Origin of the sequence: Prevotella sp. lc2012, from assembly GCF_900107065.1 — a bacterium.
In the GTDB taxonomy this organism is placed as follows: Bacteria; Bacteroidota; Bacteroidia; order Bacteroidales; family Bacteroidaceae; genus Prevotella.
Genome location: NZ_FNUF01000001.1, coordinates 865,074 through 922,744, shown reverse-complemented (window position 1 = coordinate 922,744; position 57,671 = coordinate 865,074). Strand labels below are relative to the sequence as shown.

Genomic DNA, 57,671 nt, shown 5'->3' with positions numbered 1-57,671 from the left:
ATAGCTTACTTCATCTTTCTCATAACCTTCTGATAGTAACGTTCGGTCGCGCGGACGCTATAACGCACTCCTCCGTTCCAGGAGCGAATAGCCTTTTCAATGCTATTCTCAGGGTTATAATGCTGTTGAATTAACAGGAACATCTCCTTCGACTTGGCGACGCTGTAACGGTCGGCCATCGTGAAACGCTTACTACTCTTCCTCCTTTTCAGAATATCATTGCAATCTCTCACAAGAATCGGAGTAATCTGCATAGCGCCTACAGAGTTTCCACTCACGGCGTTGGGATTTCCTTCGCTTTCTACTTGAATAATCGCATCCATTACTGGATTCCAGTTGACGCTTGATGTTTTGCTGCTCTTGGCGACACTCTTGACGCTTGTCTTATTTGGAGAAGTAGCGTTCTCTGTGGTGCGGTCTGAAGCCGAAGCTGTCGTGGTGACCAATGCCAGAGCCATCAAGCTCACACTAACCTTTTTAAATATTTGAATCATATCTCTATACTTTAGGCGGAAACTCATCGCGAGTACCGCGTTATCCTTTAGATTTCCTTTTCAAATATGGTACGACTTCGCGTCGTGCCAAGCGCCCTTCGCTACGGGCGTTTTTGTATTTCTGCGTGCAAAGGTACGGAAAATCAGTGAGTTAGCCAAATGTTTTTTGATTTTTTTGCAGTTGCGTGTGTGTCGCTTAATCTATATCAAGGTGCAAAAATCAGTCTAAATCGACCACCGTGATGCCTGAACCACCGAACTGAACATGCTCGTCGCGGAAGGCTCTGACGTTAGGAATCGTGCCCAGATATTGGCGTATCAGCTGCCTCAGGACACCTGTTCCTGTGCCATGGAGAATACGTACGCGAGGCATGCCGACAAGGATGGCATCGTCGATGAAATAGGTGACGGCATTGATGGCCTCGTCGCCTCGCATGCCTCTGACATCGAGATCCTGACGGAAGTTCAGTTTGCGGTTGTCTATGACCTCACGCGTGTCGCGCGAGACGGTGCCGTATGCGCCTGCGATGCTGCTGTTGCGCTCCTCTGTCTTGGACAGTGCCGACGTGGTGGCCTTGGCATGCTCCAGTCGTTCTGTACGCATCTTGGTCTTCATGCCGCCGAAGATGACGGTCGCCATCTCTCCGTTGATCGACTCAATCTCGCCGACAGAGGTGAGACCCTTGATGCGGACGGTGTCGCCCTTCTGGAGCGGGGCTGTGGCACGGGGAGACTTGGGACTGCTTGCCGAGGCTTCTGCGTTGCTTCCCGTTCCGTCTCCTTTCCTCTCCATCTTTTCTTGCTTGCGCTTCTCGCGACGTTCCTTGCGCTCTTGTATCTGACGGATCTTCTTGGCGATGGCCTCGTCGCTGGCCTTGGCGTCTATCTCGGCCATCTCCTCCCTGAAGGTGTTCAGCTCCTCGCGGATCTTGCGCGTGCGCTCTTTCTCGGCCTGTGCCTCGCGGATCTCGCGGATGGCGTTCTCGATCTTCTTGTTACTCTCACGCAGCAATTCCTCGGCCTGCTCCTTGGCCTTGCGCAGGATGGCCTTGCGCTCTGCCTCTATCTCCTCAACGGCAGCCTCCAGGCGCTCGCCGCTGGCTTGCAGCTTCTTCTCATGCTGATGGATGGTCTGTCGCTTGCCCTCCCAGTAGCGCTTGTCGCGTACGATATCCTGCAGGTATTTGTCGCTCTGGATATAGTCGGAACCAACGATCTCTGATGCGTCACGGATCACCTCCTCAGGGATACCTGTCTTACGGGCAATCTCGATGGCAAACGAGCTGCCAGGCTGGCCGATGGCCAACTGGAACAGTGCCTGCATCTGATGACGGTCGTAGAGCATGGCTCCGTTTACGACACCAGGATGGTCTTCCGCGAAATGCTTCAGGTTCTGGTAGTGGGTGGTGATGACACCAAAGATCTGCTTCTTCCAGAACTGCCTGAGCATAGCCTCGGCGATGGCACCGCCTATGGTCGGCTCCGTACCACTGCCGAACTCGTCGATCAGCAGAAGCGTCTGCTTGTCGGCCTGTCTCATCATCTGCTTCATGTTCATCAGATGACTCGAATAGGTGGAGAGGTCGTTCTCGATGCTCTGCTCGTCGCCGATGTCTATCATGATGTGGTGGAAGAGGCCTGTGGTGGAACGGTCGCCCACGGGGATGGGAACACCGCACTGGAGCATATACTGCAACAGACCAGTGGTCTTCAGACAGACGGATTTTCCGCCTGCGTTCGGACCAGAGATGATCAGTATGCGTTTGTCGTGGGTGAGCGTGATGTCGAGTGGGACCACACTCTTTCCCTGCTTCTCGAGCGAGAGCTGCAGCAGCGGATGGATGGCGTGGATCCAGTCGATATGGGGTTTGTCTTCGACGACGGGCTCGAAGGCCTTCGTCAGTCGGGCCCATTCGGCCTTGGCATGTATGAGGTCTATCTGTGCCAGGAACTGGTACGAGTCGAGAATCTCCTTCACGTGTGGGCGTACCTCGTCTGTAAATACGGTGAGGATTCTGATGATCTCGCGTCTCTCCTCGGCCTCCAACTGCCGCACCTTGTTGTTGGCCTCGACCACCTCCGTCGGCTCAATGAACACGGTCTTTCCTGTGGCCGACTCATCGTGCACGATACCGTTGATACGACGTTTCAGCGATGGGGCGATGGGGATGACCAGTCGACCGTCACGCATCGTAGGAGCGGCGTCCTTGTCAACCAGTCCGTCTTTCTGAGCCGTGTGTAGTATGGAGTACAGGGTGCGCGAGATGCCGCCTTGCGTCTTCGCCAGCTCATGACGGATGCTGGCCAGGGTCATCGAGGCCGAGTCCTTGATTTTCCCGAATTTGTCGAGGATGGAGTCGATACGCCTGATGAGGGCAGGGAAGGTCACGACACCCTCTGTCAGACGGTATAGGGCGGGGTAGGGTGATGCCTCCTCGCTGTCATCGTCGTGACGGTTCAGATACCTCACGATATTGGCGATGGTCTCCAGTGAGCGTCGCAGGTCCCACACCTCATCCTCCTCCAGATGCGTTCCTTCCATCCTGATGCGCGTGATAGCCTCTCGCACATCGAAGAAATACTGCATGGGGAAATCGTCTTTCTCCTCCTGCAACCTGCGGAACTCACGTACCTGTGTGAGCCATTCGTTGACATCATGACAGTCGGCAGAGAAGGTCATCTCGTCAACCTTCTCTTTCCCCAGCGTACTGAGACATCGCTCCTTCAAAAGTCGGCGAATCTCGTCGAAACCAAGCTTTTGCTCGAAATTATTAGGATAAATCACGTTGCAAAGGTACGAATAAGTGAGGGATTTTCCAAATGTATTTGGGAAAATCCGAGCGAGAGTACCTTCGGGCTGTTGCCTCAAAGGTACGAATAAGTGAGGGATTTTCCAAATGTATTTGGGAAAATCCGAGCGGGAGTGCCTTCGCCATCACAGATGGCAATGGTATGAATAAGTGAAGGAAATGCAAAGGGAAAACGAAAAAAGTTGGCTGAAAATTTGTTCATTCCGAAAAAACTCATTACCTTTGCACCCGCTTTCAAGACATCGAAGCACTGGAGAGATGGTAGAGTGGTCGATTACAGTAGTCTTGAAAACTACCGTACCGAGAGGTACCGGGGGTTCGAATCCCTCTCTCTCCGCCAAAAGTTGAGCAACCCAAAAGGTTGCTCTTTTTTTTTGTTATGTTTTTGGTTTTTTAGAAATGAAATGTATATCTTTGCAGTTGAATAAAAACTTAAAACATGAAAAAGTTAATCATCCTGACGCTGATGGCAGTTGTTTCAGTCGCTGTCTCAGCACAAACCAAGAAAGTGTCCATCCTGGGCGACTCGTATTCCACCTTCCAGGGTGTTATCCCTGCTCATTACTCCTCGTTCTACCCCAACGACAGAAATGACGTCGTCGAGGTGGAGCAGACCTGGTGGAGTCTTTATATCAAGGCGAAAGGCTATCAGTTGGAAAAGAACGATTCCTGGGGTGGCACCACCATCTGTGGCACGGGCTATGGTGGTATGGACTTCTCGCGTAACAATTTCATTGCGCGTGTCGACAGTCTGGGTAATCCTGACATCATTTTCCTGTTTGGTGGCACTAACGACGCATGGGCTAAGTCGCCTGTGGGCGAATATCAGTATGCTGACTGGACGAAGGAGGATTGCATGAGCTTCCGTCCAGCCCTCGCATGCCTGCTCGAGAAACTTCAGAAACGCTATCCCAGTGCAGTGGTCTATGCTCTGTTGAACTCTGAGCTCGCAGAGTCGATTAACGAGTCGTTCCGTGAGATCTGTAAGCATTATAACGTTCAACTCATCGAACTGCATGACATAGATAAACAGAACGGACACCCCTCTATCAGTGGTATGAAAAGCATCTGCGAGCAGTTGATCGAGGCGATTCAATAGTCAACTGGTTTTTGCTTCGCATAAAAAACATAGGTCGCTAGTCCTTGAGAGCTAGCGACCTTATTGTTTTTATGTTTTCCTCTTCCTTAATACTGTTCTATGAAGTCGCGCACCAGACGGAATACTGGCTCGTAGCTGTCGAAGCGGACAGTCTTATATGTGTCGAAGATGGTGTGATAGTATTGGAAGGCGTCACCATTCTCATTTTCCAGGAAGATGCAGGGCACATGTCGCTCGGCAAAGGGATAATGGTCGCTGTTGGCTGCCAGGTCGCCGCGATGCAGGGACTCGAAGTGTTTTTTCTCGGAGTTGATCTGCTCGAAGAGTCTGAAGCCGCGCATACCCTCTTCGCTCACCTCACAATACTGGGTGGGGTTGTTATCACCAATCATGTCGATATTAAAGAGGTATCTGATCTGGCTCAACGGCACCTTAGGATGCTCGGCATACCAAGTGGAACCACGCAGGTTGGCATCCTCGCCTGAGAAGGCAATGAAGTACATGTCGTACAGAGGACGGTTCTTGGCGTAGTATTCTGCCAGGGTCACGATGGTGGCAGTGCCAGAGGCATTGTCATTGGCACCAGCGTAGAAGATCTTCTTTCCCAGATTACCCAGATGGTCGTAGTGGGCTGTGAAGACGTAGCAACTGTCGTGCCGCTGTCCTTCGACCTTGGCGATGACATTGAAACACTCATAGTCCTTCAGGAACTGGTTGTCCACATCGGCCTTTATGCGCTCCACACCCTCAATGGCCTCTGGCGTTACCCAGATGATGGGTTTGTCGATCACCCTTTCTCCGTATGCCTTAAAGAACTTGACAGGTGCCTCCAGCGTATAGAGGAGTCCTGCGTTGGGGCACTCTCCTGCCTTCTGGAGCTTGGAGAAAACCTTGCGATGACGGTAGGTGAACCAGAACTCGCAGGCAACCATGCAGTTGGCATTCTCAGGCTTGGACAGGTCGGCCAGTAGACGGTCGGCATCGAAGTTCAGTGTATCTACGTGGTAAACGGGGAACTCTCCGTGGACACCAGGGGAGTACTCGCGCATGGAGAAGTCGATGCCAGCACGAAGTTTCTTGCCATCGGCCCATATCTGCATCTGACCGCAGAAGGTGTTGATATCCAACTTGAACGGTTGTAGCGTCACCTCGTCCACTCCTGCCTTCTGGAACTCTTTCTGTAGGAATCTTCCGGCCTTGTTGGCACCATGCTTGGCATAGCCGCGCCCTTGATACTTGGCGGAGCTCAGTTCCTTGACGACCCGTTTGTAATGTGACAGGTTCTGCGCACCAATAGTCATGGTGGCAAGAGTCAGCAACATTGTAAAGACAGTCTTCTTGTCCATGCTTTCCTTGTATCGTTTTATTTCTTCATTTTCTTGGCTACCCAGAGCACCCAGGGGTCGATGTTATCAGTGAGCTGCTCAGGATAGGGCAGGGGGATGATGACATCGGGCTTATGACCTGGTTCCCGCTCCTTGCAGGCTTCCTCAAAGGCGGCGTCTACTGTCATGGGGTAGGTCAGGGAAAGATTGCTGTGGGGCAATCGGATGGTGTTGCAGTTGCCTGACAGCTCACAGCCGTTGGTGCGCTCACGACCATAGACGGCGGCATGTTTCTTGGAGTAGTTGCGGACAAAACGGACTGGTGACTCACCGGCGCTGGCGCTGTAGTTGTCGATGATGATTGCTCCCTTACGCACCAGCGGCGTGTATTTGTCTGTTCCTTTGAGGGTGGTATGCCAGTTGATGAGGGCTCCTTCCTCTGTCGAGAGCGCCTCTGTCAGGATATGGTTCATGTAGGAATAGACACTGCTGATTTTCTTCAACCGCTCATTGTTCAACGTGCTGCTCCTGTAGAAAGACTGTTCGTCGTTCATCGCACTGCAGTCGCACATCATCTTGGCAAAGATCTCGCCAAAGGCGTCGCTGCCACCATGGTTACCACGCAGGTCGAGGATAAGGTATTGGCAGCCTGACTGCTTGAACTCCTCGGCCTTCTTCTGTGTCCATTCCCAGGTGGGCTTGTCGCCCATACTTGATGGCAGACGAAGGAGGTAGGTCTCGTCGTCTACCTTACAACCTACGGGCTCTGGCGCATATTGCGGAATGAGTTTCTCGTAGTTTACGAAAGCTTCTGAACGCAGCTTGTAAAAGCGTTGCGAAGAACAGTTCGTATGACGGTCGAAGTTCTTATAGAACCAGAACACATATTGTCCTACAGCATCGTCAATATTGATCTCACCTCTCATGAGACGTGCCATGAGCGAGTCTTTCAGTGCCTTGTACTCATCTTCAAAACCGCTTCGCATCAAGACAGGGAAGATGGCGTTGTTCCGCTCGTTGGCATCAATGGTATAGTCGAAGGTCTCATAGGCCTGACGGATGGAGTCGGGTTGTTGACCGTATTTCTCGATGAAGCCGTCCGTATAGAAACGGGAGAGGTCTTTCGATGTCTGCGGTGTGTCTGTGCCGAATGCTTGTTGAATATTTTGGGGTAGACCGCAACGATCCCAGATGGTCACGTATGGGTGTCCGTCTTGGAGGGCGGTAATGGAAATCGTTTCCTCATTAAACCAGTGTACGATGGATGCCTTTCCGTCGTATTCAAAGGCGTTGTCGCTGAGAATACTACAAGGGGTGTAGAAACCCTGCAGATTGGCTGATGGGGAGCCTGGGATGGGAATGGCGATGACGGCCTCGTGCTCTCCGAGGATCAAGTAGGTGTCCATCCTGCCTCGTCGTATCCAATACTGTGAATTGGCGTCGTTCGTCTGTTGTATACCGCGTTGTTTCCATATGCCTTGTAAACGGTGCTGCTTGGGACCCAATTTCATCTGCAACAGGTTCAAAGCCCGTTGTGCTGCATCTGTAGAGTCTTTTACCAACATGTATGCCTCGTCGATATTCGTCTGATAGGGGAACAGTCGCTCGTCGGACTTGTTTTGGTTGTTATACCAGCGATAGGTGAAGGTACTGTCTGAAGTACCGATAATCTGTGTTCCTTTGTTGTCTGTCTTTGACAGTTCTCCTGTGAGGGTCAGTGGTTTCCCGTCAGGACTTGTAATCTGGAAATCGAATGACTTTTCGATGTTGTCGATAGAGGGGGAGGTCAATACGATCGTAGAGTTATCCAGGCAATACCTGTACTGTCTATAACCTGTCTCCAGATGTTTGCCATCCTGATGAACGATCTCGGTAAGCCTGTACAATCCTCTAGGATTGGAGTTTTGAGCCATTATGGAATGGACGACAAAGACTGACATCGCCATAATGACTGGCAGTCTCTTCTGATTTTTGATGTATGAAAAGAGTTTCATGTTTAGGAATGTTGATATGTTTTTTAAGTTTCTAAAAGATTGGTAGTTGCAAATGTACGACTTTTTTTTCATAATGACCCACCTTTTGCTGAAAAAGTGCAGGTGTTTTCAGACAGGTTCTACCAGTTGGGGGGCAATACGATGTTCTCCACGTCGTGTGCATCCCTGAACAGTGGCGCGATCTCTTCATCAGTGAATCCGGCGATGCCACAGCCGATGCGCGTCACGAGGAAGGTCAGTTCGGGATGTGCCTTGGCGAACAGGATAAACTCGTCCACATACGGGCGGATGGCTTCCACGCCGCCATGCATCGTGGGTATGCCGTAGCTCTGTCCTTGTAATCCAACGCCCTGTCCCATGATGGCGCCAAACTTACGATAGGCGGTATAGGCGGCCCCACCGCCGTGCATTCCTTCCAGGTTGCTGCCGAACACGAAGATCTCGCCCGGCTGGAGTTCTGTGATGAACTCCGATGTTGTTCTTTTCTGTGTCATGGTTGTTATCTGAATGTGATCTGAGTTGATGGCAGTCCTTCTGCCGATACTCTCAGCGTTGATTTCCCGGAGCGACCGTTGTTGCGGATGACGGCCAGAGCACGGCCATGCCATACCTGATGCGTCGTATCATAATAGGGCGCTTCATCCTTGACATTAGCGTTGCCGACAGCAAGGAGCGTGGCATTGCCATCTACGGTGAAGGTGAGGGTATGATCGGCTGTAGGAACAACGCACCCCTGAGCGTCAACCACCTCTGCAGTGATGAAGGCAAGAGATTGTCCATCAGCCTTCAGGGTGCTGCGGTCGGCAGTGAGACGGATGGCGGCAGGGGTACCTGCGGTCTGCAGTTCCACGCGTTGTTCGCCAGCCTCGGCACATAGGGTGCCCGTCTGGTATGGGAGGGTGAAGGTCGCTTTCATCTCTTTTGTGTCCTGTTCGGCAACCAGTTGACCGTTCAGTAAGAGACGGACCTTCGGCTCACGGCTATAAACTTCCACCTCGATGGGTTTGCCTTCCCATCCTGGCCATGTCCAACTGTTCTGTGTCGGCCAGGTGCTCCACATCGAGGTCTTGACCTTGCCTAGATAACCGTCTGGTTCGCGCACAGCAAGGTAGAGTCCCTCTTCCTGCTCCTTCGTACGAGTATTCCACAGCATCGAACGGTAGAAGCTGATAGGCTTGCGGGAGCCAGTGAGGTCGACATCGCCGCAATAGGCGGCATGCCACGGATAGAGCGGTCGCTCCCACGACTCACCAGGTACTTCTCCTTCATAATAGTATCGTCCGATGCCTGATTCTCCGATATAGTCGAGCCCAGTCCATACAAAGTCGCCGATGATATAGTCGTGGGTCTGTACGGTCTGGTAGTTGCGCCAGGCATCACGGGGATAGCTTTCTGTCTGCATCATCACACGCCGTGGCACACGCTGATGGTCGCTCTCAGCCATGAAGATCATGTAGTTGTAGCCCACGATATCATGCTCGGCAGCCAGGGGATCGTAGATATCCCAGTCGCGGTCCCAGGCAGCCAGTGCCGAGGTGACAGGGCGTTGCTGCGGATCGAGGGCGCGGATACGGGATGCCAGCTGATGAGCGGTCTTCACCACCTCGATCTTCTTCCGTTCGATGACCTCGTTGCCAGTGCTCCAGCAAAAGATGCTGGGGTGCAGACGGTCGCGCAGTACCATGGCGTCGATGTCGCGCTGCCACCACTGGTCGAAGAGCGTGGAATAGTCGTAGATGTTGTCGTTCTTCTTCTCGCGCCACCCGTCGAGAGCCTCGTCGATGACCAATAGGCCCAGTTCATCGCAGGCGCGGAGGAAGGCCTCTGAAGGTGGATTGTGTGAGGTGCGAACAGCATTGAAGCCGGCTTCTTTCATCAATCGTGCCTTACGGTATTCGGCATCGTCGTAGGCTGCAGCACCAAGGATACCGTTGTCGTGATGCACACAAGCACCGTTCAACTTCAGAGGCTTGCCGTTGAGCAGGAGCCCTTTCTCTGCACTATAGTCGATGGTACGGATGCCATAGGTGACGCTGACGTGGTCGCCCTCGGGAATCGCTAACTCTGTTTGGTAGAGATAAGGGGAGTCGGGCGACCAGAGTTGAGGATCGGCCACCTCGATGGTGCGCTGCAGGGGACGGGTTGTGCCGTCGGGCAAGATAACCGTGGCAGTCAGTTCCACATGATGGATATCGGGGGTGCTCACGGCGATGCTCCAATCGTCAATATAGGTCTTATCAGTGGTCACGAGCCACACGTTACGATAGATACCAGAACCAGTATACCAGCGGCAGTTCTTCTGTTGGGAGTTGTCCACACTCACCACAATCTCATTGCGTCCTGTAGAGACATAGGGGGTGGCATCTACCCAGAAGCCAGAGTAGCCGTAGGGCCATCCGCCAGCCTGATGACCATTGATATAGACGTGTGAGTTCATATAGATGCCCTCAAAGTATAGACGTATCTTCTTACCCTCATAACGCTTGTCGAGGGTGAGGATGCGTCGATACCAGCCCTTGCCAGTAGGCAGGTAACCTCCATCATTGCCGGCAGGTGCTTTGGCATCGAAATGATGCAGGATGCTCCAGTCGTGAGGAAGGGTCACGGTGTTGGCCTTGGTGAAATCGCTGTCGTTTTCGACAAACTGCCAATGATCGTTAAGTCGTTGTTTGCGCTGAATAGTTGATGTCTTTGCCATGACGGTATCAGTAACTGTCAGTAGGACCGCCAGCAGCAGGATTTTAGATTGCACTCTCATGTTGATCTGTTCGTTTTTTGGTTATTCGCTGCAAAATTACATTTTTTTTCGCAAACAGACTACACCAGAGGGAAAAAATCATCCCCGCTATGAAATACAAATTCATAACGGGGATGAGATGATCAAGCGATGATTGTAATAAAACTCTCGGCAGGCAATCGAACGGTTAGCTGACCATCGTTGACCCTAACGAGACGGGCCTCGGCATGACAGTCTCTGTTGGTCACATAGACAACCACTTCTTTTGTCGTGACAGGCAGTCCTGAAATGGTTGACTCGCACGACGCACCATTGTTAACTAGATGGATGGCCCACTCACCTGTGGCCATCTTCACAAACCCCGCTGTCTGTATGTTTTCCTTGTCACAAGATACAGGTACGGCAAAGGCGTCTTGTGGAGTCATAGCCAATTGCATCAGGTTGAAAAAACGTTGTGTAGGGTGCAGGGGCCCCTTCGATCCATAGATGCCGTCGCCCCATAGTGGTGAGTAGTCAGAGGTGAGTTGCCATTGCAGAATGCTCAGCGGTTGGCAGATTGCACAGAGCCGCAGGTAGAGGTTGATCTCGTAGAGAGCGAATGTCGATTCATTGAAAATGGCGGGATATTGGTGAGCCGCAGCGTCTGTACTACCTTCACCAACAATCAGAGGCACATTGATTTGTCGTGAGGCCTCCGCCCATTTGTTGAGTGTCTCGTCATCACATCCTCTCCAGGAGTGGAATGAGATGGCACCGATGTATTTATGTGCAGACGGGTCGTTGAGTGTTGGTAGGATAAAGTCGAAGGTCGTGGCGTCGGAATTGTCACCCAACAGCAGGCGGGTTTTCAAACCGCGGTCAGCCAGATACTGTCCGAAAGCCTTGATGAAGTCACGGTGTTCTTCGGGGGTGAAGACCACGTTGATGCCTAGGTCCGATTCGTTGAATGAGAAATAGTCGGCCTCCACGCCGTAGTCTCTCTTCAGAAACTCCAGATAGTCAGTCAATGAGGCGAATATCCGTTGCTGTTCCGAATCCTTTAGACGGAAAGCGAACGACGTACCGTCGGAGCGGGTGGTCCTCTCACCAGCCCACATGGGTGGGAACCAGCAACTGACAATGACGGGCATACCTGTCTGTTTCAGACGTCGTGCCATCTCTGCACTTTGCTTCACATGTGGGGCAGCCGCTCCTTGCATGTCCCAGATCATCCATGGCATCTCCACACGTCCGAAGGCCACACGCATATTCCTTAGACAATAGTCGATGACCGTGGGATCCTTGAGGGGGTTCTGGATGCGGAAGTTCCCGCCGAAGCCAGTGAAAATCCTACCAGGGTGCATGTGGTCGAAGGTTATCGTCGCAGTCTCATGATGACGTTTGCCATTAACGGACATCGTGGCAGAAAGGGTTGCCTTGGCTCCTTTTCGAAGTGTCGGCATTAGGGTGATATAGAGCACCTTGTCACCATCTTCCTCCCTGACTGTCGCCTCAACAGAACGGTCGAAGGTCAGTGTGATTTGACGTTCAGGAGCAGTGACGGTCACTTTCCTCTTTTGTATGCTGATCTTGGCTGTGGCATAGTACCGTGGCGAGAAACTCATGCAGAACCACGCTTTCTCGTCGAGATCCTCCTTCGCTTCGATATGCCACTGCAAGGCGACGGTCTGACTGGTGGTGTCGGTCACTGTCTGCGTGATCGTTGCTCCGTGCATCGGGGTGACGGTCGTCTGGGTGTTGCCATCACGGTGATAACGGATATGCTCCTGTTTCTCTCTCCCACTTTTCTCAATATCTCTGCCTAGTGTGCCGACACGCAATGACGACTCAAAGTCGATCAGTTCACCCTCTAGTCGGACACCCGTCATGTTGCTCCACGCCATGACCTCGGTATGCGCCTTGATGGGCTTCAGTCGTTCCGCCAGTTCGAAGGCCACCCGACTGTGATGATAGGGACAGTTCCAGTCGCTTACCTTTGGAGCATTTATTGGAAGACCGTCTTCGGTGAGGTATTTATACCAGTCACCCTGTTCGTGGTCGACAAAGTGGGTCTTGACGTATGACCAGTTCCGAAGAGCAGCATTGAGAAATGACTTGTCGCCTGTGAGTTGCCAGGCGTTCACGCAGCCGATGATCATCTCGCATTGAGGCCACCATGACAGTTTCTTATTCAGGCCTTGCGGAGTCTTCTCGTAATACATCGTCCCCTCGGCACTGACTCCCTCCCTGAGAGCTGTACGGACCATCTTTATGGCCTGTTGGTCAACCTGTATCTTCAGAATAGAATCGCCTACGACGGCGGCGGCCTCTGTCAACAGCCATGATGTCTCAATGTCGTGGCCATAGGAGTCATTTTCTCCTATCGCATTCCAGTCGTCGTCGCAGTATAGGATGAGGTGACTACGCTTAGGGGAATAGAGCTTAGTCTGTAGGATGCCGATCAGTTCCTTAAGATTGTTCCGCAATCCTTCATCGGGCCATACTTGATACAACGCGGTGAAGGCTTCCAGCAGATGGATATGCGTGTTCATCGTCTTGGTGGCATTGGCCAGTCCGTCAACCCCTTTGATGGGTGCTTTCGAGTAGTTACGCTGGAAAGACTCAATATAGCCCATTCTTTTTTTGTCGTGCACCTTCTCCTCTAATGTGGCGTATAGCTTCAGTGCCGCGTCCAGACTCGTCCGATTGCCTGTAGCCCTGAAGTGCTCTGCTAGTCCGTAGATACCGAAGGCGCAGGCATAGGTCTGTTTGGTGGCATCTTCGATATGCCCTTCATGGGTAACTGACCAAACGACTCCACCGTATTTCGGGTCGATGAAATGGTGTATGTAGTAGTCTGCAGCACGGTTGGCCATCGTACGGTATATCTCGAGACTGTAATGACGATAGGCCTTCGAGAAGGTCCACAGCAGGCGGGCATTTAGAACAGCACCCTTGGGCGCTTTCCCAATAGCCTGACCATCGTTCAGTACCAGACCATAGAAACCGCCGTTAGGGTCGACGGTATGTGTAATCCAGAATGGTAGGATGTTCTCCATCAGGTCTTGTGTGGTCTCTGTCCGCAGCACCTCTGCCGTATTCCTCACCTGTGCCATAATGGTCGTGATGTGACAAAGACACATTATCGAGCATAGTGTTATTACTTTCTTATACATATCAAGACAAAAATATTTTGTTTGCAAATATAGTTATTTTTTTGAGTCTGGGCGAATAGGTCGTTGAAAATAAAAAGGGAGATTCTGTCATCACGACTGTACCTCCCCTGCCAAAAACTAAATACTAACTAACCTTCCACAATAAATATTCCAATCTATTTAGTAACCTGTGTTTTGTACACATTCTGTGTTGGCAGTTAATTCTGAGGTCGGAATCGGGTATACCAGATGGATCGGGTTCCAGTCCCACTTTCTTGGGGTTACAGGAATCATAGATGCACGTTCTGCCTCTGACGCATTGTTCCACGGCTCATTGTAATCATTGCCCGATGGGATATAGTATTTGCCTGTTGCTGTGTTATAGAACGTGGCCCCGTTGTTCTTGGGATATTCGCAGTTTAACCACTCTTCTACGAAGTTGCAGCGGCATAGGTCGTACCACAAACTGAACTCATAGTAGAGCTCTTTACGACGTTCCTGGAAGAGAGCCACCATCCAGATAGGTGAGGTATATCCCTTTTCCTTTGCATATTTAGCATAGTGTGCCTGTGCGTCGGGCACCGATACCGTCTGCGTGTTCAGCAGTTCCTTGGGGAACGGCAGGTAGCTGCCGCTAGCCTCGTCGGGATCATAGCCAACCTCGAGGTTACCCCAGGCACGATTACGAATCTGAGCGATGGCATTCCATCCTGCCTGCTCGTCACCAGTTCTGAAACAGCACTCTGCATAGTCAAGCAGGGCACCGCCGAAACGGTAGAGGTTGACCGAGTGTGCAGAATAAACATCGTTTGTGCGCCACCATTTTGTACCATGGTTGTTCGGGTTGCCCTCGGCATTGGAGAGAAACCACGACTGAAATGCCTCTGTGGTGCCGATGATGTCACCGGTGTAGGGGTTAGTGTCACCCTTGTCACCATGCCATCCGACGATAGAGTAGGTTTTTCGTTTGTCTCCGGGCTCGAAACTGCGCACAAGTTCATATGATGTAAAGGAGTCGCCCCATCCACCGAACTCACGTGCCTTGGTCTGCATGCCGAAATAACGGCAGTCGCTATTCTTGGCCCATGTCCACACATCCCAACCCATACCTGGGAATTTGGGGAAGGAGATCTCCCACAGTGCCTCCACGTTGCCGGGATTGTCCACCCAACTGGTCATTGCATAACAGGGATTCAGTTGGATTGTCCCATTTTCGATAATCTGTTTGTAATAGTCCTTGGCCTTATTGAAGTCACCGAGATACATGCATGCTTTGCCGGCGTAAGCTAGGGCAGCTCCTTTCGTGAAACGACCAGTCATACCATCGGCAGGCTTCCAATCGAGTACAGAAGCTGCATATTCAAAGTCGGAGAGAATGGTCTGCCATGCTTCGTCATCGCTTTCTGGACGTGGTTTCGTCGGTGATGTCTGATAGGTCTCACCAGTCATGAGCATTGGCACACGGCTGAAGTTGATTGTCAGGTAATAATAGGCACTGCCGCGGATGGCACGTGTTTCTGCCTCATAGACTGCCTTCTCTGAGGCACTCATGACATGTTCGTCGACGCCTTCCAGGTCACGCAGGAAAAGGTTACAGGCCACGACAGTCTTATACGAGTAGATCCAGGCGTTCTCAAAGAAAGCCGATTTCGATTCAACGGTCCAGGAATGGCTAGACATCTCGGCATCCCAACCGTCGGCCTGTACGTCGAGTGTCGGGTAGTTGGCCAGGGCGGGGTGGGGTTTGATATAGTAATCGCTGGCTCCTAGGAGAGAATAGTACACACCCATGAGTCCCTTAAATACATTCTCTTTGTCGGAATATACTCCTTCAGGTGATACGATGCTATAGGCATCGACGTCGAGGAAATCGTCACCACACGATGTCAGAGAGATTGATGTGGCGGTGGCGGCCAGCCCCATGAGGGCTCCTATAATGATTCTTTTCATATTCTTTTCTGTTTTAAACAATTAAAAACCAAGTTGGATACCTAACATAAACGTGCGTGGGAAGGGATAACGACCAGCATCGTAACCCATGGTGGTAACACCGCCATTGACCTCAGGATCACCGTATTTGTTGTATGGTGAGATGGTCAACAGGTTCTGTATACTGGCGTAGATACGGGCATTGTTGATATAGTTCGCAACTTTTTTCGTGTTGAAGGTGTAGCCTATTTGTAAGTTCGAAATCTTCAGGTAGTCGGCCTTCTCCACATAATAATCAGAAACACGATAGTTAGATGACATGTCGTCGCGTGTCAGTCGAGGATAGCTTGCGTTGGGGTTCAAGGTACTCCATGAGTTTTTGGCATAGTCAGCGAGCAAGTTATAGTAACCTTCGTTCTCGCTTCGTATGGAGGTCATGTAGTTCTTGGCCCATGAGAGGATTTCCTGACCGATGACACCGTATATATAAGCTGATGCGTCCCAGTTTCTGTATCTTGCAGTGAGGTTCAGTCCATAGGTTAGGTCGGGGAATCCGTCGCCGAGGTATGCCTTGTCGTCGGTGGTGATATGACCGTCGCCGTTCAAATCCTTGAATAGGAAGTCACCGGGACCTGTTGTCAATCTGTCGTAGTAGCTACCGTCACCGTAGATTTCTACAGCCTTGGCGTTCAGACCGTCAATCTCGCCTTGGTCTTTGATGATATGGTCGACAACATAGCCTTGGAAAGTGCCGAGTGGTAGACCATTGTAGCATACCTGCTTGTTCTCCCAACCAGCGCCTGTGGGACCAGATGTCGTGGTGCCAGTACCGATGTCGACAGCTTTGTTCTTGCTGGCTTCACCATTTAGGGCGATTCCAATGGACCAATCGTGGTTCAGTTGCTTGTTGTAGGAAATGTTGAACTCCAGACCCTGGTTACGGATCTTACCGAAGTTGGTCTTAATTGAAGAGAAACCTGCAGATGGGCGGATGGCCTTGTTGAGGATTAAGTTTCTTGTATCTCGGATATAGTAGTCGAGGGTGATGTTCAGGTCACCGTTCAGAAAACCGAGGTCGAGACCGAAGTTAGTCTGCTCACTGGCCTCCCACATCAGTCCAGTGTCTATCTCTGAGGTCTGTGCAAGGCCGAAGTAGCGTTTGTAGCGCTCACCGTCGATATTATAGAAGTCGTAACTGCCTGATGACGAGAGCTGGGGCAGGGCATCTGTGGCGTTGACATTTGCGTTTCCAACGCGTCCCCAGCCGAGGCGCACTTTCAGGTTGCTGAATATATCGAGATTCTTGATGAAGCTCTCTTCGGAGGCGCGCCATGCCAGTGAGGCAGACGGGAAGGTGCCCCAATGATTGTCAGCACCGAACTTCGACGAACCGTCTCGACGGATGGTGGCTGTCAGCAGGTAACGGTCCTTGTATGCGTAGTTGATACGTCCGAAATAAGAGGCGAAACGCTCTGACATGTTCGGCGCACCATTACCGTTGTTGTATTTGTCGGGATCCTCAGAGAAGAAACCGCGGAGGAAGTTGAACCGCAGATCCTTAGTCGAGGAGTTGTTCCATGACCCATGGCTCTTGCTTGCTGACTGTCCAATCATCATGGTAAAATGATGGCTCTTGAAGGTTGTATCGTAGGTGAAATAATTCTCTATGCCATAATGAGTCTGTGCATATCCATTGGTACCGAATTCGTCGACACCGTATTTGTTGCCGTTCTCGTCGGTATCCCATTGCTCCCATGTGTACTGAGTGTCGGCATAGGGGGCATTGTAGTACCAACTGTTGCTAGCCGAAAAGTCGAGGTTCATGTTACTGCGAAAAGTCAGTCCCTTCAGAATCTTGACCTCAATGAAGGCGGAGTTGCGAATAGCCGCATTATCATTATCCCAGTCGTCCTTGTAGCGGCGCACATACTGATCGGCATAGGGGTTGCTTTGGTATTTGCCTGCCGCATATGAGATGGTTGTTGGATCGTAGTTCCAGTGGCCGAAAGAGCCGTCCTCATACTGAACGGGCACGTGGGTCAGAATACCATTTTCAACATAGTCCATCGTCGGTAGAGTACGGGCGTAGTTGATCAGGTTACCGCCACCCTTTCCTTTGCCTGTGCTGAAGTTCGAGTTGAAGCCGATTTTTACTTTGTTTTTGAGATTTGCATTCATGCCCAAACGTAGGGTGAGGCGTTTGTTCCAGGAGTTCACGATGATACCTTTATTGTCGAGATAACCCACGGATGCGTTAGCCTGGAGTACGTCGGAACCACCGCTGATAGACAGGTTATACTGCTGACGGAAGGACTGCTGTGTCATAACATCCTGCCAGTTGATGGCATGGAGCTGTTTGTCATACTCCCCGTTATAGGCCGTATAAGGTACTTTCCCGTCGGCCTCGATGGCCTGACGGTAGGCAGAGAGCCAATCACCGAGACTGGCCATGTCAAGTCGTCTCGCAAGTGTGCTGATACCGAAGTCTGCTTTCATATCCACGTGCAGTCTGCCGACCTTTCCATGTTTGGTTGTCACCATGATGACGCCGTTGGCACCACGTGAGCCGTAGATGGCAGTTGCAGAGGCATCTTTCAGAATCTCGATGCTCTCCACATCGTTAGGGTCGAGCCAGTCTAGATTGGAGGCGTTGCCGTGTTGGATACCATCAACGACCCAGAGGGGGTCTGTATTGCCATCCATCGTGGCGACGCCACGGATACGGATATTATAACCACCGGTTGGATCACCACCGGCTTGTGTAACGACTACACCAGCTGCGGCACCCTGCAGTCCTTGAGCAAGACTGACAGGTGTACGGCGCATCATCTGTTCCGTGTTCACAGAGGTCACCGAACCGGTGATATCGCTCTTCTTCATCGTACCATAACCCACGACGACCACTTCGTTGAGTGTCTCATTATCCTCACGTAGTACGATCTGGTAGTTGGTTTTGCCTGGAGAGACTGCGACCTCTTGTGTTTTGAAACCGACAAACGATACTTGTAATGTACTATGCCCACTGGGAATCTGTAATTCAAAATTTCCTTCTAGATCGCTGACAACGCCTGCTGAGAGTCCCTTCACACGGATGCTGGCACCGATAATCGGTTCACCGTTGCTGTCTGCCACCTTTCCCTTGATGTTGACATTTTGTTGTACTGTTTGTACACTCGTTGCATTTTCTCTGATGCCGTCGGCTGTAGCGACTGTCGGTGACATGGAGAAAAACAGAATTCCTAAAATGCCTGCTTTCTTTAGATTAATAGTTTTTTGCATAAACATAATTTAAAATTGATTGTTATTGGTGTTTATAAACAATGATATCGGATGACTCTTTTTCTGTTGTGTGATATTAATGCCCTGCAAAATTCTCAATAAAATCGCAGTTCATGGGGCTGAAATCGATCATTGGACTTCTTGTTTGTCTTCATGATACAAAAGGGAGGTATAAAAGACACAAAAAAGGATGAGGCTGCAATGAGCCTCATCCCAGAGAATGATGAAAGATAAACACTATCTAAATAATAGTGGTAGGAATGCATTCAGGCACCTTCGCCATGTGAGCCACTCATGGGCTGTGCCCTCTGATGTGTAGTATATTGTGTTGATCCCAGCCTGATGGAGCATCGTGTTGACATGACTGCTGCCGAGGTCCTCTTCTGTACCTGTGCCGATAAAGAGAGTGTGTATTTGTTCGTTGAATCTTGCTGCATCGGCAAAGATACCATTGTATAGTTGGTCAATCTTGGTGTTGGGAGTCATGAACAGGGCACCGCTGAATGAACCGAGGTGGGCGAACATGTCGGTATGCGTCAGCACTATATCAAATGTCTGACGACCACCCCAAGAGAGACCGGCCATAGCCCTATGCTCTCGATCGGCGTAGGTGCGGAATGTCTTGTCTATGAACGGGATGATCTCCTGTATTAGGATGGGCTGGAAGGTCGCACCGAAAGTGTCGAACGACACTTCTGGCTGTTTGCGCATCAGACTCTCGAAGCCGATGCCACAGTTGCCATTGTCCATGACCACGATCATTGGACGGCACTTACCTGACGCTATCTGGTTATCGAGAATGGAACCAGCCCGTCCCTGTTTAACCCAACCCGTCTCATCCTCGCACATGCCATGCTGGAGATACAGCACGGGATAGCGTTTTTCAGAGTTCAAATCGTATTCTGCGGGAGTGTAGACCATGCAACGTCTATAGCGCGACTCTATTGCTGACCAGTATACGACCGAACTGACACGTCCATGAGCAACATCCTGATTCCTATAATAATCGCCTTCCACACCTTCCGGTATTTCTATCATGCTTGAGCGTCCGTAGCTGCCGCAATAGGTGTCGGTGTTGATATCTGTGACGCAGATTCCGTCAACCATGAAATGGTAGAAGTGGGGACCGACCACTAGAGGGTTGATGACGGCATACCACCAACCGTCGTCATCGCGTTCCATGTCGTGGGTTCCCTGCAACTCGAGTGTCACCTTCTTCGCCTGTGGGGCATAGAGTCGGAAGTAGGCCCTATGTTCCCTGTCGATACGTGGGTAGTCGCGCTGGAATAGGACCGTTTCCGACACCATGGTGTTTGCGGGTATTGGCCGTTCTTGTGCCGTTGATGAAAGAATATATGCCATCATGGAGATACATAATAAGATAATCTTTCTCATTATTATTTTTATGTTTGATATTTTGTTATTTAATCTTTTGGATATCTTTCAGAAACAGATAATTCTTATTCTGTTTCATCACTTTCAGATAATCTTCGTGTCTCGGTTGTCTCAGCCACTGGAGGTAATGCTCACGTACATCCGCTGGCAGTTTTCTTATCTCGTCGTCGGTTAGCATGTGTGTGGCAGAATGACTACCACGTGGTGGGGCATGACGCCATGTCAGCAAGTAAACCGACTCATAGTTGACCAAGAGATCTTGAAGACCAGTGCTGATGGGACCGCATTCGCTGAGTGCATGTAACTTGTGCTTCTCGGTGGCCAAGGCGGTTGTGAACTGTAAAGCTATGTTCACATCACGGTAGAACTCGTCCCCCGATCCATACCAGTCGATAGACAGCATGTCGATATAATCGTCGCCTGGATATCCCTTCAGGTATGCCTCAGGTGAGTAGACTTTATCAGTATTATAGGCATAGAGGATATTGTGGAGTCCCTTGGCGCGCAAGTAGTCGACGGTATAGCGCCAGAGATTTGCATATTCATCGTCGCGGCAGCGTGTCTGTCCCCACCAGAAGAAATTGCCAGAATGCTCATGCCATGGACGGAAGATAAAAGGGATGAGATGTCCGCTGTCGTCACGCCAACTGAGGAAGAAACGTGCTAGTCGTTCGAGCCAGTTGTTGAACATGGCGTGGTTGCTACCACCAGGAAGAATGCTCCTGACTGCATTGAGTCCGTCGGCAGAAAGCATGCTGACATCCCATGCAGAGCCAGCCCCATTGGGCTCCTTAATGCCTGGCCATTGGGATGAGATGGGGTTGACGACATGCCAGCTAACGGTGATGATACCTCTCTGACGATGCCACCACCGTACTCGTTCGCGAATATCGCGGAAGGCCACAGAGTCGAGACTGCGGTCACCGCCGAGTTCAATCTCTCCTAGTTCGAAGCCTACCACAGCGGGATAGTCACCTACGGTCTCTTTCGTGTCAGAACGCCCCTGCTCGTTCCACCAGGTGTGTCCGCACATCAAGTCATCTTGATGGCCGTACATCGTGCCCTGTTTCTGACTTTTCCATAACCATTCATATAATGCGCGAGCTTCGGGGGTCGCCTCAGGGTCGGCAGGTCGTTTGGTGCCGGCCTGTGCATAGCCGTTAATCAGTCCTGTGATAAACAGGAATACGAACAAAACATTTTTTTTCATACTCGTTATCAATTTAAAAATTTCTTTGTGTGATTGAGTGTTGACTGTTTGACAGCGGCAAAGATACGAAGAATGCGTGAAGGGGGAGTCCGCCAATGTATCAAAATACATTTATGGAGAAGAAAGATACAAACGGAGAGTGTGTAGGCGAAAAATATTCTCAAGAAGAGAAAAAATATTGGAAGAGCGTATGTCAAAACGGTTGAAATGCTTATATTTGCATCGAGAAAAGTTGAAAGTAAGATGAAGAAACGGATATTCTTTTTGGCTGTATTCTCAGTTTTCCTCCAGATAACTGTTCTTGGCAATCCTGTATACTGGAATGTGAATGTCCAGTCTGGTTTGTCCGATAGTTTTGTGAAGGACATTCTTCGTGATCAGTTCGGTTTTATGTGGTTTGCCACCAACAACGGGCTTGATCGCTATGATGGTTATCAGTTTCGTAAGTACACCACCATTCCCTTGGGCAATCTCAATGATGATATTGAAAGTATCTGTGAAGATGCTATGGGCACCATCTGGGTGCTTTCTGTGAATGGGATATATGCCTATGATTGTGTGAAAGATCAGGTCTTTGAGGATGTTGCCGATAGACTTGCAACGTTGGGTATCACCGAGCCGATTACTTGGTTATGCACTGATGATCATTTAAATCTTTGGGCTCTGTCAAGACATCGGATATTCTTCTATGATTTCAGTGGGAAAAAACTATCGGTTATCGATAACCTCTCCGAGACGTCAATCATACGAGTAACCTCGTATGGCGGTGAGGCATATGCATTAGCAGAGAACGGCGACTTCTTTCGTGTTGACATGCGCTCATGTAAACTGATGTATGAGAATTCTATTTACATGCCAGACACTTTTTGGCGTATGATATATTTGGATACCCAAGGGCGACTTTGGTTTTATATTAAGCATTATCCGGACAATTGTCTTCATTGTTATTCGGTCAGGGAGAAGAAATGGAGTGCCTCTACGGTGTTGGAGCCATTGTCAAAAATGATATTGACTTCTCTGACTGACGACGGGAAGGGCAGTATATGGATAGGAACAGAGAACGATGGCGTATATATATATAGTACGAATGTGGGCGGAGAAGATTTTCGTCGGTTAGACTGTCGGGAAGGCACCGGAAGACTGCCTAGTAATCATATCAGCAGTTTATACAAGGATTCGAGAAATACGATGTGGATCGGGACGAGCAAACGAGGTGCTGTCTATATGGATCTGACAGATCCGTTGTTCTCCGTGAAGCGGTTCAGTGGAAAGGAGGATGTCAGTTGCATTGTCGATGATAGAGAAGGGAACCTCTGGGTTGGGTTCGACGGGAGCGGGCTATTAAGGATCGATTCCAACGGGCATGAGACGCTTTTCAACCAGAAAAACGGTAGTCTGCCGACTGATATTGTCACCTGCTCTTTGGTAGATAGGTCTGGTAGGCTCTGGATAGGGACCTTCGGCCATGGTGTCTTTTATAAAGAAGGACAGCGCTTCGTGCCGTTTTCTTGTGGTGATGTAAAGCAGCAACTCTTCATCACATGCATGACAGAGGATAGTGACGGCAATCTGTGGTTTGGCTCCATTTATCAAGGGTTGTCTTGCTATCAGCGGGATGGTGGTGAACGGTTATTCACAACAGATAATTCCATCCTGAAGACCAATAGTATCAACTGCTTGTATAGCGACAATAGTGGGCATCTGTACATTGGATCAAGTACGGGGTTCTATATTCTCGATGTCAAGACAGGGTCATTCATGAAACGGAAGGGTTGCCTGCTGCCACTAGCCGATACGTTTGTGACTTCTTTATACAAGGATAGAAGAGGACTCGTTTGGATTGGTACGCGGGTGGAATTGATTGTATATGACGAGTATCGCGACACCCTCTATCGGCTTACGCAGAAAGATGGTCTGTCGAACCCGTATGTCAGAACTGTAACAGAAGACAATGCTAAAAATGTTTGGGTTAGTACGGACAATGGTCTGACATGTGTCTCGGTCAAGAAAAGTGGTGTTTCTAGTTGGTCATTTGTCTGCACTCCGTATTTTGAGGAAGATGGTTTGCAAAACTCGATGTTCAGTAGTAATGTGACATGTCATACCCGTAAGGGCGATTGCCTCATTGGCAGTACCAATGGTTATCTATGTATCCTTCAAAACCGGAGTCAACCTTCTTATCCACCAGTGAAAATCATCTTTACGTCACTCTATTTTGGAGAGCGACAGGTCATAGTGGGCGACGATACGGGCGTTCTTGATCGAGGCATCCAGCAGACCGACGGTATCGTGTTAGATTATGACCAGAACAATCTTGTTCTCACAGTGTCGGCCATGAACTATACACGGAAGCACAAGATACATTATCTTTATCGTCTGAAAGAGACACAGAAAAGGTGGGTGTTGCTTGACGGGAACCGTATTAATTTCAATGCACTCGCACCAGGCTCATACACTCTTGAGGTGAAAGCTTCCGATCTTGGTGGGTGGACAAGCGACGTCTCTGTACTTAGGATTCGAGTTAGGCCCCCATTCTGGCTGTCGTTACCCGCTTTTGCCTTTTATTTCTTGTTAGTTGTTGCTGCTGTCTTTATGTATGTGAGAAGGATGATGAGAAAGCATCAGGAGACACTTGCCGTACAGAAACTGGAGTTGGAACTAGAACAGCAGCATCGGTTGGAAGAGAATAAGATCCGTTTCTTTACTAATGTGAGTCATGATTTGAAGACTCCGCTCTCGCTGATTATTACGCCATTGGAGAAAATACTGTCGGGTAATTTGGAGACGAAGCTCCGGATGGAGTTGGAGTTGGTGTGGCGCAATGCGTGTTTGTTGATGGATGGGGTAACTCAGCTTTTGGATTTCCGGAAGATAGACGTCGGTACAGAGAAACTACAACTCTCACATGGGGACTTTGTGGAGTTCCTTCGCAAGACCGTTGATAGTTTCAGGCACTATTCTCAGGGGCGAGGCATACATCTGAGCCTGCGTATTAATGCCCAGAGTTTAGAAATGAACTTCGACCAGAACAAAATGCGGCGTATTGTAACGAATTTGCTTTCCAATGCTTTTAAATATAATAAGGAAAATGGGAGCGTTGTCGTTACGGTTGGACGGACGGTTGCAGGCGATGGCTATCCTCAGATGCGCTTAGAGGTTGCTGATACTGGTATTGGTATTAAGGAGGCGAGTAAGGAACGTGTCTTTGATCGTTTCTATCAGGAAGAGGGTAATACGGAATATGTAGGGAGTGGTATCGGTCTACATATTGTGAAGGAATATGTGGCGATGCATCATGGAGATGTCTTTGTTGAGGATAACCATCCACAAGGTAGTGTGTTTGTGGTAACCATTCCGATGGATTTGCCTGTGATGACAGATGCACAAGCTGAAGCCCCCCTGCAGGAGGAGAACAAAAGTGTAGAATCTCATGACATGGAGGATCGCTGTAACGGAGTGACCATTCTTGTCGTCGAGGATAACCTTGATTTCCGTATGTTCCTCGAGAGATGCTTGAACGAACAGTATCGTGTGCTCTTAGCAGCGAATGGTGTTGAGGCGCTTGGCATTTTGAAAAGACACGATGTGGATATTGTCATCAGTGATGTTATGATGCCAGAAATGAATGGCCTGGAATTGTGTAACCGTATCAAGACCGATGTCTGTTTCTCACATATCCCGGTTATCCTGTTGACAGCTAAGTCGACAGAGGCAAACATCATCTCAGGATTAAAGGACGGTGCCGACGATTATATCACTAAGCCTTTTAATTTGAGTATCCTGAGACTGCGTATACAGAAGATCCTGGATTGGACTCGTAATAATCATCGTCGTTTTACTGGAACGATGGATATCTCACCGAGTGAGATCACTGTTAGTTCCCTCGACGAACAACTGATTCAAAAGGCCATAGAGATTGTGGAGAAAAATATGGGCGATTCCGAGTTCTCTGTCGAGGATTTCGGTATGGCTATAGGTATGACGCGTGGCCATCTTTACAAGAAACTTATGACTATAACGGGAAAGTCGCCTCTTGAGTTTATACGTATCCTAAGAATCAAACGTGGACGGTCTTTGTTAGAGCAGGGGCGCACGAACATCTCTGAGGTGGCATATACTGTAGGCTTTTCGCCTAAGCAGTTCAGCAAGTATTTTAAAGAAGAGTATGGATGTCTTCCGTCGGAATTTGTAAGAAAAAATGACTAATATAACTAAGTATTGTAATTAAAATGAAACGAAGACTATTTTTAGCTTGTCTCCTAGGAACCGTGATATGTGCGTCGGCTCAGACGGGAATGCGTGAGACCGTTCGACTTGACGAAGGGTGGAGGTTCGCTTACGGACATGCAGCAGACCCTGTCAAGGACTTTGGCTGTGGCACGGAGTACTTTAACTATTTAACAAAGGCCAACTCTATTCATAATGAGGGACCGTATGCTGTGAAGTTCAATGATTCGACATGGCAGGAGGTGATGGTACCCCACGACTGGGTGGCCACCCTGCCTTATGCGCCTGAAGCTAGTCACTCTCACGGTTATAAAACGGTGGGTTACAAATATCCCACGACAAGCGTGGGCTGGTATCGAAAAACTATCAGCATTCCGAAAACAGATGAGGGCAAGCGGCTTACCTTGCGCTTTGATGGCATCTTCCGAGATGCTCGGGTGTGGTTCAATGGCTTCTATATGGGTTCGGAGCCCAGTGGCTATGCTACCCAAGAGTATGATGTGACGGAATATGTGAACTATGGTGGAGACAACCTTATCTGTGTGCGGGCCGATGCTTCGTTGGAGGAGGGGTGGTTCTATGAAGGCGCAGGTATCTATCGGGATGTGTGGCTTGAGAAGACGGCTGCTGTGAGTGTGGCTCCCTTTGGAACGTTTGTCTATGCCGAACTGCGGTCGCCCTATACCTCTGCAACCATCTATATTGAGACAGAGGTGAATAATCACTCGTCGAAGGTACAAGACTGTCAGGTGGAACAGCGGATCCTAGATGCCGAAGGGCATGAGGTAGGCAAGACAATCTCTGTGATGATGGATGCCTTGAGACCAAGGGAAACACGTGGATGTAAGCAGCAACTGACATTGTCAGATCCTCATCTTTGGAGTACGACCGACCCTTATTTGTATAAGGTTGAGACCCTTATTCGTGTTAATGGTCAAGTGACTGATTGCTATCAGACGACAATTGGTATTCGTGAAATCGCATTCGATGCAGACAAGGGCTTTCTGTTGAATGGTCAGCAGTTGAAACTGAGGGGAGTCAATCTGCATCAGGATCATGCCGGAGTCGGGACTGCCATGCCCGAGGCTCTGATGGCGTGGCGCATCCGACAACTCAAGGAATTGGGTTGTAATGCCTATCGTTCTTCTCATAATCCGGCATCGCCGGCACTACTCGATATCTGTGACCATGAGGGCATTCTTGTGATTGACGAGAATCGTCTTACGGGCGTCAACGAGGAGCATCTGCGTTTGTTGGAAAGGCTAATTAAGCGCGACCGAAATCACCCTTCTGTCATCCTCTGGAGTTGTGGTAATGAGGAGTGGGGTATCGAGAACAACGTACAGGGTACGAGGTTGGCGGAAGCGATGAAAGAATATGTACGCCTGTTTGATCCTACACGACCATCGACGCTGGCTAATGCTGGAGGCTCGGAGCTGATCAAAGGGGTCGATGTGGTGGGCTACAATTATATCTCACAGAATGATGTGGTGAATCGCCGTCTCCAGCATCCAGAGTGGCGGATTGTGGGTACTGAGGAGTTTACCGGTTGTGGTACCCGTGGCGTTTATTTCGATTCACCCGATGTGCCAGGCCGTATGCGTTCGATGAACTTCGACGAGAAAGGCTATGGCGTGGAGAACGTAATTGAGCGTGGTTGGCGCTTCTATGCTGAACACGACTGGGCGGCTGGCGCTTTCTTTTGGACAGGTTTCGACTATCGTGGTGAGCCAAATCCTTTGACCTATCCTGCTACAGACTCTGAATTTGGTATCCTTGACTATTGCGGTTTTTGGAAAGATGAGGCTTGGTATCTGAAATCATGGTGGACAGACGAGCCGGTACTCCATATCTTCCCTCATTGGAACCTGCAGGGACATGAAGGCGAGGAGATTGAACTTTGGGCCTATAGCAATTGCGAGGAGGTGGAACTGACTGTGAATGGCCGAGACCTCGGACGTCAGACAATGCCTCGCAACGGTCATCTCAAATGGAAGGCTGTTTATCAGCCTGGTAAAGTGGTGGCTGTTGGCTATAAGAATGGTCGACGTATCATGAGTAAGACCATTGAGACTACAAAGCCCGCTGCTAAGATTGTACTGAGATCTGACCGTCAGACTATCGATGCCGATGGAAGAGATCTGGCTGTCGTGACGGTTGAAATACAGGATATTGAGGGACATATAGTCCCAGATGCAAGTCCTCTGCTCACTTTTTGTTTGGATGGGGATGGGCGTATCCTAGGAGTGGGAAATGGTGATCCTTCTTATCTTGGGGCGGATCATCCGCAGGGAAAAGACTGTAAGACGTTCGTGATTCCAGCCTTCAATGGATTGGCGCAGGTGCTTGTCCAGAGTAGCCATTCTCCTGCCGTTCTTACGCTAACGGCTTCGGCCGAACAACTGAAAAATGGAAATCTAACTATAAATGTACAATAGAAGAAAATGAAGAGTTTAATCAAAATGATTATCTTGGGCGGTATGATTGCCCTGATGGTGATGCCTGTAAGGGCACAAAAATGGGAGAAATTGGCTGACACTCCGCAGATGGGATGGAGTACGTGGAACAAGTTTCAAGGAAATATCTCTGAAGAGATTATTAAAGGTATCGCTGATGCGATGGTGGAGAGTGGGTTACGTGATGTTGGTTACACCTATATCAATATTGACGACTGCTGGCATGGACAGCGTGATGGCAATGGCTTTATCCAGTCAGACCCCGTTCGTTTTCCCAACGGCATAAAGGCTGTGGCCGACTATGTGCACAGCAAAGGTCTTAAGCTTGGTATATATAGTGATGCAGGCACAGCTACCTGTGCTGGGATGTCTGGCTCACTCGGTCACGAGTATCAGGATGCCATCCAGTATGCCCGTTGGGGAGTTGACTATCTGAAATACGACTGGTGTAACACAACGAATATCAATCCTATAGGAGCCTATCATTTGATCAGCGACGCCCTCCGCGCAGCTGGTCGTCCTATCCTGCTCAGCATGTGTGAGTGGGGTAATAGTCGTCCGTGGAAGTGGGCGAGGGAAGTAGGACATTCTTGGCGTACCACGCCTGATATCTGGTGCGACTTCGACTCTCTGCGTATCTTCCCAGGTTATACGCAGTTCGGAGTGATGCAGTGCATACAATTTAATGACACTTTGCGACAGTATGCCGGCAAAGGGCATTGGAACGACCCCGACATGCTGGAGGTTGGTAACGGCATGACGGAGAATGAGGATCGCGCCCACTTCACTATGTGGTGCATGATGGCCAGTCCTTTGATTCTCGGCAATGATTTGCGCTCAATGAGCGAGGCTACCCGTCGTATCATCATGAACAAGGAGATGATTGCTGTTGATCAGGATACGTTAGGCGTTCAGGGACTACATTATAAGGATCGTGACGGTCTGCAGTTCTGGTTTAAGCCCTTGGCTGGTGGTGACTGGGCCTTTACCATCCTCAATCCCACCCGCCAGGATATCACTTGTGAGATGAACTGGCAGGACTTTAATCTCACCGATGAGCAGGTGAGCAAGCAGAGTACTGCTTTTGATACAACCGTGTATAAAGTGTACAATCTGTGGACGCATAAGACCGAGGGAAAGACTAGCGTGAAGAACAAGACCGATCGCCGCATCATTGTCAGGGCTCGTGACGTGGCCTCCTATCGCCTGATCAGATAATCAATCCTTGGGCTTGCTGAAGGGAAACTACGATAATCAAGAAAAGGGAGTCCTGCGTGGACTCTCTTTTCTTTTTCTTACCTCTCTGCGACGACCTCAATCTCGACCAAAGCACCCTTGGGGAGGGATTTGACGGCCACGGCCGAACGGGCAGGATATGGTTCTGTGAAGAATTCTGCGTACACAGCATTCATATTGGCAAAATCGTTCATGTCAGCCATGAAAACTGTGGTCTTTGCGACATTACCCATCGTCAGTCCTGCTTCTTTAAGAATCGCCTGTACGTTCATGAGTGACTGACGAGTCTGTTCCATAATACCTCCATCAACGAGTGTACCTGTAGCGGGATCTATGGGTATCTGTCCAGAGGTGAATACGAGGTTTCCGATAGTTTGAATGGCCTGACTATATGGCCCGATGGCTGCTGGAGCCTGTGGAGTGCGGATTACTTTTTTCATATTTGTTCGTTTTGTGTTTTATTTAATGTGTTCTTTTCAGTGTAACTTGTTTCTCAGAACCGTCTGGACTCCGAAACTTCAGTCGTGCTTCCTTGCCATCCGTCTCCATCCGTCTATACGAGCAGAGGTCTGTGATAGGTGTGTCGTTGGCTTCTATTAGGTAGTCTCCCGTACGTATGCCTTTCTTGTAAGGTGTCGAACCCTTACGTACAACGGCTTTCAACACACCCAGCGTGTCGTCTGCCTCTGCGGGTAGGAATGACAAAGAACCAACCTCTTCGTTGCTTACGACGATTTGCTGTTGCCCGTTGTGCGGAAGAAACACGAAACGCTTCTTATTCGAATCGATAATCAGTGAGGCGTGTCTTAACAAAGCGGCGCCAACTCTCGAAGTCTGATGGGCGGTAGATACATACAGGTCGTTGATACCCAGTCTGCCTATCTTTACTGATGGGAAATGAAGGATGCGCTCTTCAAGGGTGTCTCTCGACCAGCCATATATGCCCCAGCTAGTGTTGATGGTCGTGTCGATAGCAGTTGTTATCTCGTCCACCATCTTCCTCTTTTGGGGTCGTTTTGTCAACCATCTGTTCAGATCTTTCTGTGGCACCAAAAGCCATGTGTTCTGTGCTCCAGTGTCGAAAACGGTCTCCATATATCCAAAAGATAGGTCGATGGTCACCACGGGGCGCGATTTTCTAATCAGTCTGTATCTTGCAGCTGGTTGATTCTTCTCTTCAGCGGCAAAAAATCCCTTTCTGTCAGTGACAATCAGCAGACTGTCTTTTGTGTCGAGTTTGAACGACAGCCCTTGCCCTACGAGGTTGAAGCCCAATATACCGTCAAACTCGTTGCATAACACATTTCGCATCGTAGCCTCGACCGTCAGAGGGTAATGCTCAATCACAAGACTGCCAAGCTTCATCGACTTGCATTGATACATCACGTGCGTATTCTGTTGATTGTTTACGTCATAAAATGTTATGCTGTCTGTATCTATTGGCTTCATCCATTCTTCCTCCTCACCGAACCACAGGCCAATCGGACTGCCTGTGTCGAACAACAGATACTTTGTGCTTCCTTCAATCTCAACGGGCACAACAACTTGTCCGTGCATCATCTTAATCTTGATGGTATCGGCAAAGTCCTTCTTTGAGAAGGTAACCAAGTCCGAAACGGATTCAATCTGACTTTTAGCTGTCACAGAAATCGTTGCCATCAATATGGCCGATGTGATAAGAATGCTTCTGGTGTACATATCGGTTGGTTTTTGGTCGTTTTGTCTCTGATATTCCAGAGGTGGCGTAATCTTGCCATTTACAAGGGACAAAGATAATATAAATACCATAATTATAGCTATGATTTGTGGAAAATCGTGCAAAAAGGGTGCTATTCCATACAGAATACGGAGATTTTTCATAACTTTGCGAGGAATCTTGAGAATGACAAACAGATGTCAGACAAACAGCGCACCTATATTGCTATCGACCTGAAGTCGTTCTACGCTTCAGTGGAGTGTGTGGACAGAGGGCTTAATCCCCTGACCACGAATCTGGTGGTGGCTGATGTGAGCCGTACGGAGAAGACAATCTGTCTGGCTGTCTCTCCATCGCTGAAACAGTATGGTATCAGCGGTAGGGCTCGTCTCTTTGAGGTAGTACAGCGGATACGTGAGGTGAACTATCAGCGACAGTGTCGGACAGCCTCTCATCGTTTGATGGGGAAATCGGTATCGGACACGGAACTGCAGACTCATCCTGATTGGGCCGTGGACTATATTGCAGCTAAGCCGCAGATGGCACACTATATTGAAGTGAGTTCAAAGATATATAGCATTTATTTGAAATATGTTGCGCCAGAAGATATCCATGTATATTCGATTGACGAGGTGATCATGGACGTAACGGCCTATCTGGGCAGTTATAAGATGACGGCTCATCAGTTGACGATGAAGATGATCTGCGATGTACTCTCGCAGACGGGTATCACGGCTACGGCAGGCATCGGCACGAATATGTATCTCTGTAAGGTGGCAATGGACATCGTGGCCAAGACGATGCCTGCCGACAAGGACGGGGTGCGCATCGCCGAGCTCGACGAGATGACGTATCGCCAGAAACTATGGGACTACCGGCCGATTACGAGGTTCTGGCGGGTAGGGCATGGTATTGCAAAGACGCTGGCTTTCTATGGCATTGATACGATGGGTGAGTTGGCGCGTATGTCTGTGCGGAACGAGGAACAGCTCTATCGACTCTTTGGCGTGAATGCGGAACTGCTGATTGATCATGCATGGGGCTGGGAACCATGTACGATGGAGGCTGTGAAGGCCTATCGTCCAGAGACCAACTCCTTCAGTAGTGGGCAGGTGTTAAAGGAACCGTATACCTTCAGAAAAGCCCGTGTAGTCGTGCAGGAGATGGCCGAGGCTATGGCTCTAGAACTGGTATCGAAGCGATTGGTGACGGATCAGTTGGTGCTGACTGTTGGCTATGATGCGGAGTGCCTGACACGCCTGGAGATTCGGGCTCGATATCGCGGTTTGATAACCACGAACTACTATGGTAAGCAGGTACCGAAACATGCTCATGGAACGTTCAGCATCGGTATGCCTACCTCGTCGTCAAGGCTCATCATGGAGGGGGCGGCAGAGCTCTTCGATCGCATCGTCAATCCTGACCTGCTCATTCGACGGCTGAACCTGACGACTAATCATGTGATGACGGAGGACTCTCTTGCCGTCAGACAGACAGAACCAGAGCAACTCGACTTGTTTGCGGATTATGAGGCCAGAGACGAACAGCGCCAGAAGGAACAGGCTTGGCTCGAGAAGGAACGTCGTGTGCAGGAGGCGCAGTTGAAGATTAAACAGCGTTTCGGAAAGAACGCCATCCTCAGGGGACTGAACTTCGAGGAGGGGGCTACTGCCAAGGAGCGCAATCAACAGATAGGGGGACATCAAGCATAATAAAGTACAATGGGGAAATATGACGATATTATCAACCTGCCGCATCATGTCTCGAAGCGTCATCCGCAGATGTCGATGTGGAATCGAGCGGCGCAGTTTGCACCGTTCTCAGCCCTGACTGGCTACGGTGATGCCATCAAGGCGTCGGAACGAGAGAACGAGAGAAGCTATGAACAGGCAGACATTGACCAGGAATACCTCAATCAACAGGATTACAACCAAGACGACTACTAGCAGTCAGACTACGACGGAGGCGATTGCTAAGCCTTCACGAAACCCTTGTCAGTCCATTTCTTCGAGCGCCAGCGTCGCATGAGGATCACCCCACGGACATTCTCGTCCAGCGCGAAGGCTACCCACATGCCCAACAGACCATAGCCTAGCGGGATACCCAGCACATACCCCAGTCCCACGGCGATGCTCCACTGATATATGATTCCGATCACCACAGGATATATTGCGTCGCCCGTCGCCCTGAGCGTGCCTACGGCGAAGATGTTCGATGTGCGCCCCACTTCCAGGAACAGGTCGATCACCAGCACCCAGCATCCCATCCGTATGATCTCCTCATTGTCCGTGAACATTGTCAGGATGCCTTTTCCCGTCAGAGCGAGCAGAGCCGATCCTGCTAGTGTGATGATCAGCGACAGTCGGAAGAAATAGTTGCCCAGCACGTAGGCCGCCTGATGCCGTCGCTGACCCACAAGATGGCCCACGAGGATCTCACCTCCCTGCGTCGAACTCACGCAGAACAGATACACGAACATGATCATGTTCACACAGTATGTCCGCGCTGCCAATGCCTCGTTGCTGATCTGGTTGATGAAATATGTGATCACCACCTGCGACAGACTGTACGATATGTTCTCGCTCATCGCTGGTATGCCGATATGCAACAGGTTGCGCAGTTCCTGCCAGGGCATCGGCCTGAAGTATCGTAGCGGGAAGCGTCTGATATGTACACGGAAATGGATTGTGCCCAACAGAATCATCGAGATACCTCGGCTCACCACCGTGGCCAGGGCCGCCCCCTCGACACCCATGCGCGGGAAACCCCAGTGGCCGAATATCAGGGCATAGTTGCCCAACATGTTTGTCACATTCACGATGCCCGTTACGATCATCGGGTATACCACCTTGTCGGCACTTCTAAGTGAGGCCGAGAAGGTCAGCGATAGGGCTTGGAAGAACGAGAATGCTCCCACTAGTCGCAGGTACACCAAGCCGTCGCCCATCAGTTCTGGGCGCAGGCCCATCAGATGAAGCAGACTCTCTGCGAAGAAGAACAGCATGGCACTCACCGATAGTCCTATGAGCAGGTTCACCACCAATGCCATACCCACCACTTGCACCAATCGCTGTTTCAGTCCGGCACCGAAATACTGGGCACAGAGGATGGCGGCACCCATCGAGAAGAACTGATACACGAGGAACACCAGCGATATGAGCTGGTTGTCTAGCCCCACCGCAGCCACACTGTTGTCGCTATATCGACTGAGCATCACGGTGTCCACCGCCCCCAGCATCATCACGAGTGCGATCTCTATGAACACAGGTATTGTAAGTACCCTCAGTTGTTTCTTCAGTGAGTTATTCGGCATATTATTATATGGTTATCCTGCTTTTGAGCATGCAAAGGTACAAAATAATCCCTTTCCATGCAAGCGCACGCACCTCTTAGTCGTTTGTTTGTCTAACGTCTTGATTTAGAGCAATAAGCGCTTACGGAGCTTTCTGTCAGTCATCATCGTTACTCAATCCGTCCTGCGGAAGTATACAAAATGTGTCAGGTGCTCGGACGACTCTGAGAGCTCCGTTTTCAGAACGTTTTGGCGCCCTCGAGGTTTCCTCCGAGGAAAGTCCGACTTTCCTCCGATGAAACTCCCACTTTCCTCCGGGCAAAGTGTGACGTTGCAGGGAGGTATCTATTTCTGATGGCAAAACATTTGATTTCTCGCTTTTTTTTGTATCTTTGCAGAGTGAAGAGTCGTGTGAAAAAACAAGATGAAAAGAAAACCTGAGATTATGAATATGAAAAGATTTTTAATGGCATTGGCTGGGGTGCTGTCGATGACAGCCGCCAACGGTCAGGAAGTAAAGACTGTGACCCCGAAGAATTGCGAAGGCGCTAGCATTCTGGAGAATATCATGACGCGTACTAGCGTGCGCAGGTATACTGACCAGGCCGTGAGCGCCGAAACCGTTGAGACGTTGCTTAGGGCTGGCATGGCTGCTCCCACGGCCGTGAACAGACAACCGTGGCACTTCATCGTGGTGACAGACAAGGAAAAACTGGCAGGACTGGCTGAGGTAAACCCGAATGCGGGTATGGTGCGCAGGGCTCCACTGGCCATCGTGGTGTGCGGTGATATGAGCAAGGCACTTGATGGACCGTTGCAGGCGTACTGGGTACAGGACTGCTCGGCGGCCACGGAGAATATCCTGTTGGCAGCGCATGCCATGGGGCTGGGTGCCGTCTGGACGGGTACATACCCTAACAATGCACGAGAGGAAAGCGTGCGCCGCGTACTGGGACTTCCAGAGAGCATCGTACCACTGAACACGCTGGTGATAGGCTATCCTGCCGAGCAGCCGAAGCCGAAGGACAAGTGGCGCCCAGAGAACGTGTCGTACAATGTCTATGGCGGACAGAAGTAAATGGGATGGGTTTTATAGCACGATTTTATAAGACGTTTTCTGTGATGTGCCTCATGGCCTGCGTGCAGGGAACTGCGGCTCAGGGATGGGTGCCGAAGGTGAAACATGACATCCCGCTCGAGTCGATACGACTGAGTGACCCTGCTGTGCTGGCGGATCAGAAGACGGGTCTGTATTACATGACGGGTACGGGCGGCATGATGTGGCGCAGCAGCGACCTGAAACGGTGGGAAGGACCGTTCGTGGTGACGTCTTTCGAGGCTGACTCATGGATGGGACCGCATCCGATGATCTGGGCTGCGGAACTGCATCAGACTGGTGATGGGAAATACTATTACTTTGCGACGTTCACAAACCGTGAGGTGAAGATCGACACGGTACGGGGGAATGTGATTGAACGGCGGGCATGTCAGGTGTTACGTGCGGACGATCCTATGGGACCATATCGCGCTTTTGGTGATGCGACCTACCTTCCAGCTGGCAGACCAACACTTGATGGTACTTTCTGGCGCGACACGGATGGGAAACCTTATATGGTGTTCTGTGGAGAATGGCTACAGAATTGGAACGGGACCATAGAGAAAATCGAATTGAAACCGGACTTAAGTGGGACGGTGGGGGAGCCGAAGGTGCTGTTCCGTGCCAGCGACTCACCCTGGAGCAGAGAGAAGGATGAGAACGGACAGGTGACCTGGAACAAGGTGACTGACGGACCGTGGCTGTTCCGTACAGGTTCAGGACGACTGGGTATGCTCTGGACATCGTGGGTGTTCGGCGACTATACGCAGGGGGTGGCCTACTCGCAGAGTGGTACGCTCGATGGCCCGTGGATACAGGAGCCAGAGCCTGTGACACCCCCGAACTATGGGCACAGCATGCTCTTCCAACGGTTCGACGGTCAGTGGATGATGTCTGTGCACAGTCATAGCCAGGATGCCTACGGCCGTACAGTGAGGATCCCGCGCTTCTTCGAGGTGGATCTCACGGGTGATAGACTGGTGGTACGGCCGTAGGGCATGCCCTGTACTAACAACAATAATAAATCAACCTAAATCTATACTATGGCTTATTAATTCTTGATGACGAGACGGCCATTTCTGCCGAGGATGTTGAGCATCTGGGTAAAGCCTTTGGACTGCTGCTCGTTGTTCGCATCATCCGTGAGGCTTCCCGTGTAGTGCTGGGGGAGATGCAGTTTATAGACAGATAAACCCTGTGGGCCGTCATAAATCATTTCCTTCATGAGAACTGGGGCTGGCACGAAATGGCTCGAGTGGATGGCAGAAAGATTAGCCTTGAACAGCAGTTGGTTCTGGTTGAAGAAATATATCTCGTGTGGCGGTGTGGGAAAGGCCACCGAATCGAGGTATTCTGTATCGCGGAAATAGAACGTAGAGTCGGTAGGATCGAACGACTCGATGTTGCCGATAGTGATTACGCTGTCGCTCGGAGCAAAATGACCGTCGGGCTGAGGGGCTCCTGTAGTCTGGATGACAGCCCAGAGGTAGGAGGGATCCCAGTCTTTGGTGAACTCCTTGTGGTGTTCATCATTATTACATGAGGTGACCACGAGCACGCCTACTGCGATGACTATAATCGTGTTGATAAGTCTTTTGTGCATTGTTGTATGGTTTTAAAGCTTTGTTTCTGTCAATATAACCTGAAAAAGCGGAAATCTTGCAGACCACGGGGGGAGATTAACTTTTTTTAAAGCAAGAAGGCAGAGCGGTTGGTTGACCGTTCTGCCTCTTTGCCTATCTTTTATGCAGGCTGATTGCGTATGAGTTTTTCTATTTTGTCACGAGGTCCTTGAGTGCTGTGCCGAAGATGATATACTGGGTGTTGCCAGCAATCGTTCCCTCGTTCTGTCCCCAGAGGAAGGGCCAGTCATCGAAGTTCTCGAAATGGTCGGGCTGACGGAACAACAGACCTGGGGCCACATTGCCTGGGATGGCAGAGAAGTCGGCACGGTTGTTGCCATAGAACACCTGCTTCGGGCGGGCGGCACCCACTACGGCCACGAACGAGTAGTTGTGATAGGGGTGACAGCCGTAAAGCCAGTTGGCCGCGCGATAGATCTCTTCTTTCTTGATGATGTCGGGGAAGTACTGACGGGCATAGTTCACGGTGACACCAAAGTTGAGAATCATGTTCACACCAGCCCAGTTGCCCAGTCCGATGGGTACGCCGTAAGGGTTGTTCTTGTCGAAGCTCTTGATGTAGTCGTTGTATTTCTCCACGTATGGGCGCAACTTCTGCTTGTAGGCCTCGTCCATGTAGGGCATGGCATCTAGGGCTGTCTGCATGTTCATGGACACGTTCAGTTCAAGGGCATCCCATATCTGCGTCTCGAAGTTGTCGAGGTATTGTTTCTCGTGCGTGGCACCATAGAGTTGCAGGTTGGTGGCCATGTCGCCGAGTTGCTCTCTTTTTCTCCGACTGCGTTCCATCAGTTTCTGGCGTTGCTTGTCTGGTTTGATGTTCATGTTTCGTCCCATGAAACCGTCAATCCAGCTGAAGTCCATCTCCATCACGCCTGCTCTGCTCTGCTGACTCATGAGTTCGGTACCCTCTTTCAATAGTCGCTTCGACTGGGTGAGAGCACGCTCGGCCAACTCGTCGTTGTAGCCCTTGAGGGCACGGCTGGCGGCGGCAAACATGGTGGCGGCGAGGACGTCGAGGTGGGCATTACGGGTGGTGAAGGCCCACATGTCGTCGGGGGTACCACTGCGCTTGCCATCGGCCGACACCTCATAGGGTTTCAGGCTGGGGTCGTAGTGCAGGCCATCGGTGATCGAGGCGGCATCGCCCAGGTGGTGGTAGTTGTCGAGCACGGAGTTCGAAAGGGTTGTGGCCATGTGTCCGATCTGTTCGGCCTGTGCCACGAGGTTCAGGGTGCCATGTTCGATGAACTGCAGGATATCAGGCACGCCATCGGGACGGTGCAGGTCGACATAGCGCTGCTTCTGACTGACGAAGGTCTCGTCGCGTTCGGGCTTGAAGAGCTCCCAGGCGCGGATGAAGTTCTGTACCACACTGATATTGGCACCTGTCTCGATGTCGAAATCGCCAGCATCGAAGAAACCGCCGATGTTCAGCCCTGGGATGAGCTCATAGGCCTTGTACTTCGTGTCGATGGGTGATTTCTGGAAATGATTGTCGAAATGATCGGTGGGCGGTGCTTGGAGATAACCCTCCTTGAAAGGCTCACCATGCCAGGTGCGATAGCCTTCGTTCACATACATATGGTTCATGTGGATGGGCACCCACACATCGGTGGTGGCATCGGTGATCTTATCATAGACGTGCTCATCGATGAGGAAGTTGTTCGTCTTCGTGTCGCCATACTGGATATAATAGACACCTGGTTCCTGGACACTGGAGAAGTCGAACTTCACGTAGTTGTATTTGAAGTAGGGTCCCCAAGGAATGATAGCACCCTTGTAGATCTCTTCTGTGGTGCCGTCGTCTTTGATACGGATAAGTGAGGCCGTGGCCTTAGCCTTGTCTTGCTTGTCGAGCTCGATGACGGCTACCTTCGGCTGGTCTGGCACGTATCCCACCTGTGAGAATCCGATGTTCGGCTCACGGATCCAGCCTGGAATGGCATGAGGTTCGACGGTCCAGGTGACAACCTTACCTGTCTTACCCTCTGGAAGGACACTACGAAGCACGAACCAACCGTTCTGTGCCAGCATACGGCCATCGAAGAGCTGCAACTCAGCGTCGTCGCTGCTGATGCGGATCATTCGTTCGGGGGCATCAGAGGCCATGACGATGCTGTGACCAGTCTCCAGCGGACATGGGTCCACAAAGCGGTTAGTACCGCGATCGTCGTAGGTCTTGAAACCCTTGAACTGACGAGGTTTCTCACTGTTTGGATGAGTCACAGTCTGACTGGTGGCGTAGCGCGGAAAACGGTTCAGGCGTCCGTCCATCGTGAAGGTCTTTAGCCAGTATTGTGAGGGCAGAAACTCCATATTGAGACCAGCCTTACCAGCCAGCTCCTCGGGCACGGGCTTGTCGAGCCAGATGGCAATCTCCACGGCCTTGCCTTTGGCGGTGACCACCACGCGACTGTCGAAGTCGTAGTCGTCATAGCACATGCCAACTTCGATGCTCTGGTTGTCCTTGTCCACCTTACGACTCGTCATCTTTGGCACCAGATCCCATTGCTCGGGCGTGTTGTTCAGACGGACGGCTCCGCCTTGGATAGTGCGTACGCCGTGATGGATAATCTCAATGCCTGAGTTCTTCTCGTCATTGAAGGCCCCGTTGAAACTGTTATTGAATACAAGGACGTTCACCCCCTGACGCTCGAAATATTCCAGCTCGTTCAGTTTCAGGTCTTGCGCCCAGCCAACGGTCGTGGCAAATACGGTTAGTGATAGGAAGATTCTCTTCATATAGTATTGTTGGTTTAGTTATTATGCGGTTTATTTCGTGTAGATAATCTCTCTCACCTTCTTGGCAAGTTCTTCGGTGGATGAAGACTGGAAGGGCTGGAGATACCAGCGTACAGTCCAGCAGAGTTGCTCCTGGGGCTTCAGACTGGTATAGGCGCCCTGACTCTCCAACTCGATATAACTCTTGCCACGGTTCACATAGACCTGTATCTCGGCCTCACCAGGGGCTGGCTGTGAGGTGTTCAGATCGTCGAAGCGCTTGATGAGAAGCAGACTACTCTCGTTGTTGTAGTATGCCAGCCAACCCTTTCCGTCGGCATTCACCTTGCGGTTCTCGTTGGTCTCGTCGGGCTGATACCAGGCGATGTTATGTGCATCTTTGAAGTCCATCAGTCCCTTAGGCCAGATGCTGTCGGAGGGCGCCTCGAAAAAGATGAGGCTCCTTTCGTTGGGCACACGGGTAATCTCCCAAGGTGCTACCTGACGGGTCTCGCTACTCTCGTTGGTGAGGGAATAGGTGACGATGATGGCACCGTCTTTCGGATCGGTGCTGAATGTCTTTCGGACGCGGAAGCCTAGTTTATTATTTACCTGACTGGTCATGATCAGTTGACCGTCTTTCTGCTCCACGCTGTAGGACTGCTTATCATACTCGGGCACGGGAGGCCAGTTCCACTCTTTCTGAGGACTGGTCCAGAAGGTGCTACCAAACGACTCTGGCCAGCGCGACTGTGAGATTACTTCTTGACCGCCACATTTCAGTGACATGATCTTACCACCGTTCTCGGCATCGATCTTCATCGTCACATTTCCGATACTTAGCTTTAGGCGCTTCTGATCCTGCCGGAACTCGTCGAGCTGCTGGAAACAGTGCTTGTCGATAATCTGTTGCAGCTTGCGATCGGGGTTGTTGCGGATGGTGCACTGGTGATCGAATACCATCAGCTCACCGTTAGCCTTGGTATAGGGCTGCCATGATGGCAATGAAGCGATATTGGGATCACCTGTCTTGGCAAACTGTGCCCACACGTTGCTCATGGTGTCGGCCAACTTGAGGTCGGCCTCGGAGGGCTCTGGCAGGTCGTGTCCAGCGCGATGGAGGGTGTTGAAACAGAACTTCAGCTCATGGCCGTGGACACAGCCTTTGTTCACTGGTGAACGCCATGTGAAAAGATACATCCAAGTCTTGGCATTCCGACTCTCGGCAATTTCGTCGGCCGTGATGATGGTCTTGGCGCGGAACAGCCAGTCGATGCTCAGTAGGTCTTGTGGCGTATAGTCGGGATAGGCCTCGGCAAAAGCCTTGATATAGTTGTTCGTATCGAAGCCGAAGGTTCTCATCAGTTCCTTGCGGGCATCGTCCATTGTAATCGGTTGGTCATAGCGTAGGGGCTGTAGTTCGTTAAAGGTCGTACCAATGAGGATAGGTATGTCTGTGGAGATGTCTGAGAAACCATTCTGGAAAGGTTGCTGCAGAAGGGTTTCACCATCGGGGGTGGGCCCGAATCCCCACATCATGGGAGTGCCAGGCTTGCGTGTGCCGATGCTGGCTGCCATCGCTCTTTGACCAGCTGCATAAAGTTCCTGGTAGGGTACGTCCTTGATGCGGTCAATATGGGTGTTATCGATGTTCAGCTCCTTCAGTACAGCCTTGCCCAGTTCCTCAGTCATGGCCTTCGTGTTGATATTGAGGATGGTACCACTCATGATGATGGCCTTGTGAAACAGTCCCTTGGCCGACGGCATGGAGAGTAGGGTTCCCACCTTTCCACCACCACCAGACTCGCCGAAGATAGTCACGTTGGAAGGGTCGCCACCAAACTGGCGAATGTTCTTCTGAATCCACTGCAGGGCCTGAACGATGTCGAGCATACCCACATTGCCAGAATACTTGTATTGCTCGGAACATGCTGATAGGTCGAGGAAACCGAGGATGTTCAGACGGTGGTTGACACTGACAACCACCACGTCTTTTTTGGCCAACTGCATGCCTGGATCCCAGGCCGAGGTGCCTGAGTCGAAGCCGCCTCCGTGCAACCATACCATCACGGGCTTAGAGCCCTTTTTGTTGGTGGTCCACACATTCAGAACACAGGAGTTCTTCTCTGACATCTCTGTCTCGCTGAGCTCGCGACCTCCAGTGTTCTGCATGGCCTGTGGACCCCAGTGGTCGCAGACGCGGATTGTGTCCCACTTGTCTACGGGCAATGGTGGCATGAAGCGCTCAATCTTTGCATAGGGAATGCCAAGGAATCCCATCGTTCCTTCGTGGTCAAAACCTTTTACCTGTCCGGATTCTGTCTTGACCACCATTGAACCCTTGACCTGCGCCATGCTTGTCATCATGGACAGCATGACCATCATAGATAATAAAACAGCTTTTCTCATAAATAGTTGATAATTATATTTCTTTTGACGTAATCATGCTGCGTAAGTTAAGTCGTATGTCTGATAATTATAAAACATTAACGAATCTGTCATGAAAAAATTCTCTATTTCTGTTTATTATGCGTACTTTTGCACATCATAAGGAAGATATGGAGAGATTGTGGAACAGGAACTACTGTAAGGTGATGGCGGCGAATTTCGCGTTGTTCTTTGCCTTTTATGTGCTGACGCCGCTGCTGCCGCTCTATCTGAGTGAGCATTTCGGAGCGACGAAGGACGTGATAGGTCTGGTGCTCTCGGGCTATACCATCACAGCACTGCTGTTCCGACCCTTTAGTGGCTATGTGGTCGATTCGTTCCCAAGGAAAACAGTGCTGATGGTTGCCTTCGGTGGTTTCGCAATCTTCTTCGCAGGCTACTTGGCTGCCTCGACCTTATTGCTGTTCACAATCATTCGCACACTGCATGGTGGACCTTTCGGAGCGCTTACCGTGTCGAACTCGACGGTAGCCATCGACGTACTACCTTCCAGTAGGCGTACGGAGGGTATAGGCTACTATGGACTGAGCAATAATCTGGCGATGGCCTTGGCACCTACCGTTGGTATCTTTATCTACCAACTGACCAACAGCTTCGATTTCCTCTTTTGGTTGGCTCTGATCGTCGCCTGTCTCGGATGGCTAGTCGATGCCACGATCAAGGTCCCTCAATCACTTCCCAAGAAATGTGTCCCTGTGTCAGAAACCCCGTCGCAAGAAGTGCAGCGGGGCGCTCGTCCTCTCTGGGGTGGCAGGGTAGGACTGGACCGCTTCTTTCTAGTGCGTGGCTGGCTGTTGGGGGTGAACATGGTGGCTTTTGGCTTCAGTTTCGGCGTACTGAGTAACTATCTCGCAATCTACGGTAAGGATGTCATGGGTATCACGGGGGGCACAGGCACCTATTTCATGCTTTGCTCCATAGGTCTTATTCTCTCGCGATTGCAAGGCGGAAGGGCCTTGAGAGCTGGTAGGGTAACGCATAATGCAGGAGAGGGCATGGTGATCTCGCTCGTGGGATATACCTTGTTTATCCTCATGCCAACTTTCTTCACCGAGAACCATTCAGCCATCATGATGGGCTATTACGGTTCGGCTCTGCTGATAGGACTGGGCAATGGACATATGTGGCCTGCCTTCCAGAATATGACCATCAATGTGGCTCATAACAACCAACGCGGAACGGCCAATTCGACCATTCTCATCTCGTGGGATATCGGTATGGGACTGGGTATACTGGTGGGAGGCATCGTGTCAGAGCTTTTGGGCTATGGTGCTGCCTTCTGGACAGTTGTGTTGGTTAATGCATCAGGAGTCGCCTGTTTCTTCCTCGCTACGAAGACTTTCTTCCTCAGGAGGAACCTTACTCCAACAGTGAGATAAGGCAATACATCTCCAAGGAACAGACGTTCCTTAAGGTTACAGTGATTTCTTATATCTGTGATGATGCCTATATGTTAACAATCATCCCCAACCGTTTGGCTGGGGATGATCGTTATTTCTTTCCATTGATGGTGTAATCGAGTGCGGCTCCGATGGCGGTGCAGTACTGCGAGTATTGAGGAATATGGAATTTAATGTTATAGAGTTTCTCTAAGGCTGGGAACACTTCCTTGCACTGAGGCAGCAGCGATAGGTTGCCAATCAGTACGAAATTGCGGATGTCACTGCCAAGCGAAGCCAGCCATGCAGCGGAGCCGATGCTTTGAAGAACCATATGGATCAGTCCTGCTGCGATGTCCTCCTTAGCAGCGTCGCTTTGGGCTCGGGCAAAGTTGGAAGCAGTGGTGTCCATCGTTAAGCCCGGAACAGGAATGGCGCTGATATCGCCAATCGTCAGGTCAATGTTGCTGACATTTCCCTGCTTAGCCATCTTAGCTACCTGACTGATGTCGCTCGTATTGAGCAGCAGGCGTGACAAGCCCGCCAGGGTTCCACCTCCAACGCCGATACCACCGATATGCTTCATTTCCTTACCATCGCATTTGACGAATGACGTTCCAGTTCCCATGGAGACGACGATTGTGTGGTCGAGTTTGGATTCAAAGCGGGCACCAAGACCATCAGCCACGAACTCTTCCGACTTAGCTGTTGGTAGTCCGTAGATGGGCTGGTCGATATAGGCGGCACCCACACCAGTAAGCATCACCTGCTCCACATCCTTCAGGTCGATATCGTTGTCGTGCAGGTATTTTCCGAAAGCACCATAGAGAGATGTAATAGGATCTGCGGCAGTAATGTGAATAGGTGCCGATACATGACCGTCTGTGATGCCGACGATCTTTGTGGTTGATATGCCCACGTCAATGCCAATGACTATTCCCATAAGTCGACTGTTTAGGGTTATAAAAGAAAACCCGGCCGCCATAACGCGAAACCGGGCTAATGAAAGGAGGAGTGGTACCTCCAGGAATCGAACCGGGGACACACGGATTTTCAGTCCGATGCTCTACCAACTGAGCTAAGGCACCAATTTGTCAATTTGCAATCGCCTTTCATCGTTTTGCGGGTGCAAAGGTACGAACATTTTTTGAACCCACCAAATTTTTAATGAACTTTTTTCGAAAAACTATTCACTAATCTTAATTCTCGATTCACTTCTCCAGCGGGTTCCATCCTTGTGCTTTCAACTCAAACTCCTGATTGTCACGGGTTACAAGTACTTTTCCGAATTTCTCATCCGTGATATGCCCGATTAGCTTGATGTCTTCGATATTCTCGATTTTCTCGTGATCACCGATAGGAACAGTGAATAGCAGTTCGTAATCTTCGCCGCCATTCAGGGCACAGGTGGTGACATTCATGTTCATTTCCTCGGCCATGACGGCAGTCTGGTAGTCGATGGGAATGTTTTTCTCATAGATGCGACAGCCTACTCCCGACTGTTTGCAGATGTGCATGAGCTCGGACGAGAGTCCGTCGCTGATGTCCATCATTGCGGTAGGACGGATGCCAGCCTCACGGAGCTTCTCGATAATGTCGCCGCGTGCCTCTGTCTGCAACTGCCGTTGCAACAGGTACTCTTTTCCAGCAAAGTCGGGCTGGAAGTGCGACAGTTCCTCTAGGGCACGCTTGTCGTTCTTCTTCCTGGCTTCTTCCACTTGCTGATAGTAGACGCTTTTCTCACGCTCCAGTAGTTGCAGTCCCATGTAGGCGGCTCCAAGATCGCCAGAGACACAGATGAGGTCCGTATCCTTCGCTCCGTTACGGTAGACGATGTCCTCTTTACGGGCTTCACCGATACAGGTGATGCTGATGGCCAGTCCAGTATAAGAAGAGGTAGTGTCGCCACCGATGATGTCGACATTCCATTTCTCGCAGGCCAGGCGAAGACCCTGATAGAACTGTTCGATATCTTCCACGCTGAAGCGCTTGCTGATGGCCAATGAAACTGTCATCTGGCGAGGTGTGCCATTCATGGCGAAGATATCGCTGATGTTAACCATCGCTGACTTGTAGCCGAGGTGCTGCAGGTCGATATAGGTAAGGTCGAAGTGTACGCCCTCCATCAGCAGGTCGGTAGTGATGAGCACTTCCTTGTCAGGGTAGCAGAGTACGGCGCAGTCGTCACCCACGCCGTACTTCGTACTCTCGTTCTTGGTCTTGATATCTTTTGTGAGATGGTCTATCAGACCGAATTCTCCTAGTTTCGCTATATCCATGTTAACTCCTCTTTATCATCTCTCTCATAATCTCAGTCATCAGCGGCTGAGCCTTATTGGCAGCCTCCTGTACCTCCTCGTGGCTCACCTCCACAGGGTCGTCGAAGCCACCAAGATCAGTGATGACAGAGATACCGAAGGTGCGGATGCCGCAATGATGAGCCACGATTACCTCTGGCACGGTTGACATGCCGACAGCATCGCCGCCAAGCAGGTGGTACATCTTATATTCTGCAGGTGTCTCGAAGGTGGGACCCTGTACGCCGACATAGACGCCGTGCTGCACCTTGATGTCTTTCTCCTTGGCAATCTTGTCGGCCAGCGCCACCAACGACAGATCGTAGGTCTCGTGCATATCCGGGAAGCGCGGACCTGTAGGGAAGTTCTTTCCACGAAGCGGATGCTCAGGGAAGAAGTTGATGTGGTCGGTGATAATCATCAGGTCGCCGATGCTGAACTGTGGGTTCATACCGCCAGCGGCATTGGAAACGAAGAGGGTCTTGATGCCCAACTCGTACATCACGCGCACAGGGAAGGTCACCTCCTTCATCGAGTAACCCTCGTAGAAGTGGAATCGTCCCTGCATGGCCATGATGTCCTTGCCTCCCAGTTTACCGAAGATCAGTTTGCCTGAGTGGCCTTCTACCGTTGATATGGGGAAATTAGGGATGTCCTGATATGGAAACTCATAGGTGTCAGTTATTTCGGAAGCTAATTGTCCGAGGCCTGTCCCCAGCACGATCGCTGTCTTTGGGCTTGTTTTCATCCTTGCCTTTAACCAGGATGCTGTTTCTTGAATTTTTTCGTACATATCCTATAATGTTTTGATTAAATGCTTCTTCTTGATCGAGCAAAAGACTGACGCGTATCGGTAGTACGATCAGATGTTGCTTCACCTCATCGCTCAGTCCCTCTGCTTGCTTCAGACGTGTTGCGTCTTTCTCCGTCGTGACAATCAACCCCGGCTTAGGGAGTTCGTCAAATGCCTGGTTGATACGTTCGATGTCATTCCGCTTGAAGTTGTGATGGTCGCCGAAAACTAGCGGCTGAATGCTTTCTGCATACGGCTCCAGATCCAGTCTCATCTGCTCTGGCGAGGCGATGCCTGTCAGCAATAGGATATTCCTCCCTTGTAAGGACTCGATGCCAGATGGAACCTCCGTTGGCTCCTGACAGTCAGGGAATACGAGGCGTGGTGTGTCATATTCGTAGGTGGAGAAATATAGCTGCTGGTAAGGGTAGAGGCTCATCGCCTTCGTGATTACACGAAATTCCATTGGCTTCAGATCCTTGGGGCACTTCGTGATGATAACGATATCGGCCCTGTTCTTGCTCTTGACAGGCTCACGGAGCCGTCCTGCAGGGAGCAGTTGATCGTAGATAATCAAACGATGATAGTCGACGAGTAGAATATTAATGCCAGGCTTCACGTATCGGTGCTGGAAGGCATCATCGAGGAGAATGACATCGATGTTTGGCGTATCCTGATCATCCGTCAGATGATGTATGCCTCTGGTTCTCTTCTTGTCTACTGCAACGGTCACCTCAGGGAACTTCTGTTTTATCTGATAGGGCTCGTCGCCTATGGCCTCCATCGGCGTCTGCTTGTCTGCTAGAACGAAGCCGTGACTCTTGCGCTTATAACCGCGACTGAGCACTGCCACCTTCATCTTGTCCTTGAGCAATCGGACTAGGTATTCCACATGAGGAGTCTTTCCTGTGCCGCCCACAGTGATGTTGCCCACGGAGATCACAGGGACGCTATACGAATGACTTTTCAGGAAGCCTGTCTCAAACAGCATGTTCCTGAAGCCTACTCCCATCCCGTAGAGCCAGCTGAATGGTTGCAGTTGACTGTTAATCTTAATGAAGTCTCCTTCCATTTCCTCGTTTTATGCTGTTGGTAGCTTTTATTTTACTCTGACATCGTCGAGCAGGCGGGCCTGCATATGACTGCTGCTTTTGAGCGTATATCGTACTTCCATCAGCGGCTGATACAGTTCGCCCAGTAGTTCGCGTAACTCTGCGTCAAGGTAAGAACCCGGAGCCTCCTTAGACAATAGTTTGTCCAGCCAACTCGACTCGACAGGGTAAGGAACAGAGTGATAGTCGTCGAGCTTGGCCAATTCGGCAGCTTTTTTCACAGCATCGTCCAGACTTCCCAGCTTGTCGACCAGTTTGATTTTGAGGGCATCGGTGGCCAGCCATACGCGGCCCTGACCGATCTCATCCACCTCTTCGGGCTTCATGCCTCGTCCTTCCGACACGATGTTCAGGAAACTTTGATAGCCGTGCTCAATGTATGTCTGCATATGCTTCATCACATCGTCACTATTTTTGCCGAACACAAGGTCCGTCTCGTAGTCTGAGTATTTGTGAGTGGTTACACCGTCGAAGGTGATGCCCAATTTATCCGTCACGAGACCGCTTGCATTGGGGAATAGCCCGAAGATGCCGATGCTGCCCGTGATGGTGGTAGGCTCTGCGAAGATATAGTTGGCTGCAGAACTGATCCAATAGCCGCCTGAGGCAGCCACACCACCCATCGACACCACCACTGGTTTCTTGCTCTTCAGCAGTTTTATGGCATGGCGTATTTGCTCTGAGGCGACAGCACTACCACCGCCAGAGTTCACACGAAATACCACGGCCTTGACGTCGTCATCGTCAGCGAGTTTGCGCAGGTCCTCTGCAGTGGTCTTACCCACGATGCAATGTCCGCCACCTTGAATCATGTTCATGGCTTCATTGTCGACGATATTTCCATAGGCGTAATAGATGGCGACCTCGTCGCCTCTGCTCTTTTTCTTTGACTTCACGTTGAGCATGTCAGACACGAACAGTTGAGTGATATCGTCGTCCACACCAATCTTCAGTCGTTTCTTGATCTCAGCCTTGACTTCTTCAGGGAACATGATCTTGTCGACCAGTCTGCCCTTTACATAGTTATCGGTATTAGCCAGTGCTATGATGCTGTCGCCAGCCATTTTATCCAACTGCTCAGGCTGCACCCGTCGACCCTCGGCCATTTCCTTCAGCCAGTAGTTCCAGATACCAGTCAGGTAGGCTGTGCGTTGTTCACGGTCGTACTCGCTCATACCCGTCTGAGTTTCCTTTTCTACATAGCTCTTATATTTGCCAACCTTGGCCATCAAGTATTTGATACCTAGCTTGTCGTATAATCCTTTCCAATACTCGCTCTTACCGCCAAGCCCCTTGAAGTCAATCATGCCTTCTGCGTTCAGGTATATGTTGTCAGCCACTGAGGCAACGTAATAAGAGCCTTGCGTATATTGGTCGGCGTATGCAACAATCCATTTGCCGCTTTTCTTGAAATCCTTCAGGGCATCGCGCAGTTGCTGCGCTGTGGCAGGAGCGTCGAATGAAGCGACTCCACCCTCCAGATAGATACCTTTGATGTTCTCCTCCTCCTTGGCCTTACGGATGCTGGTCACCAGATCGTCAAGACCCATCGTACTCATGTCACCTAAGCCAAGCAGACCGTCAATCACCGTCCCTTCTAGCGCACGTTCCTCGACAGTGCCGTTGAGCTTGATCACAAACACGGAATTGTCCTTGACCTTGGTTGGCGTTGACTCGTTAGCCAGCATGCCCACAAATGAGACGATGAAAAAGAAACCTGCGATGAACAGGAAGATAACAATACCACAGATGGTGGCAAGCGTCATTTTGAAGAATTGTTTCATAACTTACTTTTAAGTAATAATTGTTTCAGAGGGCAAAGATAGTATTTTTTTTTGAATCTTGCATAAAAAACCTCTAATTTCTGAATAAAAAGGTGTGTTTTTGTATAGCTATTTTGAAAAAATAACATATCTTTGCATCCGGAAAAAGAGACTAATCTAAAAAAACAGACAAGAACATGAGAGTAAGACTGATGATGGCTTTCACACTGCTGGTGGTATGTGCTGCGGCGACGGGAAAGACTGAGTGCTCCCCGTTGGGTGGGAAAAAAACATCTGCCGCAAGGGCAATGAAGAAGAAAACCGTGAAGCAAGGGCTGTGGCCAGATGGAACGGAAATAGCTGCATGGTTTCAGGATACGACGCGTGTAGACCTGTCTGGTTTGCGGCACTATGTAGTAACAGACTATGGTGTTGATCGTTATGGCGATGGTGTACAGACGAAGGCTCTTCAGGCCGTTATCGACCGTTGTGCGGCAGAGGGAGGTGGTGTGGTCGTGATTCCCAGAGGTACATTCCTGAGCGGATCGCTGTTCTTCAAGCCGAAGACACATCTCTTGATCGAGGAGGGAGGCGAATTGAAAGGATCTGACAGGATTCGTGATTTTCAGATTGTGAAGACGCGGATGGAAGGACAGACGCTCGACTACTTCGCAGCCCTTGTGAATGCCGATGGTGTGGATGGCTTTACGATTACAGGACCAGGCACAATCAATGGTAACGGACAGAAATACTGGGAGGAGTTTTGGATCCGTCGTAAATATAATCCGCAGTGCACGAACCTTGAGGCGATGCGCCCGAGAAATGTTTACATTTCAAATTGCAAGAACGTGACAGTGCAGGATGTGAGGATTATCAATTCTCCTTTCTGGACGAACCACCTCTACCGTTGTGAGAATGTGCGCTACCTGGGATGTTATATCTTTGCTCCTACGGAGAATGTTACACCTGTGGATCCTAGTCGTGGTGCACCTTCGTCTGATGCCATAGACTTAGATGTGTGCAAGAATGTGCTTATACATGGCTGTTATATGCATGTGAGCGATGATGCTGTCGTGCTGAAAGGGGGTAAGGGCACTTGGGCTGATCAGAACCCTGATAATGGTCCGTGTTCGAACATCATTGTTGAGGACTGCACCTATGGGAAAGTACATGCCTGTCTGACCCTCGGCTCCGAGTCGCTTCATGACCGTAATGTGATCTTGCGCCGTATCCATGTGAAGCGGGCCTCTCGCGTCCTTTGGCTGAAGATGCGTCCTGATACCCCTCAGCATTATGAGTATGTGACGGTCAGTGATGTCGAAGGATGGTGCCGCTCATTCCTTGTCGTACGTCCTTGGACCCAGTTCTTCAAGCCTGAAGATCGTGAGGATATGCCTCTCTCGCAGTGCCATCATATCACAGTCAGAAACATACGTATGACCTGTGGCAATTTCTTTGATGTCGGCACGTCTGATAAATATCATCTGGCGGACTTCTCCTTTGAGAATATCTCAGTTACCGACGAGACAGATGCTTTCGACAAGTCCTTGATTGAGGGCGCTGTGGTCAGAAACGTTGTCATAAACGGGGTGGAACGCTGACAAGTTGGCATAAGCGGGTCGTTTGGCACGCTTTTGGCAGATGGGTTGGCGGAAATTATTTAAACAATAATATAGAATTATGAACATCAAACCATTAGCAGACCGTGTGTTGGTATTGCCAGCACCTGCAGAAGAGAAGATTGGCGGTATTATCATTCCTGACACCGCTAAGGAGAAACCGCTCCACGGAACCATCAAAGCCGTAGGTCAGGGTACAAAGGACGAGGCCATGATCCTGAAAGAGGGCGATGAGGTGCTCTATGGCAAGTATAGCGGCACTGAACTCGAGTTCGAAGGAACCAAGTATCTGATGATGCGTCAGAGCGACGTTCTCGCAGTGATTGAGAAGTAATGTTCGATTATCAATTTTCAATGTTTAATTAGAGAAACTATGGCAAAAGATATTAAATTCAATATTGACGCCCGCGATGCAATGAAGCAGGGCGTCGATCAGTTGGCTAACGCTGTCAAGGTGACACTTGGCCCGAAGGGACGTAACGTTGTTATTGAGAAGAAGTTCGGTGCTCCACAGATCACTAAGGACGGTGTGACTGTCGCTAAGGAGATAGAACTCGAGGATAAGTTCGAGAACACAGGTGCACAGCTTGTGAAGAGCGTGGCTTCGAAGACTGGTGATGATGCAGGTGATGGTACGACTACCGCTACCATTCTTGCTCAGGCCATCGTGTCTGAGGGCTTGAAGAATGTCACTGCAGGTGCCAACCCCATGGACCTGAAGCGTGGTATCGACAAGGCAGTGAAGGCTGTCACTGAGCACATCGCCAAGAGCGCTGAGCTCGTTGGCGACAACTACGATAAGATTGAGCAGGTGGCTACCGTATCTGCTAACAATGATAAGGAGATCGGTGAACTGCTCGCCGAGGCTATGCGTAAGGTGTCTAAGGATGGTGTGATCACCATCGAGGAGAGCAAGAGCCGCGATACCCACATCGGGGTGGTTGAGGGAATGCAGTTCGATCGTGGTTACCTGTCTGCTTACTTCATCACTGATAGCGAGAAGATGGAGTGTGTGATGGAGAATCCATACATCCTGATTTATGATAAGAAGATCTCAAATATTAAGGATTTCCTGCCCATCCTGCAGCCTGCAGCAGAGAGCGGTCGCCCCTTGCTCGTGATTGCCGAGGATGTTGACTCTGAGGCTCTGACGACACTCGTCGTGAACCGTCTGCGTGGTGGTCTGAAGATCTGTGCTGTCAAGGCTCCTGGCTTCGGCGACCGTCGTAAGGCCATGCTCGAGGATATCGCAGTCCTGACTGGTGGCGTTGTAATCAGTGAGGAGAAAGGTCTGAAGCTTGAGCAGGCTACACTCGAGATGCTGGGCACCTGCGACAAGGTGACCGTCTCTAAGGACAACACGACTATCGTAAATGGTGCTGGCGACAAGCAGGCCATCCAGGATCGTATCGCCCAGATCAAGAAGGAGATCGAGAATACGACAAGCTCTTACGATAAGGAGAAGCTGCAGGAGCGCCTGGCTAAGTTGGCTGGTGGCGTGGCTGTGCTCTACGTAGGTGCTAACTCAGAGGTAGAGATGAAGGAGAAGAAAGATCGTGTTGACGATGCTCTTTGCGCTACTCGTGCTGCCATCGAGGAAGGTGTTGTTGCAGGTGGTGGTACAACCTACATCCGCGCTCAGGAGGCTTTGGCGAACATCAAGGGCGACAATGCCGACGAGCAGACGGGTGTTAACATCATCCGTCGCGCCATCGAGGAGCCTCTGCGTCAGATCGTTACCAACGCTGGTGGCGAGGGTGCTGTGGTTGTTCAGAAGGTTCGCGAGGGTAAGGGCGACTTTGGTTACAATGCCCGTCTCGACAAATATGAGGATCTGCGTGAGGCTGGTGTCATCGATCCCGCAAAGGTGGCTCGTGTCGCTCTGGAGAATGCTGCCAGCATTGCTGGAATGTTCCTCACCACCGAGTGCCTTATCTGTGACAAGCCTGAGAAGGAGCCTGCTATGCCGATGGGTGGAGCCCCAGGCATGGGTGGAATGATGTAAAAGTGTTAGAGCGGGATGTTCGATTGATACATTTTTGCAAACCTAACATAACAAATCAGGGGATGGACATGATTGTCTATCCCCTTTTTGTAGTATTTTTATTTGCTTTCTTCTTTTTTCTTGCATAAAAACTTGTGCGTAATCTTAAATCGCTGTACCTTTGCAGCGTGGGATCTTATGTTTGGGTTCTGCAAGATAGTATTAGAGACATTTGAGTAAAAGATATTTTTTTGATTTGTTTTAGTAGATTAGTTTTTAAGTAGTTTGTTTTTTGGAACCGGGTGTCGTGAGATACCTGGTTTTTTAATGCTCTGATGTGAAGACCCTCCGAGCAAACTCCGACTTTCCTCCGGGAAAACTCCAAGACATAACAACATAACATTTGCGTTTTCATTTTTCGTGCAAAGATAGAGAATACTAATTGGGTGGTTGTCGATGTGTCGCGGCATCATAGTTGCAAAGATGCAGGTCGGGAGAAATAAATTGACGGGTTGATGGCGATTACTTTGCAATAAGTTTGGAGGTCTCGTGTAAAAATCCTAATTTTGCACTTGATATGGAGAAACTGATAGAACTATATAAACAGTGGAAAGGGACAGAACCAGCCGATGTCCGTCAGTTGCCAGGTGCAGGAAGCAATCGCTCGTATTTCCGTATGACAGATGAGGAAGGACAGACTGTCATCGGTGTTATTGGCACCAGTCGTGACGAGAATCATGCTTTTGTATACCTGACGGAGCATTTCAATAAGCGGAAACTCCCAGTACCAAAGATCCTTGCTACCAGCGACGATTGCTTGCGCTATCTGCAGACCGATCTTGGCTCTGTATCTCTCTTCGATGCTGTCAAAGGCGGTCGTGAGGCTGGTGGGCGGTATACGCTCAGGGAACAGGAATTGTTGAAGCGCACCATCCGTGAGTTGCCAAACGTTCAGATCCGCGGAGCACGTGGCCTCGACTTCTCGAACTGCTATCCGCAGGCAGAGTTTGACGTGGACAGTGTGCTGTTCGACTTGAATTACTTCAAGTATTGTTTTCTGAAAGCTACGGAGATAGACTTCCATGAGTTGAAGCTCGAGGCTGACTTCCGATTGCTGGCCAAGGATCTGACCAACGACGATTCTGCTGTGGGCGACTGTTTTCTCTATCGTGACTTCCAGGCGCGTAATGTGATGCTCGACCGCGATGGTAATCCATGGTTCATCGACTATCAGGGTGGTCGTAAAGGACCGTTCTACTATGACCTCGCCTCGTTTCTCTGGCAGGCCAGTGCACGCTATCCTCACAAGCTGCGCCGCGACTTGGTGTATGAGTACTACAACTCGCTGAAGAACTATACTGAGGTGCCGCCTGTGCGCCATTTTGCCAATCGTCTGTCGCTCTTTGTGCTCTTCCGCACACTTCAGGTGCTGGGTGCCTATGGCTTCCGTGGCTATTTCGAGCAGAAGAAACACTTCATCGACAGCATTCCGCCTGCTATACAGAACCTGCGTGAACTTCTGAACAGCTCTTCGCAGTTCCACTATCCTTATCTGGTGGAGATACTGAAACATCTGACAGAGTTGCCACAGTTTGCCCAGATAGAGGCAACTGCCAGTCGGGCCGATGGTTATAAGACGACGTCGCTCAACCCCTATAAGACTCATCCGCAGGACGGACCTGCCACCTTCTCGAAGTATGATGCCCAGGGACCTCTGGTCGTGAAGGTCTTCAGCTTCTCCTATCGTAAGGGCATCCCAGAGGATGAGAGTGGTAATGGTGGCGGTTATGTGTTCGACTGCCGAAGTACGCATAATCCTGGCCGCTATGAGCCGTATAAGCAGTTAACAGGGCTCGACGAGCCTGTCATCCGATTTTTGGAAGACGATGGTGAGATCCTCACCTTCCTCGATTCGGTCTATAAACTGGCTGATGCCCATGTGCGCCGTTATATCCAGCGTGGTTTCACCTCGCTGATGTTCTCTTTCGGCTGTACGGGTGGTCAGCATCGCAGTGTCTATTCCGCCCAGCATCTGGCGGAGCATATCCATGAGAAGTTCGGTGTAGAGGTCCGCATCTGTCATCGGGAGCAGGCCGTCACTCAGGTTCTTGAGGCAAGATAAGTATATTATCAATTATATAAAACTGACAGATTATGAAAGGAAGACATCTTTTGATTTGTGGTGCTTTGGCACTGACATTGACCTCCTGCTACACGAAGCAGGCAGCAATCAACCAGTTGGAGAATTTCTCCTATGAGTTACGTGACAACAGTCGCTATTACGATCTGAACGATTGGGAGCATGCTGGTAAGAAGTTCGTGAAGATCACCAAACGGGTGAAGAAACACGAGTTTGATTATACCCCTCAGGAGAAGGCCAAGATCGGCCGTTTGGAGGGAGAGTGTGCTGGCTATATGGCCCGTGGTGCCAAGGATAATGTCAGCGATCGTCTGCGTGGCATCTTTAATGAGATCCGTGGGATCCTTGATGGTGTCACTGACGTCTTTAAATAGATGTTATAAAAATGGAAGAAAACAAAGAGAAAGTGAGCCCGAAGTATGCTGATTATAAAGTAAAGGCAACAGTTATCGAGAGTCATTGTCCCAAGTATAAGGTGGGCGATGTCGTTTGTTTCGAAGGAAGCATGCTCGATAAGGAACACAGTGATAATGTCTGTATGGTAGCAATGAACGCGATTTATCCGTTTGTCTACGCATTCAGAAGAGGCGGCAACTTAAGAAACGGTCCGTACCAATGCACGGATTGCGGTGAGACCGTTAAGTTCATCATAGAAATAGTTCCTTAGGGGCTGATAAGAAAAAGGGTGCCGAAGGGCACCCCTTTTTGTGAAAAGGCTTGTATTCAGGGTTGTGGTTTGATCTTTGCCGCACAGCGGATGCCGATATAACCTGCTAGCGCCGTCAGAAGCACCAGAAGTATCAATGCCCAAGGACTGGCAAATGCCATGAGTCCTTTCGCGTAGTCGGCACTCATCTCTCTGGTGGCTCCTTCGTAATACCATGTAGTATGGGTCCACAAGGGCAGGATCCATGCAATGACGCCTATACTCTGAATCGGGTAGCCAAAGGTCATGGCTTCTTGCGATTTGTTACCTGCCACCATGCGAACGATGTCTCCCAGTACACCAGCGATAACGATCAAGAGGCATCTCGGGGGGGTACATTCGTCGAGGATGAGCAGGAGGGCGGCAAGCACGACAGCCAGTAAGGTGCTCACGCCGAAGCTCTTCCACTTAGAAGCAATCATGTAGTAAGAGAATGCTCCGAACAGGGCGGCTATCACAGGGAAACCGACCCAGCAGAGAGGTGCTGTAAAACCGAGAAAAGCAGTCGCGAAGGTTGTCACGACATAGAGAATGGTGAATCCGCAGATTCTCCCGTAGTTGATTGATTTGTCCATTTTCTTTTAATAATTAAATCGTCGGCAAAGGTACGATAAACGACTAATCCGTGCAATACCCAAATCGGATGATTTTCTGTTTACACGGATAGGTGCATACTTTGTTCCTGTGATACTCCTTCGTGATCTTCGTGGATGATGTAACGAATGTGTTATATGTTTCTTAAAATGTGTCTTATTGGTGAAAAGCGGCAGATGAAAACCTGTTTCCCCGAGAAAAAATCGTACCTTTGCATAAAAATATAAAGATACAAAATGAAACGATTATTGACAGTCTTGTTCGTTCTCGTGCTCACCATGCCGGCCATGGCGCAGCATATGATCAGTCACCCCTGGCAGGGTAAGCGTGTTGCCTATTTCGGCGATTCAATCACCGATCCGTCCAACAGCGGTTCAAAGAAGAAATACTGGGGCTTCTTGAATGACTGGCTCCAGATAGAGCCTTATGTCTATGGCATCAGCGGACGTGAGTGGAATGATATCCCTGCCCAGACCGATAGACTGAAGGCAGAGCATGCCGACGAGGTTGATGCCATCCTGATTTTTATAGGTACCAACGACTACAATACGGGCATCCCCATAGGTGAGTGGTTCGTGGAGAAGGATGAACAGGTGATGGCTGGCATCCATGAGGCAAAGCGTCTCGTGAACCGCAGGCACCGTTACCCCGTGATGGCCGACTCGACCTATCGTGGCCGAATCAATAAGGCACTTGACTATGTGAAACGGAGCTATCCGTCGAAACAGATCGTGTTGTTGACACCCATTCATCGTGCCGAGTTCTATGCGAACACGTACAACTGGCAGCCCCGTGAGGACTACACCAACAAGTGTGGGGAGTATATCGATGCTTATGTGCAGTCGGTGAAGGAGGCGGGGAATATCTGGGCTGTGCCTGTGATTGATCTCAATGCCCTTTGCGGACTTTATCCGTTGATGGATGAGCAGACTCTGTTCTTCAAGAATGCTGAGAACGACCGTCTGCATCCTAATGATGAGGGGCACCGTCGCATGGCCCTCACCATCATGCAGCAACTTCTGTCTCTCCCTGTGTTCTGAACGGGGTACATTCGTACCTC

At 50.2% G+C, this 57,671-nt stretch carries 39 protein-coding genes and 2 tRNA genes; 17 read left to right on the top strand and 24 right to left on the bottom strand.

The features are described from left to right. Positions 1–5: 5 nt before the first annotated feature. Both BLU99_RS03985 and BLU99_RS03980 read right to left on the bottom strand, forming a co-directional pair. Positions 6–494, bottom strand: coding sequence for a lytic transglycosylase domain-containing protein (locus BLU99_RS03985; protein ID WP_255397431.1), 489 nt, complete (start codon positions 492–494; stop codon positions 6–8). 220 nt (positions 495–714) lie between these two features. Beyond that, a complete protein-coding gene (locus BLU99_RS03980) occupies positions 715–3,279 on the bottom strand; it encodes an endonuclease MutS2 (protein ID WP_091899850.1) in 2,565 nt (854 codons plus the stop codon). A gap of 277 nt (positions 3,280–3,556) precedes the next feature. Between BLU99_RS03980 and BLU99_RS03975 the strand changes: the two genes are divergently transcribed. Both BLU99_RS03975 and BLU99_RS03970 read left to right on the top strand, forming a co-directional pair. After that, a tRNA-Ser gene (locus BLU99_RS03975) sits at positions 3,557–3,644 on the top strand. A gap of 99 nt (positions 3,645–3,743) precedes the next feature. Next, positions 3,744–4,403, top strand: a complete 660-nt coding sequence (locus BLU99_RS03970) for an SGNH/GDSL hydrolase family protein (protein WP_091899849.1) — start codon at positions 3,744–3,746, stop codon at positions 4,401–4,403. 86 nt (positions 4,404–4,489) lie between these two features. On the opposite strand, the gene BLU99_RS03965 is transcribed toward BLU99_RS03970, so the two are convergent. The 9 genes from BLU99_RS03965 to BLU99_RS03925 all read right to left on the bottom strand — a co-directional run bounded on the left by BLU99_RS03965 (position 4,490) and on the right by BLU99_RS03925 (position 21,406). Next, positions 4,490–5,749 (bottom strand): M28 family metallopeptidase, encoded by a 1,260-nt coding sequence (locus BLU99_RS03965; RefSeq protein WP_091899848.1) that lies wholly within the window; start codon positions 5,747–5,749, stop codon positions 4,490–4,492. A gap of 17 nt (positions 5,750–5,766) precedes the next feature. Beyond that, on the bottom strand, positions 5,767–7,722 hold the full coding sequence (locus BLU99_RS03960; protein WP_218128532.1) for a S41 family peptidase: 1,956 nt from the start codon (positions 7,720–7,722) through the stop codon (positions 5,767–5,769). 119 nt (positions 7,723–7,841) lie between these two features. Further along, positions 7,842–8,216, bottom strand: coding sequence for an A1S_2505 family phage non-structural protein (locus BLU99_RS03955; RefSeq protein ID WP_091899846.1), 375 nt, complete (start codon positions 8,214–8,216; stop codon positions 7,842–7,844). Between the two features lie 5 nt (positions 8,217–8,221). Next, positions 8,222–10,480, bottom strand: a complete 2,259-nt coding sequence (locus BLU99_RS03950; protein WP_091899845.1) for a glycoside hydrolase family 2 TIM barrel-domain containing protein — start codon at positions 10,478–10,480, stop codon at positions 8,222–8,224. Positions 10,481–10,602: 122 nt separating this feature from the next. Continuing rightward, positions 10,603–13,554 carry an AGE family epimerase/isomerase gene (locus tag BLU99_RS03945; RefSeq protein ID WP_176771028.1) on the bottom strand — a complete coding sequence of 984 codons (2,952 nt, stop codon included), beginning with the start codon at positions 13,552–13,554 and terminating at the stop codon, positions 10,603–10,605. 219 nt (positions 13,555–13,773) lie between these two features. Next, entirely contained in the window at positions 13,774–15,543 is a 1,770-nt protein-coding gene (locus BLU99_RS03940) for a RagB/SusD family nutrient uptake outer membrane protein (RefSeq protein WP_091899843.1), read from the bottom strand. 21 nt (positions 15,544–15,564) lie between these two features. Next, on the bottom strand, positions 15,565–18,744 hold the full coding sequence (locus BLU99_RS03935; protein ID WP_176771027.1) for a SusC/RagA family TonB-linked outer membrane protein: 3,180 nt from the start codon (positions 18,742–18,744) through the stop codon (positions 15,565–15,567). Positions 18,745–19,038: 294 nt separating this feature from the next. Continuing rightward, positions 19,039–20,196 (bottom strand): alpha/beta hydrolase-fold protein, encoded by a 1,158-nt coding sequence (locus BLU99_RS03930; protein ID WP_091899841.1) that lies wholly within the window; start codon positions 20,194–20,196, stop codon positions 19,039–19,041. Positions 20,197–20,221: 25 nt separating this feature from the next. Further along, complete coding sequence (locus BLU99_RS03925; RefSeq protein WP_091899840.1) at positions 20,222–21,406, bottom strand: glycoside hydrolase family 26 protein; 1,185 nt, start codon at positions 21,404–21,406, stop codon at positions 20,222–20,224. A gap of 243 nt (positions 21,407–21,649) precedes the next feature. Here BLU99_RS03925 and BLU99_RS03920 point away from each other — a divergent pair, with 243 nt between their 5' ends. The 3 genes from BLU99_RS03920 to BLU99_RS03910 are packed head-to-tail and all read left to right on the top strand — an operon-like array spanning position 21,650 to position 29,307. Further along, positions 21,650–25,612 carry a two-component regulator propeller domain-containing protein gene (locus tag BLU99_RS03920; protein WP_176771026.1) on the top strand — a complete coding sequence of 1,321 codons (3,963 nt, stop codon included), beginning with the start codon at positions 21,650–21,652 and terminating at the stop codon, positions 25,610–25,612. A 23-nt stretch (positions 25,613–25,635) separates the two neighbouring features. Beyond that, positions 25,636–28,071: a beta-galactosidase GalA gene (gene galA / locus BLU99_RS03915; protein ID WP_091899838.1), complete on the top strand. Its 2,436-nt coding sequence runs from the start codon at positions 25,636–25,638 to the stop codon at positions 28,069–28,071. 24 nt (positions 28,072–28,095) lie between these two features. After that, on the top strand, positions 28,096–29,307 hold the full coding sequence (locus BLU99_RS03910; RefSeq protein WP_369807699.1) for a glycoside hydrolase family 27 protein: 1,212 nt from the start codon (positions 28,096–28,098) through the stop codon (positions 29,305–29,307). Positions 29,308–29,384: 77 nt separating this feature from the next. On the opposite strand, the gene BLU99_RS03905 is transcribed toward BLU99_RS03910, so the two are convergent. Next, positions 29,385–29,765, bottom strand: a complete 381-nt coding sequence (locus BLU99_RS03905; RefSeq protein WP_091899836.1) for a RidA family protein — start codon at positions 29,763–29,765, stop codon at positions 29,385–29,387. Positions 29,766–29,787: 22 nt separating this feature from the next. Next, positions 29,788–31,023 carry a PDZ domain-containing protein gene (locus BLU99_RS03900; RefSeq protein ID WP_144006083.1) on the bottom strand — a complete coding sequence of 412 codons (1,236 nt, stop codon included), beginning with the start codon at positions 31,021–31,023 and terminating at the stop codon, positions 29,788–29,790. Between the two features lie 195 nt (positions 31,024–31,218). Between BLU99_RS03900 and BLU99_RS03895 the strand changes: the two genes are divergently transcribed. Next, positions 31,219–32,733 carry a Y-family DNA polymerase gene (locus BLU99_RS03895; protein WP_091899834.1) on the top strand — a complete coding sequence of 505 codons (1,515 nt, stop codon included), beginning with the start codon at positions 31,219–31,221 and terminating at the stop codon, positions 32,731–32,733. Between the two features lie 9 nt (positions 32,734–32,742). Next, positions 32,743–32,967, top strand: coding sequence for a hypothetical protein (locus BLU99_RS03890; protein WP_091899833.1), 225 nt, complete (start codon positions 32,743–32,745; stop codon positions 32,965–32,967). Between the two features lie 26 nt (positions 32,968–32,993). Here the strand turns inward: BLU99_RS03890 and BLU99_RS03885 are convergent, their stop codons facing one another. Then, positions 32,994–34,334, bottom strand: a complete 1,341-nt coding sequence (locus BLU99_RS03885; RefSeq protein ID WP_091899832.1) for an MATE family efflux transporter — start codon at positions 34,332–34,334, stop codon at positions 32,994–32,996. A 430-nt stretch (positions 34,335–34,764) separates the two neighbouring features. Here BLU99_RS03885 and BLU99_RS03880 point away from each other — a divergent pair, with 430 nt between their 5' ends. Together BLU99_RS03880 and BLU99_RS03875 are read left to right on the top strand one after the other, a co-directional pair. Next, positions 34,765–35,391 (top strand): nitroreductase family protein, encoded by a 627-nt coding sequence (locus BLU99_RS03880; protein WP_255397429.1) that lies wholly within the window; start codon positions 34,765–34,767, stop codon positions 35,389–35,391. 53 nt (positions 35,392–35,444) lie between these two features. After that, on the top strand, positions 35,445–36,404 hold the full coding sequence (locus BLU99_RS03875) for a glycoside hydrolase family 43 protein (protein WP_369807698.1): 960 nt from the start codon (positions 35,445–35,447) through the stop codon (positions 36,402–36,404). A 56-nt stretch (positions 36,405–36,460) separates the two neighbouring features. On the opposite strand, the gene BLU99_RS03870 is transcribed toward BLU99_RS03875, so the two are convergent. The 3 genes from BLU99_RS03870 to BLU99_RS03860 all read right to left on the bottom strand — a co-directional run bounded on the left by BLU99_RS03870 (position 36,461) and on the right by BLU99_RS03860 (position 42,185). Beyond that, positions 36,461–37,012 carry a hypothetical protein gene (locus BLU99_RS03870; RefSeq protein WP_091899830.1) on the bottom strand — a complete coding sequence of 184 codons (552 nt, stop codon included), beginning with the start codon at positions 37,010–37,012 and terminating at the stop codon, positions 36,461–36,463. A 169-nt stretch (positions 37,013–37,181) separates the two neighbouring features. Further along, entirely contained in the window at positions 37,182–39,797 is a 2,616-nt protein-coding gene (locus tag BLU99_RS03865; protein ID WP_091899829.1) for a cellulase N-terminal Ig-like domain-containing protein, read from the bottom strand. Between the two features lie 30 nt (positions 39,798–39,827). Beyond that, positions 39,828–42,185 carry a carboxylesterase family protein gene (locus tag BLU99_RS03860; protein WP_091899828.1) on the bottom strand — a complete coding sequence of 786 codons (2,358 nt, stop codon included), beginning with the start codon at positions 42,183–42,185 and terminating at the stop codon, positions 39,828–39,830. A 149-nt stretch (positions 42,186–42,334) separates the two neighbouring features. Here BLU99_RS03860 and BLU99_RS03855 point away from each other — a divergent pair, with 149 nt between their 5' ends. Further along, a complete protein-coding gene (locus BLU99_RS03855; RefSeq protein WP_255397428.1) occupies positions 42,335–43,603 on the top strand; it encodes an MFS transporter in 1,269 nt (422 codons plus the stop codon). Between the two features lie 112 nt (positions 43,604–43,715). On the opposite strand, the gene coaW is transcribed toward BLU99_RS03855, so the two are convergent. The 6 genes from coaW to sppA all read right to left on the bottom strand — a co-directional run bounded on the left by coaW (position 43,716) and on the right by sppA (position 49,589). Further along, on the bottom strand, positions 43,716–44,546 hold the full coding sequence (coaW, locus tag BLU99_RS03850) for a type II pantothenate kinase (RefSeq protein ID WP_091899826.1): 831 nt from the start codon (positions 44,544–44,546) through the stop codon (positions 43,716–43,718). Positions 44,547–44,618: 72 nt separating this feature from the next. Continuing rightward, positions 44,619–44,691 (bottom strand) — tRNA-Phe (locus BLU99_RS03845). Between the two features lie 123 nt (positions 44,692–44,814). Beyond that, complete coding sequence (thiL, locus tag BLU99_RS03840) at positions 44,815–45,882, bottom strand: thiamine-phosphate kinase (RefSeq protein WP_091899825.1); 1,068 nt, start codon at positions 45,880–45,882, stop codon at positions 44,815–44,817. A gap of 1 nt (position 45,883) precedes the next feature. Next, complete coding sequence (locus BLU99_RS03835) at positions 45,884–46,693, bottom strand: purine-nucleoside phosphorylase (RefSeq protein ID WP_091899824.1); 810 nt, start codon at positions 46,691–46,693, stop codon at positions 45,884–45,886. Then, positions 46,578–47,765: a tetraacyldisaccharide 4'-kinase gene (gene lpxK / locus BLU99_RS03830; RefSeq protein ID WP_091899823.1), complete on the bottom strand. Its 1,188-nt coding sequence runs from the start codon at positions 47,763–47,765 to the stop codon at positions 46,578–46,580. Before lpxK ends, BLU99_RS03835 begins: the two co-directional genes overlap by 116 nt. A 27-nt stretch (positions 47,766–47,792) precedes the next feature. Beyond that, entirely contained in the window at positions 47,793–49,589 is a 1,797-nt protein-coding gene (sppA, locus tag BLU99_RS03825) for a signal peptide peptidase SppA (RefSeq protein ID WP_091899822.1), read from the bottom strand. A gap of 287 nt (positions 49,590–49,876) precedes the next feature. Between sppA and BLU99_RS03820 the strand changes: the two genes are divergently transcribed. The 6 genes from BLU99_RS03820 to BLU99_RS03795 all read left to right on the top strand — a co-directional run bounded on the left by BLU99_RS03820 (position 49,877) and on the right by BLU99_RS03795 (position 55,978). Beyond that, positions 49,877–51,169, top strand: coding sequence for a rhamnogalacturonidase (locus BLU99_RS03820; protein WP_091899821.1), 1,293 nt, complete (start codon positions 49,877–49,879; stop codon positions 51,167–51,169). A gap of 79 nt (positions 51,170–51,248) precedes the next feature. Further along, positions 51,249–51,521 (top strand): co-chaperone GroES, encoded by a 273-nt coding sequence (locus BLU99_RS03815; protein ID WP_028907353.1) that lies wholly within the window; start codon positions 51,249–51,251, stop codon positions 51,519–51,521. A 39-nt stretch (positions 51,522–51,560) separates the two neighbouring features. After that, positions 51,561–53,192: a chaperonin GroEL gene (gene groL, locus BLU99_RS03810; protein ID WP_091899820.1), complete on the top strand. Its 1,632-nt coding sequence runs from the start codon at positions 51,561–51,563 to the stop codon at positions 53,190–53,192. Between the two features lie 556 nt (positions 53,193–53,748). Continuing rightward, positions 53,749–55,293 carry a RapZ C-terminal domain-containing protein gene (locus BLU99_RS03805; RefSeq protein WP_091899819.1) on the top strand — a complete coding sequence of 515 codons (1,545 nt, stop codon included), beginning with the start codon at positions 53,749–53,751 and terminating at the stop codon, positions 55,291–55,293. Between the two features lie 32 nt (positions 55,294–55,325). Then, positions 55,326–55,685, top strand: a complete 360-nt coding sequence (locus tag BLU99_RS03800; protein ID WP_091899818.1) for a hypothetical protein — start codon at positions 55,326–55,328, stop codon at positions 55,683–55,685. Positions 55,686–55,696: 11 nt separating this feature from the next. Beyond that, the gene (locus BLU99_RS03795) at positions 55,697–55,978 is read left to right on the top strand and encodes a TIGR04076 family protein (protein ID WP_091899817.1); all 282 of its coding nucleotides are present in this window, start codon (positions 55,697–55,699) and stop codon (positions 55,976–55,978) included. A gap of 56 nt (positions 55,979–56,034) precedes the next feature. Here the strand turns inward: BLU99_RS03795 and BLU99_RS03790 are convergent, their stop codons facing one another. Beyond that, a complete protein-coding gene (locus BLU99_RS03790; protein ID WP_091899816.1) occupies positions 56,035–56,592 on the bottom strand; it encodes an MptD family putative ECF transporter S component in 558 nt (185 codons plus the stop codon). 297 nt (positions 56,593–56,889) lie between these two features. On the opposite strand from BLU99_RS03790, the gene BLU99_RS03785 reads away from it, so the two are divergent. Beyond that, the gene (locus tag BLU99_RS03785) at positions 56,890–57,651 is read left to right on the top strand and encodes an SGNH/GDSL hydrolase family protein (protein WP_369807697.1); all 762 of its coding nucleotides are present in this window, start codon (positions 56,890–56,892) and stop codon (positions 57,649–57,651) included. The last annotated feature ends 20 nt before the right edge of the window (positions 57,652–57,671 follow it).

Bases quoted from the DNA above. Each gene is read 5' to 3' on its own strand.
- BLU99_RS03985 (WP_255397431.1), bottom strand. From the start codon at position 494: ATGATTCAAATATTTAAAAAGGTTAGTGTGAGCTTGATGGCTCTGGCA.
- BLU99_RS03970 (WP_091899849.1), top strand. From the start codon at position 3,744: ATGAAAAAGTTAATCATCCTGACGCTGATGGCAGTTGTTTCAGTCGCT.
- BLU99_RS03965 (WP_091899848.1), bottom strand. From the start codon at position 5,749: ATGGACAAGAAGACTGTCTTTACAATGTTGCTGACTCTTGCCACCATG.
- BLU99_RS03960 (WP_218128532.1), bottom strand. From the start codon at position 7,722: ATGAAACTCTTTTCATACATCAAAAATCAGAAGAGACTGCCAGTCATT.
- BLU99_RS03955 (WP_091899846.1), bottom strand. From the start codon at position 8,216: ATGACACAGAAAAGAACAACATCGGAGTTCATCACAGAACTCCAGCCG.
- BLU99_RS03950 (WP_091899845.1), bottom strand. From the start codon at position 10,480: ATGAGAGTGCAATCTAAAATCCTGCTGCTGGCGGTCCTACTGACAGTT.
- BLU99_RS03945 (WP_176771028.1), bottom strand. From the start codon at position 13,554: ATGGCACAGGTGAGGAATACGGCAGAGGTGCTGCGGACAGAGACCACA.
- BLU99_RS03940 (WP_091899843.1), bottom strand. From the start codon at position 15,543: ATGAAAAGAATCATTATAGGAGCCCTCATGGGGCTGGCCGCCACCGCC.
- BLU99_RS03935 (WP_176771027.1), bottom strand. From the start codon at position 18,744: ATGTCACCGACAGTCGCTACAGCCGACGGCATCAGAGAAAATGCAACG.
- BLU99_RS03930 (WP_091899841.1), bottom strand. From the start codon at position 20,196: ATGAGAAAGATTATCTTATTATGTATCTCCATGATGGCATATATTCTT.
- BLU99_RS03925 (WP_091899840.1), bottom strand. From the start codon at position 21,406: ATGAAAAAAAATGTTTTGTTCGTATTCCTGTTTATCACAGGACTGATT.
- BLU99_RS03920 (WP_176771026.1), top strand. From the start codon at position 21,650: ATGAAGAAACGGATATTCTTTTTGGCTGTATTCTCAGTTTTCCTCCAG.
- galA (WP_091899838.1), top strand. From the start codon at position 25,636: ATGAAACGAAGACTATTTTTAGCTTGTCTCCTAGGAACCGTGATATGT.
- BLU99_RS03910 (WP_369807699.1), top strand. From the start codon at position 28,096: ATGATTATCTTGGGCGGTATGATTGCCCTGATGGTGATGCCTGTAAGG.
- BLU99_RS03905 (WP_091899836.1), bottom strand. From the start codon at position 29,765: ATGAAAAAAGTAATCCGCACTCCACAGGCTCCAGCAGCCATCGGGCCA.
- BLU99_RS03900 (WP_144006083.1), bottom strand. From the start codon at position 31,023: ATGTACACCAGAAGCATTCTTATCACATCGGCCATATTGATGGCAACG.
- BLU99_RS03895 (WP_091899834.1), top strand. From the start codon at position 31,219: ATGTCAGACAAACAGCGCACCTATATTGCTATCGACCTGAAGTCGTTC.
- BLU99_RS03890 (WP_091899833.1), top strand. From the start codon at position 32,743: ATGGGGAAATATGACGATATTATCAACCTGCCGCATCATGTCTCGAAG.
- BLU99_RS03885 (WP_091899832.1), bottom strand. From the start codon at position 34,334: ATGCCGAATAACTCACTGAAGAAACAACTGAGGGTACTTACAATACCT.
- BLU99_RS03880 (WP_255397429.1), top strand. From the start codon at position 34,765: ATGAAAAGATTTTTAATGGCATTGGCTGGGGTGCTGTCGATGACAGCC.
- BLU99_RS03875 (WP_369807698.1), top strand. From the start codon at position 35,445: ATGGCCTGCGTGCAGGGAACTGCGGCTCAGGGATGGGTGCCGAAGGTG.
- BLU99_RS03870 (WP_091899830.1), bottom strand. From the start codon at position 37,012: ATGCACAAAAGACTTATCAACACGATTATAGTCATCGCAGTAGGCGTG.
- BLU99_RS03865 (WP_091899829.1), bottom strand. From the start codon at position 39,797: ATGAAGAGAATCTTCCTATCACTAACCGTATTTGCCACGACCGTTGGC.
- BLU99_RS03860 (WP_091899828.1), bottom strand. From the start codon at position 42,185: ATGAGAAAAGCTGTTTTATTATCTATGATGGTCATGCTGTCCATGATG.
- BLU99_RS03855 (WP_255397428.1), top strand. From the start codon at position 42,335: ATGGAGAGATTGTGGAACAGGAACTACTGTAAGGTGATGGCGGCGAAT.
- coaW (WP_091899826.1), bottom strand. From the start codon at position 44,546: ATGGGAATAGTCATTGGCATTGACGTGGGCATATCAACCACAAAGATC.
- thiL (WP_091899825.1), bottom strand. From the start codon at position 45,882: ATGGATATAGCGAAACTAGGAGAATTCGGTCTGATAGACCATCTCACA.
- BLU99_RS03835 (WP_091899824.1), bottom strand. From the start codon at position 46,693: ATGTACGAAAAAATTCAAGAAACAGCATCCTGGTTAAAGGCAAGGATG.
- lpxK (WP_091899823.1), bottom strand. From the start codon at position 47,765: ATGGAAGGAGACTTCATTAAGATTAACAGTCAACTGCAACCATTCAGC.
- sppA (WP_091899822.1), bottom strand. From the start codon at position 49,589: ATGAAACAATTCTTCAAAATGACGCTTGCCACCATCTGTGGTATTGTT.
- BLU99_RS03820 (WP_091899821.1), top strand. From the start codon at position 49,877: ATGAAGAAGAAAACCGTGAAGCAAGGGCTGTGGCCAGATGGAACGGAA.
- BLU99_RS03815 (WP_028907353.1), top strand. From the start codon at position 51,249: ATGAACATCAAACCATTAGCAGACCGTGTGTTGGTATTGCCAGCACCT.
- groL (WP_091899820.1), top strand. From the start codon at position 51,561: ATGGCAAAAGATATTAAATTCAATATTGACGCCCGCGATGCAATGAAG.
- BLU99_RS03805 (WP_091899819.1), top strand. From the start codon at position 53,749: ATGGAGAAACTGATAGAACTATATAAACAGTGGAAAGGGACAGAACCA.
- BLU99_RS03800 (WP_091899818.1), top strand. From the start codon at position 55,326: ATGAAAGGAAGACATCTTTTGATTTGTGGTGCTTTGGCACTGACATTG.
- BLU99_RS03795 (WP_091899817.1), top strand. From the start codon at position 55,697: ATGGAAGAAAACAAAGAGAAAGTGAGCCCGAAGTATGCTGATTATAAA.
- BLU99_RS03790 (WP_091899816.1), bottom strand. From the start codon at position 56,592: ATGGACAAATCAATCAACTACGGGAGAATCTGCGGATTCACCATTCTC.
- BLU99_RS03785 (WP_369807697.1), top strand. From the start codon at position 56,890: ATGCCGGCCATGGCGCAGCATATGATCAGTCACCCCTGGCAGGGTAAG.